This window comes from Massilia sp. YIM B02769, from assembly GCF_030411995.1.
GTDB lineage: Bacteria > Pseudomonadota > Gammaproteobacteria > Burkholderiales > Burkholderiaceae_D > Telluria.
In genome coordinates this window covers 94,987-149,577 of sequence record NZ_JASNRC010000014.1, presented here as the reverse complement: position 1 = coordinate 149,577, position 54,591 = coordinate 94,987, and the positions used below count along the sequence as shown (strand labels likewise).

Genomic DNA, 54,591 nt, shown 5'->3' with positions numbered 1-54,591 from the left:
GTGAAGTAGCCGCGCGACATGCAGTCCACGTATTTGGCGTGGCAGTCCATGATGCAGGCGGTGTCGTCATCATAGGCATAGGCATAGGAAGCACTCAGGCCGAGTGCGAACAGGAACAGGCCGAATTTCTTTTTCAATGCAATTCTCCCTTGGCGATCGAAGACGCGGTCATGGACGATCTGCTGCGCGCGGCGGCCGTTGTCCGGGACGGCCGCCGGCTTTCCGGTGGTGCGGAAACCGGGCCTGGTGCTGGGTGGCGTTGCTGTGACGTTATCGTGGTTTGGGGGAAGGACGAACTAGTAGAGTTGAGAGGTGGGTGGTTTGCGGATCGTTTTCGACATGCAGTGTTGGGTACGAGTACCCACCCTACCGGAACCACGTACGTAGGGTGGGTACTCGTACCCACCATTCGTGCTTGTGCAGACCGCACCATACGTAAAAAAAACGGCGCCCGAGGCGCCGCTTCTTCATCGAGCCTGAACCAGCTCAGCTCTTCACCGCCACCAGCCGCGGCTCGCCCGCGATCCCGAAACGCGCGCGGATCGAGGCCGCGATGCCCTTGGCATCCAGGCCCACCGACGCCAGCAGCGCCGCCGGATCGCCCTGGTCGATGAATTTGTCAGGCAGACCGAGAATCAGCAGCGGCTTGACGATGCCCGCTGCCGCCATCGCTTCCGCCACAGCCGCACCGGCGCCGCCCATCACCGCGCCCTCTTCCACCGTCACCAGGTAGTCGTGCTCCGCCGCCAGCTGCTTCACCAGCTCGACGTCGAGCGGCTTCACGAAGCGCATGTTGGCGACCGTGGCATCGAGTTCGCCGGCCGCGCCCATGCTCGGCGCGACCATCGAGCCGAAGGCCAGGATGGCCACGCCCTTGCCCTGGCGCTGGACTTCGCCCTTGCCGATCTCGATCGAGGTCAGCTCTTCCTGGATGGCCGCGCCAATGCCGGCGCCGCGCGGATAGCGCACCGCCGCCGGACCCGGATAGTGGTAGGCCGTGGTCAGCATCTGCCGGCACTCGTTCTCGTTCGACGCCGCCATCACCACCATGTTCGGGATGCAGCGCAGGTAGGCCAAATCGTAGTTACCCGCGTGGGTCGCACCATCGGCGCCGACCAGGCCGGCGCGGTCCAGGGCGAAGGTCACGTCCAGGTTCTGCAGCGCCACGTCGTGGATCAGCTGGTCGTAGGCGCGCTGCAGGAAGGTGGAATAGATTGCGACCACCGGCTTCATGCCCTCGGTAGCCAGGCCCGCGCCGAAGGTCACCGAGTGCTGCTCGGCGATGCCGACGTCGAAATAGCGCTCCGGGTACTGCGCGTGGAAGCGCACCATGCCCGAGCCTTCGCGCATCGCCGGCGTGATGCCGACCAGGCGCGAGTCGACGGCCGCCATGTCGCACAGCCAGTTGCCGAAGACCTCGGTATACGTGATCTTGCTCGGCGCCGTAGCCGGCTTGATGCCCTCGGTCGGGTTGAACTTGCCGGTGCCGTGGTACAGGATCGGTTCGGCCTCGGCCAGCTTGTAGCCCTGCCCCTTCTTGGTCACCACGTGCAGGAACTGCGGACCCTTGAGCTTCTTGATGTTTTCCAGCGTCGGGATCAGCGAATCCAGGTCGTGCCCATCGATCGGGCCGATGTAATTGAAACCGAATTCCTCGAACATCGTGGCCGGGACCACCATGCCCTTCGCGTGTTCTTCCAGGCGGCTCGCCAGTTCGCGCAGCGGCGCCGGCAGCACGGTCTTGCCGACGCTCTTGGCGGCGGCGTAGAACTGACCCGACATCAAGCGCGCCAGGTAGCGGTTCAGCGCGCCCACCGGCGGCGAGATCGACATGTCGTTGTCGTTCAGGACCACCAGCAGATTGCAGTCTTCCTCGACGCCGGCATTGTTCAGGGCCTCGAAGGCCATACCGGCCGTCATCGAGCCGTCGCCGATCACGGCGATCGCGTGGCGGTGCTCGCCCTTCAATTTGGCGGCGGCGGCCATGCCCAGCGCGGCCGAAATCGAGGTCGACGAGTGGGCGGTGCCGAAGGTGTCGTACTCGCTTTCGTCGCGCTTCGGGAAGCCCGACAGGCCGTTCAATTGGCGCAGCGTCGGCATGCGCTCGCGGCGGCCGGTGAGGATCTTGTGCGAATAGGTCTGGTGGCCCACGTCCCACACGATGCGGTCGTGCGGCGTCTCGAACACGTAGTGCAGCGCGATGGTCAGCTCGACGGTGCCGAGGTTCGACGACAGGTGTCCACCCGTCTTGGAGACCGAGTCGAGCAGGTATTGGCGCAGCTCGCCGGCGAGCGGGGTCAGTTGCGTGCGCGGGAGTTTGCGCAGGTCCGACGGGTCGTTGATGGTGTCTAACAGGTTCATTTAGGCCTTCCGCTGCACGATCAGGTCCGCGAGTTCGCGCAGCCGCAGTGCTTGTTCTCCGAATGGCGCCAGCGCATCGTGCGCCTCGCGCCGCAATTGTTCGGCCAGCGCCCTGGAGGGCTCCAGTCCGAGGATCGACACATAGGTCGGCTTGTTGTCGGCTGCATCCTTGCCGGCGGTCTTGCCGAGCGTGGCCGAATCGGCCGTCGCATCCAGTACGTCGTCGACCACCTGGAACGCCAGCCCCACTGCCTTGGAGTAGGCCTTCAGGGCTTCGAGTTCCGTCGGGTTCAAGTCCTTGCCGCACAGCGCGCCGAGCAGGACCGATGCGCGCAGCAGTGCGCCGGTCTTCAGCTGGTGCATGCGTTCGAGCTGTTCCAGGCTGAGGGACAAGCCGACGCTGTCGAGGTCGATCGCCTGGCCGCCACACATGCCGGCGGAACCGGCCGCTTCGGCCAGCAGGCGCAGCATGCCAACCAGGCGCGCCGGCGGCAGAGAGTCATCGCCGGCCAGCACCTCGAAGGCGCGCGCCTGCAGCGTGTCGCCAACCAGCAGCGCGGTCGCTTCGTCATAGGCCACGTGGACGGTCGGTTTGCCGCGGCGCAGGGCGTCGTCGTCCATGCAGGGCATGTCGTCGTGCACCAGCGAGTACACGTGGATCATCTCGAGCGCGCAGGCGGCGCGCGCCAGCGAGGCGGCATCGGCGCCGAACAGCGCGCCGCTGGCATACACCAGCAGCGGACGCACGCGCTTGCCGCCGCCGAGCGCGGTGTAGCGCATGGCTTCATGCAGCTTGGTGGGCTGGGCATCGGCGGCCGGCAGGAAGCGCGACAGCGCGTCTTCGACATCGGCCTGGACGCCTGCCATCCAGTCGGTAAAGGACGCGTCCATCACGCGCCCTCGCCCGCGCCGTCGGCGCTGAACGGTTTCAGCATGTCGCCTTCCAGCACCTTGACCTGGGATTCTACCTTGTCGAGCTGGGCGGCGCAGTACTTCACCAGTTCGGAACCGCGCGCATAGGCGGCTACCGAGGCTTCCAGCGGCAATTGCCCTGCTTCCATCTGCGAGACGAGCTGGGCCAGTTCGGCCATCGCCGCCTCGAAGGACTCCGGTGCTCCCACGTTTGAATTATTTGCCATAGTTACTTGTTGTGTTGGGCCAGCGGTCCCAGGACGACGCAAGGGGTGCGCCATGGAGCAGCCTAATCGCGTATTTTAGAACAATCCTTACCCAAGAGGTGTCCGCGCAAGTGCCGAGCTAATTGCACGATCGTTCACATTTTAGCGCACCCACCTTGAATACCATGAAAACGATGCCTTTCCGGCAATCCCTGTGTCCCTGCGCACCACAACCGCGTGCCGGTCCGAGACTGTAGAGCTCGTTCCACGGTATAATCGCCGGTTCTGTCCGAAATACCGTATTTCCACACACAAAATACTGGTCTTTGGATTCTTTCTCTTCTTTGGCTCGGTGCTTTTATAAAAGGGGGGTTGGGATGTCCGATCTGGCTACCCACGCCAAGCTGGCGCGCTCGTGTGCTCAGCTTCCGGTAAATGTTTACTTTGACGAGGCGCTGCTGCAGCGCGAAATCCAGCACCTGTTCCGGCAGGGGCCGCGTTACGTCGGCCATGAACTGATGGTGCCGGAGATGGGCGACTTCGCCACCCTGGCATCGGAAAACGAAGGCCGCATGCTGGTGCGTAACGCCAACGGCATCGAGGTGCTGTCCAACGTCTGCCGCCACCGCCAGGCGCTGATGTTCAATGGCCGCGGCAACGCCAACACCATCGTGTGCCCGCTGCACCGCTGGACCTACGATTTGAAGGGCGAACTGATCGGCGCGCCGCACTTCGCCGAAACGCCTTGCCTGAATTTGTCGAAGACCACGCTGCAAAGCTGGAACGGCCTGCTGTTCGAGCAGAACGGCTACGACGTGATGGACAAGCTCAAGGAGATGTCGGTCTCGAAGGACCTCGATTTCTCGGGCTATCTGTTCGACCACGTCGAGATCCACGACGTCGACTACAACTGGAAGACTTTTATCGAAGTCTACCTCGAGGACTACCACGTCGAGCCCTTCCACCCGGGCCTGGGCAACTTCGTGTCCTGCGACGATTTGAAGTGGGAATTCGGCCGCGACTTCAGCGTGCAGACCGTGGGCGTGAACCGCGGCCTGCAAAAGGCCGGCTCGCCGACCTATAAAAAGTGGCAGGAAGCCGTGTTGAAGTTCAACGGCGGCAAGGAGCCGAAGCAAGGCGCGATCTGGCTCACGCTCTACCCGAACATCATGGTCGAGTGGTATCCGAACGTGCTGGTGGTATCGACCCTGTGGCCGCTCGGCCCGCAGAAGACGCGCAACGTGGTCGAGTTCTACTACCCGGAAGAGATTGCCCTGTTCGAGCGCGAACTGGTGGAAGCCGAACGCGCCGCCTACATGGAAACCTGCATCGAGGATGACGAGATCGCCCAGCGCATGGATGCCGGCCGCCGCATCCTGATGGAGCGTGGCGTCAACGAGGTCGGACCTTACCAGTCGCCGATGGAAGACGGCATGCAGCACTTCCACGAGTGGTACCGCAGCAAAATCGATCTCTAAGTGTAAAAGCCGGGGTCAGGTCTGACATTCGGACACGGCCTCAGCTGTAATGTAGTAACCACCCAGGAATGTAATGCCTTCACTCTGGATGCTGTTCGCCAGCTTCGCGTTTGCCGCCATGGGTGCGGGCGTGAAGCTGGCCTCCGAGTTCTACACCACCTCCGAACTCCTCTTCTACCGCGGCCTGATCGGCGCCGTGATCCTCTTCATGATCGTGCGCCATCGCGGCGGCACCTTCCGGACTCCCTTCCCGAAAGCCCACCTGTGGCGCAGCGCGGTCGGCGTGACCTCGCTGTGGCTGTGGTTCTTCGCCATCTCAAAACTGCCGCTGGCCACCGCCATGACCCTGAACTACATGGCGCCGATCTGGATCGCGGCCTGGATGTTCCTGATGGGCTGGTGGACCAAGACCAAGCATGCCGAGTGGCCGCTGGTGCTGGCCGTGGGCGCCAGCTTCTTCGGTGTGACGCTGGTGCTGCAGCCGGCGGTGGAATCGAACGGGTGGCTGGGCGGGCTGGCGGGCCTGTGCTCATCGGTGATCTCGGCGATGGCCTACATGCAGGTGCGCAAACTCGGCCAGATGGGCGAACCGGAGTACCGCGTGGTGTTCTATTTTTCGGCGACCACCGCGGTGGCAGGGTTCGTCGGCGTGGTCAGCGGCGATGGCGCCGGCGGCTTCGCCCCCTTCCACAGCCACACCCTGTACGGCGGCCTGCTGCTGCTGGCCATCGGCGGCGCGGCCCTGATGGCGCAGATGGCCATGACCCGCGCCTACCGCGTCGGCAAGGTGCTGGTGGTGGCGAATTTGCAGTACACCGGCATCGTGTTTTCCAGCCTGTGGGGCCTGCTGCTGTGGGGCGACCGCTTCGACTGGCACGTGTGGCTGGGCATCGGCGTGATCCTGGCGTCCGGCATCGCGGCGACGTTCTACAATACGCGCAGCACGGCGCGCGGCGCCGTCACCGAGAAGACCGATCCCATCGCCAGCGAACTGTGAGGCCTGCCATGTACACGACCCTGATTTCCGCCGCCGACCTGGCCGCACATATCGATGCACCTGATTGGGTGATCGTCGATTGCCGGCACGACCTCGTGAACCTGGCGTATGGGCGCGAAGCCTATGCGGCGGGTCACCTGCCAGGCGCGGTGTTCGCGGACATGGAGACGGACCTGTCGGGGCCGAAGCGCGGCGAGGATGGCGTGTTTCGCGGGCGGCATCCGCTGCCGGCGAAGGAAGCGCTGGTCAAGGTCTTGCGTGGCTGGGGCGTGAACGCGGGCACCCAGGTCGTGGCGTATGACGCGCACGGCGGCATGTATGCGGCGCGTTTGTGGTGGCTGCTGCGCTGGCTCGGGCACGAGGCGGCGGCGGTGCTCGATGGCGGGCTGCCGGCCTGGCAGGCGCTTGGCCAGCCGGTGGTCACAGATATCGTCAGCAAGCCGCGCGGCTCGGTCGAGATCGGTGCGCCCTTCGTGCCGACGGTGACGGTGGCCGAGGTGCTGGAGAATATCGAGAGCGCGAAACGCACAGTGGTGGACGCACGCGCGGCGGACCGCTTCCGCGGCGAGAACGAGACGGTCGATCCGGTGGGCGGCCATATTCCGGGGGCGAAGAACCGCTTCTTCAAGGACAACCTGCAGCCGGATGGACGCTTCAAGGCGGCCGAGCAGCTGCGCGAGGAATTCGGCGCGGTGATCGGCGCGCCGGCGGATGCGATCATGCAGTGTGGGTCGGGGGTGACGGCGTGTCACAATCTGCTGGCGCTGGAGGTGGCGGGCTTGAAAGGCGCGGCCTTGTATCCGGGGTCGTGGAGCGAATGGAGTAGCGATCCGTCGCGGCCGGTGGTTACCGGCCCGTAGGGTGGGTTCTCGAACCCACCGGGCGTATTCTCGGTTCACACATGGTGGGTTCGAGAACCCACCCTACGCGCGCTTGAACAGGCCGGGGTACAGCTCGACCAGGCCATCATCGTCGACGCGCAAGTCCGCCCTGAAATCGCTGCCCAGGCCCTCGAAGCGGTAGGCATTCATGGCCAGCCGCGTGTACGCCTGCTCCGCCCTCTCCACCTTCAATTCCGGAATCCACACCCAGGTCACGTCGATCACCTGGCGCTCGCCGAGCGAATCGCCGAAGCGCCGGATCGGCAGCGTGTTGGTGAAGCAGCTGGCCGTCAGGTCGATGTCGATGCAGCCATCCAGCGCATCGATGACCGCGCCGCCCGCGTCGCGCCACTGGCCGTCGCCATCGGCAAACAATTCGAGATGCCCACCGCCTGCCACGTCGACGATGGCATGGCGCACGCGCCAGGAGGCGTCGCAGGCGATACGGTAACTGGCACCATATTCGCTTCCGTTGCGCCCGCCGATCACCACGCCCTGCGCGATGATCCCGTCGTTCGTTTGGCCCAGCACCAGGTGTTCGAGACCGGAGCCGGTCTCGGAAATCCAACGATAGCGTTTCATGACAAGCCCCTCGCATCGAGTGCGGCCGGGCCTGCCTTTAAACTATCAACTAAGCATCAGCGCCCGGTCAGGAACAGGACGATGATAACCCCAAGCCCGATCAACAGCACCTGCGGCACCGATTCCTTGACGGTGGCACGGCGCTGCATCTGCGGCATCAAATCGCTCACGGCAATGTAGATGAAGCCCGACGACGCAAACACCAGCACGTAGGGAATCAGCCCGCTGGCACGGTCGAGCGTGAAGTAGCCGAGCAAACCGCCGGCCACGGCGAGCAAACTGCACAGCAAATTGAAGATGTAGGCGCGCATGCGCGAGAAGCCGGCATTGAGCAGCACGATGAAGTCGCCGATCTCGGTCGGGATCTCGTGCGCGACGATCGCCAGCGCGGTGACGATGCCCAGCTCCGGGTTGGCGAGGAAGGCGGCGGCGATCAGGATGCCGTCGGTGAAGTTGTGCATGCCGTCGCCGATCAGGATCATCCAGCCGGATTTGCCGGCTTCCTTGGCGTCGTGGCCGTGCGCGTGGTGGTGGCCGTCGCCCTCGTGGTGGTGCGAGTGGCGCAGCAGCGCCAGCTTTTCCAGCATGAAAAAGGTGAGCAGGCCCGCCAGCAGGGTCGCGAACAGCTTCTGCGGACTGGCGCCCGAGTCGAAGGCTTCCGGCAAGGCGTGCAGCAGCGAGGTCGACAGCATGATGCCGACCGACAGGCTCACCAGCCGCTCCACCATCTTGGAGAGCAGCGTAAACGAGAACAGGGCCGCGGCGGAAATGCTGACGACGCCGGCAAAGGCGGTGGCCGTCAGGATGGATAGGAGAATCGGGTCGATTTGAAGCCTCTTGTTCTGGACGTGCTGCGCATAGCAAACCGGCCATTGTACCCGTACAGCCCGCTGAGCGTCCAACACAGCCCCCATCGCGGCGTTGCATCGACTCGCCGTACTAAAGTACTGTCTTCGCCGATGCGCCTTGCCCTGGGGGCCGTGTCGGACGCTCCAAATTTGAACTCAGGCCACGCCGTGTTTCGCAAACCAGTTCAGCGCACGCTTCCAGCCTTCCTTGGCATCGGTCTCGTTGTAGCTCGGACGGTAATCGGCGTGGAAGGCGTGGCCCGAATTCGGGAACACGACGAACTCCGAGCGGCTGTTGCCCTTGGCCAGTTCGGTCTTCATGCGCTCGACCGACTCCAGCGGAATGCCGGTGTCCTTGCCGCCGTACAGGCCCAGCACCGGCACCTTCAGGCTTTGCGCCACGTCGACCGGGTGCTTCGGCGAGTTCGCCGTGGTGTCGCCCACCAGGCGGCCATACCAGGCCACGCCGGCCTTGACCTTCGGATTGTGCGCCGCGTACAGCCAGGTGATGCGGCCGCCCCAGCAAAAACCCGTGATGCCCAGTCGCTCGATGTCGCCGCCGCGTTGCTTGGCCCAGTTGACCACGGTGTCGAGGTCGGACATGACCTGGGCATCCGGGGTCCTGGAGATGATGTCCTTCATCAGGTCGGCGATGTTCGCGATCTTGGTCGGGTCGCCCTGGCGCACGAACAGGTCCGGCGCGATGGCCAGGTAGCCGGCCTTGGCCAAGCGGCGCGTCACGTCCTTGATGTGCTCGTGGACGCCGAAGATTTCCGAGATCACCAGGATCACCGGCAAGTTGGTACGGCCTTCCGGCTGGGCGCGGTAGACCGGCACGTCCTGGCCGTTGATGACGATGATGTGGTCGCCGGCGGACAGGCCGCTCGTATCGGTCTGGATCGTCGACTGCGCCATGACCGGCAGGGTCGCGGCGGCAAAACCGCTGCCGACGGCCGCTTTCAGGAACACGCGGCGGTCGACGCCGTCTTCGAACGCGGTCTTGGCAACCAGGCTGTCGCCGTCTTGTACGAGGTCCTTCATGTGCATCCCTTTCGGTCATGAGTTGTAAGGCTGACTATCTTACAGCGACTGGGCAGCTTGCGCTCTGGAACGCAATCGTGTGCGGATGCGGCCCGCGCGGCGCTTTCGGCAGGAGGTTTGCGCCTGGCTAGAAGGCGGGAATCCGGCATCGCCTATAGTCGCTGGCTGATCGCTTGCGCCTGCCGGCGTGGCAGTTTTCAAGGAGAAACCTGTATGGCGTGTTTCCGCATCTTCCCGTGCGCGGGCCTGGCCGCGCTCGCCCTGGCGCCGGCCAACCTGGCCGCTTCATCGGAGGCAGCCGGCACGACGCCGGTGGCGTATGCCGCGGCAACCGAAGGAATGGCGGCAGGCGAGCCCGCGACATCGGCGGTTCTGCTCGGTGGCGCCTTGATTTTGATGATCGCAGGGCGGCGCCGGCGTTACTGACCGTCGCCCAGCCGTGACGCCGCGTATGGACGGGCTGTTGTAGACTCGGCTTCCAGAGGCGCCGATCCGGACGCCCGTGCAATATCGAAGAGGCAGGACATGAAGCATCGCTTATTCACGATCGCTGCCGGACTGGCGCTGGCATGCGGCAGCGTGGCCGTCGCCCAGGCCAGCGTCGACACGTCACCGAAGCCCGGCGGCGTGTACCGGCTGAAACCAGGCATCTACGTTGCCAGGGACATCGGATGCGCCGCGCCGCCGAACGCCGCGATCCGCCTGTACGACGGCAAGGGCATCGGCACCGCCCACACCAGCGCCTGCAAGGCCAAGGTGCGCAAGCGGCGCGGCAATACCTATACGGCGGACCAGAGCTGCATCGACGCCGGCTCCGGGCCGGGGCCGCGCTTCGTGCAGCGCCAGCAGGTGGTGGTGCGGGATGCCCTTACCTTTACCCAGGTGATCGGCAAAAACCGGACGACTTATCGTTACTGTCCGGTCAGCGAGTTGCCGCCGGGATTGCGGAATGTGCTCTGAGGGGCATGGCGGTACGGGGGCGCATGTGCAAACGTCCCGTATCACCGCGTGGGCAGCGCACGCGGCGTAGGGTATTCGGCCTCACAGGTGGAGCTGCCCACCCTACGGTCGCCGGTGCTGGCTGCACACGCATAACGGCCCGCGGCGCTGACCGTAGGGTGGGCAGCTCCACCAGCGCGATCCGCACGACGCCGATGCTTGCGCTGCCCACGCGGTGATACGCGCCGCCGGCCAACCGCGCACGCACCGCCACCCTCGGGCTCAGTTCACGGACACTCAGTGCGCGCAAGCTCAGTGAGCTTCCTCCCAGTTGCTGCCCACGCCGGTCTCCGCCACCAGCGGCACCTTCAACTGCGCCACGCCCGCCATCAGCTCCGGCAGCTTCTGCTTGACCAGCTCCAGCTCCCCTTCCGGCACCTCGAGCACCAGTTCATCGTGCACCTGCATGACCATGCGCGTGCCCATTTTCTCGCTTTCCAGCCAGCCCTGCACCGCAATCATCGCCAGCTTGATCAAATCGGCCGCCGTGCCCTGCATCGGCGCATTGATCGCGGCGCGCTCGGCGCCCGCGCGGCGCGGACCGTTCGGCGAGTTGATCTCCGGCAGCCACAGGCGGCGGCCGAATACGGTCTCGACATAGCCGCGCGACTTGGCCGCCAGGCGCGTCTCGTCCATGTACTGCTTCACGCCCGAGAAGCGCGCGAAGTAACGGTCGATGTAGTTCGCCGCCGCCGAGCGCTCGATCTGCAGGTTCGCGGCCAGGCCGAAGGCGCTCATGCCGTAGATCAGTCCGAAGTTGATCACCTTGGCGTAACGGCGCTGCTCCGACTGCACCTCGTCCGGCGCAATGCCGACGATCTCGGCCGCCGTGGCGCGGTGGATGTCCTCGCCTTCGGCGAACGCGCGCAGCATCGCTTCGTCGCCCGAAATATGGGCCATGATGCGCAGTTCGATCTGCGAGTAGTCGGCCGAGACGATCACGCTGCCCGGCGGCGCGACAAACGCTTCGCGGATGCGGCGCCCTTCGGCGGTACGGACCGGAATGTTCTGCAGGTTCGGATCGTTCGAGGCCAGGCGCCCGGTGATCGCCACCGCCTGCGCATAGTTGGTGTGCACGCGGCCGGTGGCCTGGTTGACCATCTTCGGCAGCTTGTCGGTGTAGGTCGACTTCAGCTTGGCCATGCCGCGGTGTTCCAGCAGCACTTTCGGCAGCGGGTAATCCTCGGCCAGCTTCTGCAGCACTTCTTCGTCGGTCGACGGCGCGCCGGTGGCGGTCTTCTTGATGATGGGCAGTTGCAGCTTGCCGAAGAAGATTTCACCGATCTGTTTCGGCGAGCCGAGGTTGAACTGGCCGCCGGCCAATTCGTAGGCTTGCTGTTCCAGCTCCATCAAACGGGCGCCGAGTTCGCGCGACTGTTTTTCAAGCTTCTCGACGTCGATTAGCACGCCGTTGCGCTCGATCTTCTGCAGCACGATTTGGGTCGGCAGCTCGATCTTTTCGTAGATATGGGTCAGGCCGGCATCTTCTTTCACGTGCGGCAGCATGGTCTGGTGCAGGCGCAGGGTGATGTCGGAATCCTCGGCCGCGTATTCCTTGGCGCGCTCCAGCTCCACCTGGTCGAAGCAGATCATGTTGGCGCCCTTGCCGCACACGTCCACGAAGGGGATCGTGGTGTAGCCGAGGTGGCGCATCGCCATCGTGTCCATGTCGTGCGGCTTGTGCGACTCGAACACATACGATTGCAACAGCGTGTCGTGGACGATGCCTTGCAGCGTCACGCCATGGTTGCTGAAGATGTGCATGTCGTACTTCAGGTTCTGGCCCAGCTTCGGCTTGGCGGGGTTTTCCAGCCAGGAGCGCATGCGTTCCAGCACCTCTTCGCGCGGCAATTGCTCGGGCACGCCGGCGTAGCGGTGCGCCAGCGGGATGTAGGCGCCCTTGCCCGCTTCCACCGACAGCGAGATGCCGACCATTTGCGCCGTCATCGGTTCCAGCGAGGTGGTTTCGGTATCGACCGAGGTCAACTCGGCCGCGTCCACCAGGGCCAGCCACTTATCGAGCTGCTCCCAGGTGGTCACCAGTTCGTAGTCGCCCTTGATGATCGGCATGCCCGGCAAGGTGTCTTGCGCGCCTTCCGGCGAATTCAGGGACGGTGCAGCAGGCGCGCCCACGCCAGGACCCTGGCTCAGTTCGCGCAACATGGTCTTGAAGCCATAGCGCTGGAAGAAGTCGCGCAGGGCTTCCTTGTCTTCCGGACGGCCGACCAGGGTTTCCTCGATCGACACCACGTGGTTCACCAGGTCGCAGTCGGTTTTGACGGTGATCAGCTCGCGGCCCTTCGGCAGCCATTCCAGTGCCGAGCGCAGGTTTTCGCCAACGGCGCCGCCGATGCTGTGGGCATTTTCCATCACGCCGTCGAGCGAGCCATGCAGGGCCAGCCATTTCAGCGCCGTCTTCGGGCCGCACTTGCTCACGCCCGGCACGTTGTCGACGGTGTCGCCGATCAGGGTCAGGTAGTCGATGATGCGGTTCGGCGCCACGCCGAACTTGGCCAGCACGCCGGCTTCGTCGAGCTTTTCGTTGCTCATCGTATTGATGAGCATGACCTTGTCGTTGACCAATTGCGCCAAGTCCTTGTCGCCGGTGGAGACGATGGTGTTCAGGCCCTTGGCGGCGGCTTGCACGGCCAGGGTGCCGATCACGTCGTCGGCTTCCACGCCTTCGACCATCAGGATCGGCCAGCCGAGGTGGCGCACCGCTTCGTGGATCGGGGCGATCTGCTTGCCCAGGTCTTCCGGCATCGATGCGCGGGTCGCCTTGTACTCGGGGTACATGTCGTCGCGGAAGGTTTTACCCTTGGCGTCGAATACGCAGGCGATGTAGGCGGCCGGGTAGTCGGCGCGCAGGCGGCGCAGCATGTTGACCATGCCGTGCATGGCGCCGGTCGGAAAACCGTCGGGGCTGCGCAGGTCGGGCAAGGCGTGGTAGGCGCGGTAGAGGTAGCTGGAACCGTCAACCAGGAGCAGGGTATTTTGCATAGGGAAAGTGGTGAAGCCGGCCGAGGCCAAAGTGGGAGCCATTATCGCAGAATCCGCCATGAAGAAAGCACAACGCGGCGGTAACGATTTCGTCGTTTTTCCCTATATGGGGATGGCTTCCTGAACACCCAGCACACTTTTCACAGGGAACGGTGTCTGTTTGTTACAATGGTCCAAACGATACAAGGTGATCATCATGTCGCGCACAACTACCCGCTTCGCCAGTCTGTCCCTCGCCCTGCTCGCCTGCGCCGGCACCGCCGTGGCGCAACAGCAAGCATCCGGGCAAGCTGCTGGACAACCGCCGGTTACCGAACGCATCGAGCCGGGCAGCGATGTGCCGGCCACGACCATCGAACCGCGCCGCGGCACCCAGATCAAGGAACGGCGCGGCAACGACGGCAATGTCACCGAAATCGAAGTGCAAAGCGGCCGCAGCAATTACATCCTGCGCCCGAACACCCCGGCCGGCAATGCCCAGGCGGGCGATGCCCAGAGCAGCGCCTTCCGTGCGCCGCAATGGAAGATCATGGAATTCGACATCGGCCCGAAAAAGCAGACGCCGACCGCCGAGGAAGCCGATGCCGCCGCCGAGGGCGCCGCCGCGGCCGCCGCCACGCCGACGCCAGCGCGCGGCGCACCGGCCGGCAAGGTACCTGCGGCAACCGTGCCGATGACCAAGCCGGCCGACATTCCGCCGCCACCGCCGCTGCCGCCCAACGCGCGCTGATCCCGTCACACCGATAATCGCGGGGCGCCCGCCGTCCCGCTGCTGTACCCTTCGGCCTTTACCCTACATTTGTTGCTCCCACGATGGCAGTTTTCACCGCGGTCACACTGGATGACCTCACCCAGTGGATCAAGCAGTTTCCCCTTGGCCAGGCGCTGGCGCTCAATGGCATCGCCTCCGGCATTGAAAATAGCAATTTCTTCCTGACGACAGAGCGCGGCGAGTACGTGCTCACCGTCTTCGAGAACCTGGATTTCGAGCAGCTGCCTTTCTACATCCAGCTGATGCGCCACCTGGCCGAGCGCGGCATTCCGGTGCCGGCGCCGGTGGCCAATGCACATGGCGAGCTGGTGGTGGCATTGCACGGCAAGCCGGCCGCCATCGTCAGCAAGCTGGACGGCAGTTCGCAGATGGACCCGCAACCGGTGCACTGTGCCGAGGTCGGCACCATGCTGGCGCGCATGCACCTGGCCGCGCAAGACTTCCCGCTGAGCCAGCCGAACCTGCGCGGCCTCGACTGGTGGCGCGCCACGGCACCCGCCGTGCTGCCGCACTTGTCCGACGAGAACGCCCGCCTCTTGCGCGAAGAAATTGCCTTGCAAGAGGAATGCGCCGCCAGCCCGGCCTATGCGCGCCTGCCGCGCGGCCCCGTGCACGCCGACCTGTTCCGCAACAATGTGATGTTCGTGGGCGAAAAGCTGAGCGGCTGCTTCGACTTTTATTTCGCCGGCGTCGATACCTGGCTGTTCGACCTGGCCGTGACCGTCAACGACTGGTGCATCGACCTGGCCACCGGCCAGCTCGACCCGGCACGCGTGCGCGCCCTGCTCGACGCCTACCGCGCCGTGCGGCCGTTCACCGGGGACGAAATGGCCGCCTGGCCGACCCTGCTGCGCGCCGCCGCGTTGCGTTTCTGGCTGTCGCGCCTGTACGATCTGCACGTGCCGCGCGCGGCCGAGCTGCTGACGCCCCACGATCCCACCCATTTCGAGCGCATCCTGCGCGAGCGTATTGCCACCCCGGCGCCGGGACTGGCCGCGTAGTCGACGAATAGCATTCAATGAATAACATGCCCGCAATCACCGGCTGGACCTGGCTCAAGGAAGGCACCGGCCTGTTCCGCAAGCAGCCGGCCGCCCTGACCACCCTGCTCTTCGCCAACATCCTGATCAGCCTGCTGATCAGCGCGATTCCCTTCATCGGGCCGATGCTGACCGTGGTCCTGATCCCCTCGTTCTCGATGGCCTTCATGCAGGCCTGCCTGATGATCGAGAACGGCGAACGCGTCCTGCCGACGGTGGCGATGACGGGTTTCCGCCAGCCGGCCTTGGCCCAGCTGTGCAAGGTCGGGCTGATCTACCTGGGCGTTTCGCTGTTGCTGACCGTGCTGGCCCGCTTTGCGGTCGACCCGGAATTCGTGCGCCAGTTCTCGCAGCCGGTCGATCCGAAAAACGTGCCGCAAGTGGACCTGGGGAATATCCTCACCATGTTCCTGCTGTCGATCCTGAATGTCAGCGTGCTGATCGCGCTGTCGTTCGCGGCGCCCCTGACCTACTGGCAAAAGATGACGCCGGGCAAGGCCGTGTTCTACAGCTTCTTCGCGGTACTGAAGAGCGCGCGCGTGTTCGTCGTGCTGCTGACGTCCTGGTTCGCGATCCTGTTCGCGGTGCTGATGGTACTGATGCTGATCCTGGGCGGCGGCAACGTGGCGCGCGTGGCCATCATGTGGCTGCTGTTCCTGTTCATGCTGCTCTTGCAATGCGCGCTGTATGCCGGTTACCGCCACATCTTCGGCAAGCCGGCCGGCAGCAGCGCCCGGTCGGTTGACCTGACGAAATAAAAACTTTACTCTTGGCAATTCGATATCGAACGAAAGAAAAACCATGCGTTTGCTGAGCCTGATCATTGCCCTGCTGCTGACCGTTGGCGGCCTCTACCTCGCCATGGCGGGTGGTCACAGCGCACTGGATTATTTCAGCGCCCTGGGCGACAGCCAGCAACGCGCGATCAGCGGCAGCATGGTCGTTTTTGCGATCCTGATGCTGTGCCTGGGCGGCATCCTGAAGCGCCGCCGCGCAGGCGAAGAAGCCCAGGACCAGTAAATTAGCGCAGTTAAAGAAAAGCCAGGCAAGGTAAGCCTGGCTTAATTATGCGCAGCTACCAGCCCGCTATCAGCTTGATACCCGCTCCAGCTTGGCCACCGACAGGTCGAGCACCTTGATGCCGGCCGGCCCGAAGTTGATCTGGGCCCGCGCCGCACCCGCCCCACCCTCGATATTCACGATCACGCCTTCGCCGAACTTGGCGTGCGCCACGGTTTCGCCGATGCGCCAGCCCGAGCTGCCGCCCGACTTTTGCGTGATCTGCTGGGCGATCTTGTTGTCACTGCCATTCCGGAAGGCGGCGTCGTCCCAGGCCGTGGCCGCCTTCTTGTTGGCGAACCAGTGGTTCTGCACGCGCGGCGACAGCCACTTCAGCGATTCTTCCGGCAACTCGTCGAAGAAGCGCGACTTCATGTTGAAGCGGGTCTGGCCATGCAGCATGCGCTGCTGGGTAAAGCTCATGTACAGGCGCTTGCGCGCACGCGTGATCGCCACGTACATCAGGCGCCGTTCCTCGTCGACGCCATCGAGTTCGCGCGAGCTGCTTTCGTGCGGGAACAGGCCTTCTTCCAGGCCGGTGATGAACACGGCATCGAATTCCAGGCCCTTGGCCGAGTGCACCGTCATCAACTGCAAGGCGTCCTGGCCGGCCTGGGCCTGGGCATCGCCTGCTTCCAGCGAGGCGTGGGTGAGGAAGGCGGACAAGGGCGACATCACAGTTGGCAAGGGCGCCTCGGCATCGAGCACCTCGATGCCATCCTGGTTGACGATCGCTTCGCCGGCCTGCGGCAAGGCTTGCGGGCCGAGATGGGCCGGCGCGGCGACACCGAAACCTTCTTCCTGCACGAACTGGGTCGCGGCGTTAACCATCTGCTCCAGGTTTTCGATACGGTCGGCGCCTTCTTTTTCCTTTTTATAGAACTCGATCAGGCCGCTGCGCTCCAGCACCACGCTTACCATTTCCGGCAGCGGCAGTTGCTGGGTTTCGAAACGTGCGCCCTCGATCAGCTTCACAAAGCCGCCGAGCGAAGTACCGGCCTTGCCGGTCATGTAGGGCACGGCCGCGTACAGCGAAATGCCGTAGCTGTCGGCTGCCATCTGCAATTGTTCGATCGAACGGGCGCCGATGCCACGGGTCGGGAAATTCACCACGCGCAAGAAAGCCGAGTCGTTGTGCGGATTGTCCATCAGCTGCAGGTAGGCGATCGCATGCTTGACCTCGGCGCGCTGGAAGTAGCGCAGGCCGCCGTACACGGTGTAGGGCAAGCCGGCCGCGAACAGCGCATGCTCGATCACGCGGCTCTGGGCGTTCGAACGGTAGAGGATCGCCACTTCCTTGCGCGGCATGCCGTCGGCCACCAGGCTTTTCGTTTCCTCGATGATCCACTGCGCTTCTTCCAGGTCGGACGAGGCTTCGTAGACGCGCACCTGTTCGCCCTGCCCCGCATCGGTCCGCAGATTCTTACCCAGGCGCTTGGTGTTGTTGGCGATCAGGAAGTTGGCGCTGTCGAGGATGTGGCCGTAGGAACGGTAGTTCTGTTCCAGCTTGATCAAATTCTTGACGCGGAAATCGCGCTCGAAGGCTTGCATGTTGCCGACGTTTGCGCCGCGGAAGGCATAGATGCTCTGGTCGTCGTCGCCCACGGCGAAGATGGCGCCGCCGCCTTCTTCGGAATGGCCGGCCAGCAGCTTCAGCAGGTTGTACTGCAAATCGTTCGTATCCTGGAACTCGTCGACCAGGATATGGCGGAAACGCATCTGGTAGTGGTGACGCAGCGGACCGTTGCGCGACAGCAGTTCATAGGCGCGCAGCAGCAGCTCGGCGAAGTCGACCACGCCTTCCTTGTGGCATTGCTGGTCGTAGAGCTCATACAGCTCGATCATGCGCCGCTCGATCGGATCGTTCGGCTCGAGCTGGCCGGCGCGCAAGCCCTGGTCCTTGGCGTTGTTGATGTAGTACATCAGCGCCTTGGCCGGGTATTTTTCGTCGTCGACGTTGTGCGCCTTGAGCATGCGCTTGATCAGCGACAGCTGGTCTTGCGAATCGAGGATCTGGAAGGACTGGGGCAGCGCCGCATCCTTGTAGTGGGTGCGCAGCAGGCGGTTGCACAGGCCGTGGAAAGTGCCGATCCACATGCCGCGCGTATTGATCGGCAACATGGTCGACAGACGCGTCAGCATCTCCTTCGCCGCCTTGTTCGTGAACGTCACCGCGATGATGCCGGCCGGAGACACCTGTCCGGTCTGGATCAGCCAGGCGATACGCGTGGTCAGCACGCGGGTCTTGCCCGAGCCGGCCCCCGCCAGGATCAGCGCGCTCTGCGAAGGCAGGGTCACGGCCGCGAGTTGTTCGGGATTGAGGTTGTGAAGGAGGTTCTGCATGCGGCCATTATAACGTTGGGATGTACTGTATGCCCATCCAGTCGCGCTGATTGATCACGCCGGTGCATACCCAATATTGCCAAAATATTACTGTCGGAAAACTTTACATTCCTGACGGCTTTAGTTAACCAGCAGTGAATAAACCCTTGAGCGAAAAGGTAAACTTCTTATTGGCATCGTTATTGCTTGCCTGTACGCGATAAAAATTATGCTGGGATACCTGAAATGCAATTCACATCGCTTGTCGCCGCCGCCGTCTTTGCCCTGTTGCCGCTAAGCGCCGCCCAGGCTGGCGTCATCGTCATCCATGCCGACCGCGACGCCACCGTTGGCGACAATGTTACCAATGCATGGAACACCGAATACCGCTGGGTCGGCACCAGTGTGCATGCGAACGAGTACTTCTCGCTGTTCGGCTTCGACCTTGGCAGCCTGAAGGGCAAGAAGATCAACTCGGTCGACTTCTCGGCCTACCACAACTATTCGGCCGCCGACGGAACGGTCGGCGCCGCGTTTGGCCTCGACAATACCTGGCAGGCTGCCACGGTAAAGGATTACGACAGCATCGGTCCTGTACTGGCCAGCAATGCCGGCACGAAGCTGACCGTCAACAGCTACCAGACCTGGGCCTTGGGCAAGCCGGTCATCAGCGACGGACGCCTGACGGTGGTGCTGAATGGCGACGGCTGGAACGACTACGAGCCGGTCCTGAGCAGCTTCGGCCACGGTGCCTACCTGACCATCGATTATGTCGACGTGCCGGAACCGGCGTCGCTCGGCCTGCTGGGGCTGGGCATCGCAGGGCTGGCGGCAGCGCGCCGCCGCAAGCCGGCCTGAGTACGGCGTTCTTCCAGACAAACGGCAGCCGCGGCTGCCGTTTTTATTTTCCTCAGGAAAATCAAGGACTTCTGCGAGCTCAGCAGTATCCCTGCAGAGGTCTCCCGCGCGCCCCCTGTTCAGGATTTGGCTTAACTTAAGTGCAAATATGCGACGCCGCAAGGCCGTCGCGTGGCCCACTGTGACCTGATCAAAAGGAGAATGACATGTTGAATCGCGTTGTGACCGTTGCCGCCCTGGCCGTTGGCGGAATCCTGTTGTCGAAGAAAATCAAAGGAAAAAACGATTCGAATGGCAGCTCGGCCATCATCGAAGCCATCGAGGTGAACGTACCGGATAGCGTTGCCTACAACCAGTTCACCCAGTTCGAAGACTTCCCGCAATTCATGAAGAGCGTCAAGGAAATCCGCCAGCTCGACGACAAGCGCCTGCACTGGAAAGCGAATGTCGCCGGCGAAGACAAGGAATGGGATGCCGAGATCACCGAGCAAATCCCGGACAAGCGCATCGCCTGGCGCAGCATCGGCGGCGTGCGCAATGGCGGCGTCGTTACCTTCCACAAGATTTCCGACAACGTGACGCGCGTCACGCTGCAGATGGATTACGAACCGGAAGGCGTACTCGAGCAGATCGGCGACGCCCTGGGCGCGGTGCGCATGGAAGCGCGCAGCAACCTGTCGAACTTCAAGGAATTGCTGGAGAAGCGCGGCTCGGAAACGGGGGCGTGGCGTGGGAAGATCAACCAGCACTGAGTGCTCGGTTGAAAAAGGAAACGCCACCTTGTCGGTGGCGTTTTTTATTGGCGCTGTTGGCTTGCGCGGCGGCGTTCTTGTTGGCGCGGCGCCTTGCATTGCGAAGGTTTTCGTATGGTGGGCACCCCGTGCCCACGCGGTTACGTACGCTTCCTTGCACCAATGGCCGCAACATATCGCTCGCGCAATTGAACGAAACCCGGAACGGGTCGCCGTTATCGTTCAATGCATATTGTGCGAGCGACATTTCACGGCCAACACAGCACGCATGGGCACGTAACCGCGTGGGCACGGCGTGCCCACCGTACGGTCACTGCTGCAGGCCTGGATCGGGCTGGATGCCTTTCCTAATCACCACACCCGGCAGCGCTTCACCGCCGCCATCGGCTGGCCCGGCTTGCAGTTGAACGCCTTTTCGAACTCCGGCATGTTGATCACGACGCCGTTCACGCGGTACTTGCCCGGCGAGTGGGGATCGGTTGCGGCCGAGACGCGCAGGTTTTCCGGGCGGTCGTTTTCGCAGGCCCATTGTGCATAGCCGACGAAGAAACGCTGCTCCGGCGACAAGCCCTCCTTGGCAAACTGCACAGGCTGGGCCTGCTGCGGCATGCTTGCCATCTGCGTCTTCCACGCCATCCAGCCGAGGATCAGGCCGCCGAGGTCGGCCACGTCTTCGCCCAGGGTCAGCTTGCTGTTGATCTTGATGTCGTCGACCACGGTGTACTTGGCGTACTGGTCGACGATGCACTGGGCGCGTTCCTCGAAGGCCTTGCCGTCCTTCCTGGTCCACCAGTCCTTCAGATTCCCCTTCGCATCGAACTGGCGGCCTTCGTCGTCGAAGGCGTGGGTCAGTTCGTGGCCGATGGTGCCGCCGGTGTTGCCGTAGTTCGGCGCGTCATCCATCTTCGGGTCGAACAGCGGCGGTTGCAGCACGCCGGCCGGGAAGTTGATGTCGTTCATTTGCGGGTTGAAATAGGCATTCACCGTCGGCGGCGTCATCAGCCATTCGGCGCGGTCGAGCGGCTTGCCGATCTTCGCCAGCTGGCGTCGGTTCTCGAAGGTGGTGCCGCGCACCACGTTGCCGGCGAAGTCGTCAGGCTTCACCTCGAATGCCGCATAATCGCGCCAGGTGTCCGGGTAACCGATCTTGTTGACGATGGTGTCGAGCTTTTCGCGGGCGCGCTGTTTCGTTTCCGCGCTCATCCATTCGAGCGAGTCGATGTCCTTCGCCATCGCCTCTTCCACTTGTTGCGTCATGTGCAGCGACTTCGCCTTCAGTTCCGGAGAGAAGGCGCGGCTGACGAATTCCTGGCCCAGCGCTTCGCCCAGCTGGTGGTCGACCAGCTGCACGCAACGCTTCCAGCGCGGTTGCTGCTTTTCCACGCCGCGCAAGGTTTGCATGAAGAAGGCGAAATGCGGCTCGTCGAACTGCGGCGACAGGGCAGGCGCCATGTCTTGCAGCACGTGCCAGCGCAGATAGGTCTTGATGGCGGCCAGGTCCTGGCCCTTCAATTGCTTCGCGAATTCCTTGAAGAATTTAGGTTCGGTGACATTGAAGTCGTTCACATCGGACTGGCCGACGGCGGCCAGGTAAGCCTTCCAGTCGAAGCCGGGCGTCATCGCCTGCAATTGCTTCAGGCTGGACTTGTGGAACAAATTGTAGGGATCGCGCTGTTCGACACGCGTCAGCGAGGCCTTGGCCAGCGCGGTTTCGATGCGCATCACGGTGGCGGCCGAGCGTTTCGCCGCCGCCGCGCTCTCGCCGGCCAGGCCGAACATGGTGGCAATGTGGGCTTCGTACTTGCCGCGCAGGGTGTTGGAGTGGGCGTCGGTCTTCACGTAGTAGTCGCGGTCCGGCAGGCCCAGGCCGCCGGCGCTGGCAAAGGCGATCACGCGGGTCGAATCGCCGAAGTCCTGGTTCGCACTGAAGCCGAAGAAGAAGTCGTCGCTCGACAAGCCCAGCTGCAGCGCGGCCAGCACCTGCGGCAGCTCGCGCGTCGACTGCATGGCGTCGATGCGTGCCATCCAGGGCGTCAGCGGCGCCGCGCCGCGCTTGGCGATCGCGCCCTCGTCCATGCAGGCGCCGAAGTAATCGCCGATCTTTTGCTGGGTGACGCTGCGGCCTTCCTTCTGTTTCGCCAGGCCGTCGAGAATGCCCCACAGGTAGCGCTGGTTGTCCTGCGCCAGCTTGCTGTACACCGACCAGCGCGCCTGGTCGGCCGGGACCGGGTTGTTCTTCATCCAGCCGCCGCAGGCGTACTGGTAGAAGTCGACGCAAGGATCGGCGCTCTTGTCCATCGAGCGCACGTCCAGGCCGGGCGTGTAGGGGAAGGTGGTGGCAGGACGGTCGGCCTGTGCGGGCTGGGAAGTCTGGGCTTGCGCGAGCGCGGCGGCGCCGGCGAGCGAGATGCCGAGGGCGATACGGGTCAGGTGACGCATGGAAGGTTTTCCGAAAAAAGGATCACGCATGCTGACACATAAATATTGCCTAAGCAACATCAGCGGCGGCGCCCATGAAAAAAGCCGCTACCCAAGGGGCAGCGGCTTCATCGATGCCGATGTGATCCCTATCCGGCAGCTCAGGCCAGTGGATCGATCACGAAGGCCGGCATCTTGCCTGCACCATTCGCCGTTTCCAGGAATTTATCCGAGGTCATCAGCGCTTCGTTGATGGTGACGTCCATGTCGAGGTAGCGGTAGGTGCCCAGGCGGCCGACGAAGGTGACGTTCGGCTCGTTTTGCGCCAGCTTGATGTAGCGCTCGAGCTGCTCCTTGTCGCGCGCCATGCGGATCGGATAGTAAGGAATGTCGTCCTCGCCGCACTGGCGGCTGTATTCCTTGTACAGGACCGTGCCTTCGTGCTTTTCCCACGGCGAGAAGTGCTTGTGCTCGGTAATGCGGGTGTAAGGCTGTTCGTCGTCGCAGTAGTTGACGACGGCATTGCCCTGGTAGTCGCCGGTGTCGCGGAACATCTCGAAGTCCAGGGTGCGGTAAGGCAGGCGGCCTTCCACGTGGCCGAACCAGGCGTCGATCGGGCCGCTGTAGAACACGTGGTCGTATTCCGCCTTCTGGGCCGGGTCGAAGCGGGTGTTCAGGTGCACGGTGATGCCGTCGACCTTCAGGATGTTTTCCACCAGCGCGGTGTAACCCTCGGCCGGCATGCCCTGGTACTTGTGGTTGAAGTAGTTGTCGTCGTAGTTGAAGCGCACCGGCAGGCGCTTCAGGATGCTGGCCGGCAGTTCCGACGGCTCCATGCCCCACTGCTTGATGGTGTAGGTCTTGAAGAAGGCTTCATATAGCTCGCGGCCGACGAAGCGCAGGGCCTGGTCTTCGAAGGTTTGCGGGTCTTCGATGGTCTTGTCGCCCAGCTCGGCCAGGAATTCCTGGGCTTCCTTCGGACGCAGGGTCTTGCCGAAGAACTGGTTGATGGTCAGCAGGTTGATCGGCAGCGTGAAGACTTGCTTGTTGGTGATGGCCTTGACGCGGTTGACGTAGGGCTTGAACTCGGCATAGCGGTTGACGAACTCCCAGGCGCGTTCGTTATCGGTGTGGAAGATGTGGGGGCCGTAGACGTGCACCATGACGCCGGTTTCGGCATCACGTTCCGAGTGACAGTTGCCCGCAATGTGGGGACGCGATTCGAAGATGGTGACTTTGTGACCTGCTGCGGCGAGCTGATTGGCGATGACAGCTCCGGAGAACCCCGCGCCGACAATGGCGATATTCTTTGTCATTTGATTTCCTAAATGTATTTATGTGCCATCTCTACGGCGATATTCACAGCGCCCCGGGCCACGGTCGTGGTGGTGCGGCCAGCCGCTCCAGGAAGGAAAATCGGTAGCTGCAACAGCGGAGGCGCGGATGCCTATGGCATGCCGTGATCGAATCGATTATACGGAGTTGTGCATTTTTGCTATGTTCGATTGAGCACATGACGTGTTTGTGCAACAGACAACTTTTTGTTTTTTGAACATGCATACGCGCAACAGATCGGCAGAAGCAGGCATACTAGATCTTGCCTGCAGCACTTTCGCGCAGCACCGTCCTATTCATCAGTCCAAGGAGTACATGTTGTCTACCCGTCCGCTGGTCCGTACCGTCCTGAGCAGCCTGCTCGCCACCGCCCTCGCCCTCCCCGTCCTCTCCGCCTCTGCCGCCGAACCGGCATGGGTTACCAAGAGCAACGAGAACGCCAAGGTCCTGTTGAACGTGCTGGCCAAGTATTCGCCGGAAGGCGCGAGCAACCTGGGCGTGGAAGGCTACGACGAACAGATCACCGACATGTCGCGCGACCAGTTCGAAGCCACCAACAAGGACCTGCGCGCGGCGATCGCCGAGTACCAGAAGCGCCTGAAGGCCGAGTCCGATCCGAAGGTAAAGCAGGACCTGGAGATCCTGATCAACAAGGCCAACGACCAGATCCGCACCGCCGCCCTCGACCGCAAGTACTTCATGCCCTTCATCGACCTGACCGGCATGATGTTCGGCGTGATGCGCGCCACCCTCGACCCGCGCATCCCGAAGGAACGCCAGCAGACCCTGCTGGTGCGCCTGGAAAAATACGCCGGCCTGGCCAAGGGCTACCGCCCGGTCACCGAACTGGCGCACGAGCGCCTGCAGGAGCGCCTGAAGGCCAACAAGAATTTGCTCGGCCCCTATAAAGGCGAGATCGAGCAGTCGCTGAACGACGCCCCGACCCTGCTCAAGGGCATGCGCGACCTGCTGGCCAAGAGCGGCCTGCAAGGCTGGGAAAAGAGCTTCGGCACGCTGGAGCAACAGCTCACCGCCTACAACGCGCGCCTGAAGACCGAGCTGCTGCCGCGCGCCCGTACCGACCATCGCCTGCCGGCCGAGGTGTACGCCAACAACCTGCGCGAGTTCGGCGTCGACATCAGCCCGCAGGAACTGATCGCCAAGTCGCTGACCTCGTTCGCCGAGATCCGCAACCAGATGCAGATCACCGCCGGCCTGATCGCCAAGGAACGCGGCTACAAGGATGCCGACTACCGCGCCGTGATGCTGCAGCTGAAGAAAGACCAGATCCCGCTGGATAAAGTGATGCCGATCTATGCCCAGCGCCTGGCCTCGCTGGAAGCGGCCGCACGCGAGCAGCACATCGTGACCCTGCCCCAGCGCAAGGCCGTGATCCGCCTGGCCACCGCCGCCGAGAACGCCCAGCAGCCGGCCCCGCACATGAGCCCGCCGCGCCTGATCGGCAATACCGGCGAATACGGCGAATTCGTGCTGACCACCGGCATGCCGCCGGATGCGTCCGGTAAAACCATGGTGTTCGACGACTTCACCCACGAGGCCGGCACCTGGTCGATCACGGCGCACGAAGCGCGTCCCGGCCATGAGCTGCAGTTCGCCAAGATGATCGAGACCGGCGTGTCGACCGCGCGCGCGGTGTTCGCCTTCAACAGCGTCAATGTGGAGGGCTGGGCCCTGTATGCGGAAGCGGAAATGCAGCCTTACGAGCCGCTCGACGGCCAGCTGTTCGCCCTGCAGGCCCGCGCCATGCGCGCCGCCCGCGCCTTCCTCGACCCGATGGTCAACCTGGGCGAGATCACCCCTGAGGGCGTGAAGGCCTTCCTGATGTCGGATGTCGGCCTGTCGGAGGGTATGGCGACCCAGGAAATGCAGCGCTACACCTTCCGTGCGCCGGGCCAGGCGACGTCTTACTTCTACGGCTACCAGCGCTTGATGGAAACCCGCCAGGCGGCGGAAGTGACGCTGCGCGACAAGTTCGATCGCCAGAAATTCAACGACTTCGTGCTGGCCCAGGGGCTGGTGCCGCCGGCGCTGCTGCGCAAGGCGGTGATGGAGGAGTTTGTGCCGGCGATGCGTAAATAAACCGCGTTTCCACGTGACGCCAACGGCCGGAATGCCCGTGCATCCCGGCCGTTGTTATTTCCAGCGACATCAACCGTACGGTGGGCACGCCGTGCCCACGCGGTTACGTGCGATACCGTAGTCCGCTGCGGTGACGTATTGCTCGAAACATATGCCATGACCAGAAGCGCAATTCGCTCTCGGCCTGGCTCAGCGTCGCGAGCGAGTATTGTCGGAAGCGGTGCAAGGAAGCGCACGTACCGCGTGGGCACGGGGTGCCCACCTTACAGTGAATTCACCCGCGCGTCGCCACCGGCTTCGCCGTCCCGTTGCGCAGCGACTCGGCAATCACGCCGCGCGCCGCGCGTTCGGCGTCCTTCTGCACCCCTTCCATCTTCTTCCCGACCTCTTCCATCTTCTTGCCGGTCGCCTCCATCGGCTTGCCCGCGTCTTCCATCTGCTTGCCGATCGCTTCCATTTTCTCGGCATTGAAGGTCACCGCGGCCAGCGCCATCTTCGCGCCGAGCGCACCCATGGAACCGCCCTGGCGGCCCATCTCGGCCCCATGCTGGCCCATCTGGGCGCCCAGTTCCTTCATCGGCGCCCAGGCCGCGTCCATGCGTTGCAGGGCGGCCGGGTCCTGCACGATGTATTCCTTGCCGCCGTCGCGGAACCAGAGGAAGTCGCCCTTCACGCTGCGCTTGAGTTCCTTGACGCGCTTCTGGTCGGCGTTCTCGCCCGTGATCACGCTGCCGGTACCGCGCACCAGCGCAAACGGTTCGCCGCCATCGCGGGCGGTCATGCTGCGGTTGATCGTCACATCGTTGTCGCCGCCCAGCGCATGGGCCGGCAGCAGCGGCAGCGCGCAGGCGCCGGCCAGCACGGCCAGCAGCAGTGGACGGGTCAGGGAACGGGAAGCGAAGTGAGAAGCGGGCATGTCTTTCTCCATGAACGGATGGTCGATGGAGAAAGAGTAGAACAGGCGATGGGCGCCTGCCCGCATTCTGCGACGAACGGTCGCTTTCGCGGAACAGGCGACAGATTTGCAGCTAAATCAGTACACCACGACCGAGCGGATCGACTCGCCCGACTTCATCAGGTCGAAGCCTTCGTTGATGCGGTCCAGCGGCAGGTGATGGGTGATCAGGTCGTCGATGTTGATCTTGTTTTCCATGTACCAGTCGACGATCTTCGGCACGTCGGTACGGCCGCGGGCGCCGCCGAAGGCCGAACCCTTCCATTCGCGGCCGGTCACCAGCTGGAACGGACGGGTCGAGATCTCGGCGCCGGCTTCGGCCACGCCGATGATGATCGACTGGCCCCAGCCCTTGTGGCAGCACTCCAGCGCCTGGCGCATGGTGTGGACGTTGCCGATGCACTCGAACGAATAGTCAGCGCCGCCGTCGGTCAGCTGGACGATGGCGTCGACCACGTTCTCCACCTGGCTCGGGTTGATGAAGTGGGTCATGCCGAACTTGCGCGCCATCTCCTCGCGCGCCGGGTTCAAATCGACACCGATGATCTTGTCCGCGCCCACCATCTTGGCCGCCTGGATCACGTTCAAGCCGATGCCGCCCAGGCCGAACACGACCACGTTGGCGCCCGCTTCCACTTTCGCCGTGAAGATCACGGCGCCGATGCCGGTGGTCACGCCGCAGCCGATGTAGCAGATCTTGTCGAACGGCGCATCCGAGCGCACCTTCGCCAGTGCGATTTCCGGCACCACGATGTAGTTCGAGAAGGTCGAGGTGCCCATGTAGTGGTAGATCGGCTTGCCGTCGAGCGAGAAGCGCGAGGTGGCATCCGGCATCAGGCCGCGGCCCTGGGTCGAGCGGATCGCCTGGCACAGGTTGGTCTTTTGCGACAGGCAGAATTTGCACTGGCGGCATTCCGGGGTGTACAGCGGAATGACGTGGTCGTCCTTCTTGACGCTGGTGACGCCCGGGCCGACGTCGACCACGACGCCCGCGCCTTCATGGCCGAGGATCGCCGGGAACAGGCCTTCCGGATCGGCGCCCGACAGCGTGTAGTAGTCGGTGTGGCAGATGCCGGTCGCCTTGACTTCGACCAGTACCTCGCCCGCGCGTGGGCCGTCGAGTTCGACTTCCTCGATCGTCAGCGGCTGACCCGCTTTCCATGCAATCGCTGCCTTGGTTTTCATGCGTGCTTCCTATGTAAGAAAAAGAATTTTGCCATCATACCAAGCCGGGGCGAAGCTTGCCGCGCCCTCTCCTATTTGGACGAAGGCTGCATCGTCAGGCCGATCAGGCGCGCCACCACCGAGGCCAGGTACATCACGCCGACGAACATCTCGATGCTGGTGATCGCGCGCGCATGCACGGTCACCGGAATCACGTCGCCGATCCCGGTGCTCGACAGCAGGGCGAAGCTCAGGTAATTCAGCTCGGTCCAGGTGCGCGGCAGGTCCGCGTTCACGGCCGAGGCAAAGGAACCGGGCACAATCGCCTGGACCACGATGTACAGGTGGGTGAAGCCCCAGGCCAGCAGGGTGAAGGTGGCGCCGGCGGCGAACAGCTCGTCGCGCGTGACCTTGCGGTCTTCCAGCATGTAGGCGATCAGGCTGGCGGCCGCGTAGAAATAGAAAAACGCTTCCAGGCCCGAGGACCAGGGCTGCAGGTATTCGAGCCCGAACAGCATCTGGGCCGACAGCAGCGCGATGATCGGCACCGCCAGCGTCGCGCTGATCCAGGTATGGCCGGGCGTGCGCCGCACCATGTTGGTGGCGAAGGTGAGGATGACGATGCCGAAGGCATTGAAGGCGACGTGGCCGAACTGGGTGCGCTCGAGGAAGGGATACAGCGCCATGCCCAGCAGCTGGGCCATCAGGAGGACGGCGGACGGGTGGCGCCGGGTGTGGACGAGCAGGCGGACGATACGCATCGGCTTTTCTGGGTCGGTCAGGATGCGGCTATTGTAAGCAAAGCGCGGAAGAAGGCTGGCACGATGTGACGGCGCCCGGCATGCCCGCGCCGGACATGTAGGGTGGACGGGTTTCCCGTCCACGCGTCGATCGTTATCGGCCTCGATATCGCGCCGGATGATCTTGCGGCGAGCGATCACCGCGTGGACGGGGGACCCGTCCACCCTACCTGGCCAGCAGGCCGGTCAGAACTCTTCCCAGTCGTTGCCGGCAATGACCGGCTCCTTGCGTGCCGCAGCGGACTGGGGACGCACAGCCGGCGTCTTGCGCGGCGTCGGAATTGCGGCGCGTGACGGACGTGCAACCGAATTGGGCGCCGGGACGGCAGCCTGCCCTTCGGCCAGGCGGAACACCGCCACCAGCTCGGCCAGCCTTGCGGCCTGGTCCTGCATCGACTCGGCGGCAGCCGCCGCTTCTTCGACCAGGGCCGAATTCTGCTGGGTCACCTCGTCCATCTGGGCGATGGCGCCGTTCACCTGCTCGATGCCCTGGCTCTGCTCGGACGTGGCGGCACTGATCTCCGCCACCACGTCGCTCACGCGGCGCACGCTCTCGACCACTTCCTGCATCGTCGATCCGGCCTGCGCCACCAGCGCGCTGCCGGCGTCGACCCGCTCGACCGAGGCGCCGATCAGTTCCTTGATCTCCTTCGCGGCGCCGGCCGAACGCTGGGCCAGGTTGCGCACTTCCGAGGCCACGACCGCGAAGCCGCGTCCCTGCTCGCCGGCGCGCGCCGCTTCCACGGCCGCGTTCAGGGCCAGGATGTTGGTCTGGAAGGCGATGCTGTCGATGACGCCGATGATGTCGACCACCTTGCGCGACGATTCGTTGATCGCGCCCATGGTCTCGACCACCTGCGCCACCACGTCGCCGCCGCGCACGGCCACGTTTGATGCCGCGGCGCTCAGGCCGTTCGCCTGGCGCGCGTTGTCGGCGTTCTGGCGCACGGTCGAGGTCAGCTCTTCCATCGAGGACGCGGTTTCCTCGAGCGAGGAAGCCTGCTGTTCGGTGCGATTCGACAGGTCCTGGTTGCCGGCATTGATCTGGGCCGAGGCGGTGGCAATCGTCTCGGTGCTGCTGCGCACCTGGCTGACGATGCCGGCCAGGCTGTCGCGCATGGTCTTGATCGCAAACAGCAGGCTCGTACGGTCCCTGGCGCCGGTGTGGATCTCGACGGCGAGATTGCCGGCCGCGATCTGGCCCGCGACTTCGGCCGCATACGCCGGTTCGCCGCCGAGCTGCTTCAGGAGGCGGCGCGTGATCATGGTGGCGGCCACGATGCCGGCGACCAGCGCCAGCGCACCCAGGGCCAGCATCGCGTTGCGGCCGGTGACATAGGTCTGCTCGGCCGCGTCATAGGTGGTCTGCATGGTGCCGCCCTGGTGCTCGATCACCTCGTTCGAGGCGATGAAGACCGCGCTTTGCAGCTTGCGCGCGGGGCCCATCAGGTAGGCGGTGGCGGCGTCGCGGTCGCCGCCCGCATGCAGCTTGAGCACCTGGTCCATCGCGCCGATGTACTCGACGTAGGCGGCGCGGTAGGCCTGCAGGTTCTGCACGCCCTTCTCCGACCTGATCAGGGTGCCGAGCTTGTCGAACATCTCCTCGGATTCCTTGCGGGCCGTGGCCAGCGCGGTGAAGTTCTTCTTGTTGGCTTCCTCGTCGTTCACCAGCAGCACGTCGCGCACGGTGCGCGCGGTGCGGTTGATGCGGTCGGCCAGGCTTTGCGCCAGCACCACCTTCGGATACGCGTCGCTTGCCATCAGCCGGGTGCCCTCGTTCAGCGCGCCGAGCTTGCTGATGCCGAGGACGATCACGGCCACCAGCATGGCCAGTACCAGCGCGAAGCCCAGCGCCAGGCGGGTTCCCACCTTCATCTGCTTCATCGTGTGCTCCGGCGCCGCGTCAGGACGCGATGCTGTCGATGACGCCCATTTCCTCGGACGACATCAGGCGGTCGATGTCGACCAGGATGATCATGCGTTCGTCGACCGTGCCCAGGCCGATCAGGTAGTCGGTGTTCAGCGCGCCGCCCATGTCCGGGGCCGGCTTGATCTGCTCGGCGGTCAGCGAGATCACGTCCGACACCGAATCGACCACCATGCCGACCACGCGGTCCTGGATGTTCAGGATGATCACGACGGTGAACTGGTTGTAGGTCGGCGTGCCCAGGTTGAACTTGATGCGCATGTCGACGATCGGCACGATGGTGCCGCGCAGGTTGACCACGCCCTTCACGTGCTCGGGCGCACTGGCGATGCGGGTCACGGATTCGTAGCCGCGGATTTCCTGCACTTTCAGGATCTTGATGCCATATTCTTCGTTGCCAAGCTTGAAGGCCAGGGCTTCGAGCACGCCATCATTCATCAAGGTATTGTCCATTTGCCGTCCAGTGAGTAGATAGATAAGTCCCGAGCATTATATATTTTTGCTTTGCAGCAATAAACAAGGAATGCGCCGCAGCTGGTTTGCTGTCTCACTAGTGCAACTAAGAATGGCCTCCGTGTCAACGTTTCTGTCAATGACCGTAGCTCAGCACCCTCAGCAGTTTCCACTGGCCGTCCTCGCGCTCCCACACCATGGAAAAGCGGTACACGCTGCATTCTTCTTTTTCCGCCGGCGACGGCTGGTTGCAGAAGCGGTGCCGGCCGATGTGCATGGCGTGATCCGGGCCGGCCGGGAAGATTTCGACCGTTTCGGGCATGGCGACGCGCCGGATCCGGTTCGCCGCCCGGAAGTTCCGCTCGAAGGCGGCGATGTTCTCGGCGTAGCTGGTGAAGCCGCTGCGGTCGTGGTAGAACTCCAGACGCCGGCTGAACCCTGCTTTCATCGGGCCGATGTCGCGGTCGTTCAGTCCTCCGAACAGGCGCGCATCGGCGGCCGCGATATCGGCTTCGAGCTGGCGCTGTGCCGGCGCCTTGTCGGCTGCCCATGCGCTGCTGCCGGCCGCCAGCAGGCAGGCCGCTACGATCCAGGTCATGTTCATGTCGGGTTTCCTTTCTTGAAAACCCGACAGTGCCGCAGCGCTGCGCCGTCCGCATCCGCTATCCGACGAAGCGCCGGCCTGCGATGACGAATGGGGCGCCAGCCGGGATCAGCGGTTGCGCCAGGCGCCCGCCAGCATGTGTGCGAGCAGGTCCGGGTACGACCAGCCGAGCGCACGCGCGGCGATGGCCGACAGGCTGTCCTGTTCCTCGCGGCCGGGACGCCCGGCGCCGGTCATGTTCGGCTTCATGTTGACGTCGAAGATCAGGTACTCGCCCTGTTCGTTGGCGCGGCAATCGATGCGGATCGCGGCCCGGGCGCCGATCCGGACGAAGGTGTCCGCACAGGCTTGCATCAGGCGTTCGACCGGCTGCACGGCGCATTCCTCAGGCGTCAAGGCGGCGCTGTTGGCGGTGACGGCAACCGTACCGTTGTAGGGCGCAATGCCGTCGGCGTGGTTGAAGCGCCGCACCGGCGGCAGCACCAGCGGCTGGCCGCCCTCGCCCGCCTGTGCCGGCAGTACCGTCAGGGTCAGTTCTTCGCCTGCCAGGTATTGCTCGACGATCGCGCGGTCGCCGAACAGGGCATCCTCGAACAGGGCCGCCACCTCATCGGACAGCGCCGGCCAATCCGCTACCCGCGATACGCCCTGGCTGCCACGGCCACGTACCGGCTTGACAACCAGCGGAAACGCCAGGCCCTGTTTGGCCAGGACGGCAGGCGACAGCGCGGAGAGCGCGATCGCATCGGCGCTCTCCTCTTGCGCCACCATGACCGAGCGCGCCACCGGCAAGCCCGCCGCGTGCAGAAGCGCGTTGGTGGCGAACTTGTCGTCGACCGCCCCCTGGCGGTCGGGTGGCTGGCCGACAATCCAGTGGCTGGCCAGGAAGGCTTCGATCGGGTGGCCCGCGAACAGGACCGTTTTGGCCCAGATGACATTCGCACCCGCTTCGGTGGCGGCCAGCAGGCCTTCCCGTGTGTCGGGGAAGACCCAGGCGAAGGCATCGGCCGGGTCGGGGTCGGCCTGCGGCGTCACGATGTCGTGGCCGGCCTGGCGCAGGGCGAAGGCGATGTCGGCGCCGCTGTCGGAATAGCCGCCGGGCTTGGGGTCCTTGCGCAGGCCGTCGATGACGGGCGGCGGCAAGGCCTGGTAGATGATGGCGATGCGCCCTGGCTGGCCCTTCCCGATGACTGCAATACCCATGCTTCGAATCCCATCCCGACAATAGCAAACGCAGATGCTGAATCGCGCTCTGCATCCATTCGCCTTGCATCTTAACGTGTGCGGGATTCTTGCGCCGTCCGCATCGGGACAGGGAATTGTCAGCTGTTGAACAAAGCGCCGAACCTGCGCGCCGCCGCTTCCGGATCGGCCTCGGCATAGACGCCCGTGATCGCCGCCACCATGTCCGCCCCGCGCGCCACCAGCGGCGCCGCATTCTGCGGCGTCATGCCACCGATGACGACCAGCGGCAGCGCCAGTTCCGCGCGCGCCTCGGTCAGCAGCGCCGGCTCGGTAACGAACGTGTATTTTTTCACCGGCGACGGATAGAAGCCGCCGAACGCCGCGTAGCTGGCGCCGGCTGCCTGCGCCGCATGGGCCAGCGCCAGCTCGCCATAGCAGGAGGCGCCGACGATCTTGTCCGCGCCGAGCAGGCGCCGCGCATGGCCGATGGCGAGGTCGGTGCCGCCCAGGTGCACGCCGTCGGCATCGAGGTGCATGCACAGATCGAGGTGGTCATTGATAACGAGCGGCGTGCCATGGCGGCGGCACAGCGCCAGCAGCGCGGCGCCCTGCTCCAGCCGCAATACCGCATCGGCGTCCGCGTCTTTATCTTTATGGCGGTACTGCACCAGTGCCGCACCGCCGCGCAGGGCCGCTTCGGTGGCGGCCAGCAGGCGTTCGGTGTCGTTCCAGTTGGGGGTGACGAGATACAGGCCTCGCATGGTGTTCCTTCACATGGTGGATGAGAGAAAGCGGCGCGGGATGCGCTGGCCCGGTGCGATGGCAAACGATTGCGCGAGCGCGCCATGACAGTAGGCCTGGGCCGCGTCGAGTGCTGCCGCCATGGCTTCGCCGTGCGCCAGGCGGCCGGCCAGGCTGGCTGCCAGCGTGCAGCCGCTGCCGTGGAAGGCGCCAGGCAGGCGCGGCCAGCGCCAGCGGCGAACCAGGCGGCCGTGGGTGTACCAGCGGTTTTCCACGACACGTCCGTCGCCGTGGCCGCCGGTCAGCAGCAGGTGCGCGCAGGGGAAGTCGCCGACGGCGCAGGGGAAGCCTGCGATAGCGCAGGGGAAGCCTGCGATAGCGCAGGCTTCCGGTTCGTTCGGCAGCGCGATGCTGGCCAGCGGCAGCAGCTCGTTCACGATCGCGACCGGGTCGTCTTCGGCCAGCGCATCGCCATGGCCGCTGGCGAGCACCGGGTCGAGCACGACCGGCAGCCTGGGATGACGTTCGCGCAGGCCGCGCAGCAGGCCGGCAATCGCGCGGGCATTTGCACGGCTGCCTGGTATGCCGAGCTTCACGGCGCGAATCTCGACGCTGTCGACCAAGGCCTGCGCCTGGGCCAGCACGAAGGCGGCGTCGACCGCCTGCACGGCATGCACGCGGTTGTTATCCTGTACGGTGAGCGCGGTGGCCACCGGCAGCGCGTGCGCGCCCTGGGCGGCAATCGCCAGCACGTCGGCCGCCAGGCCGGCCCCGCCGCCGGGGTCGAGCCCGGCGAAGACCAGCACCGCCGGCACGCTCGCACGGTGGGTCATGTGCAGCGTCATGTAATCCGGCCTTCGCGTGGCGAGGAGGGCGAGGCGGCGAAGCGTTTCGGCATGCGTCCGGCGAGATAGGCTTCGCGCCCGGCCTGCACCGCCAGCTTCATCGCCCGCGCCATGCGCACCGGCTCGCGCGCGGCGGCAATCGCCGTGTTCATCAGCACGCCGTCGCAGCCGAGTTCCATGGCGATTGCCGCATCCGATGCGGTGCCGACGCCGGCATCGACCAGCACAGGCACCTTGGCCTCCTCGATGATGAGCGACAGGTTCCAGGGGTTCAGGATGCCCATGCCCGAGCCGATCAGGGACGCCAGCGGCATCACCGCGATGCAGCCGATCTCCTGCAGGATGCGGGCCTGGATCGGATCGTCGCTGCAGTAGACCATCACGTCGAAGCCGTCGCGCACCAGGGTCTCCGCCGCTTTCAGCGTTTCCGGCATGTGCGGGAACAGGGTCTTTTCGTCGCCCAGCACTTCGAGTTTCACAAGCTTGTGCCCGTCCAGCAGTTCGCGCGCCATCTGCAGCGTGTAGACGGCATCCCGCGCGTTGTAGCAGCCGGCGGTATTCGGCAGGATGGTGAAGTCTTTCGGCGGCAGCACGTCGAGCAGACTCGGCGCGTTCGGGTCCTGGCCGATGTTCACGCGGCGGATCGCCACGGTCACGATCTCGGCCTCGGCCGCGAAGGTGGCTTCGCGGGTCTCGTTCAGATCGCGGTACTTGCCGCTGCCGACCAGGAGACGCGAGCGGTACTGCTTGCCCGCGATGGTGAGGAAGTCGTTGTTCATTGCTTGTCCTTTCAGCCGCCACCGATGGCGCGCACGATGTCTACCCGGTCCTGTTGTTGCAACAGGCGTTCGTTCCACTGCTGGCGCGGCACCACGTGCCGGTTCACGGCCAGCGCCACGGCCTGCTTGCCGACGCCGAGCGCCAGCACCAGGTCGGCCAGCGTCTGGCCCGCCGGCAGGCGGTAAGCCTCACCATTGAGTTCGATGTCGAGCATGCTCATACCTCGCGGTACAGTTTCGCGCCGCCGCGCACGAACTCGATCGCCTTTTCCTGCATGCCCTGGGCCAGCGCCTTGTCCTCGTTGACACCATTGGTGGCGGCGTACTCGCGCACTTCCTGCGTGATCTTCATCGAGCAGAAATGCGGACCGCACATCGAGCAGAAGTGGGCGACCTTGGCGGAATCCTTGGGCAGGGTCTCGTCGTGGAAGGAGCGCGCCTTGTCGGGGTCGAGGCCGAGGTTGAACTGGTCTTCCCAGCGGAATTCGAAGCGCGCTTTCGACAGCGCGTTGTCGCGGATCTGGGCGCCCGGATGGCCCTTCGCCAGGTCGGCGGCGTGGGCGGCGATCTTGTAGGTGATGATCCCGTCCTTGACGTCGTTCTTGTCGGGCAGGCCCAGGTGCTCCTTCGGCGTGACGTAGCACAGCATGGCGGTGCCGTACCAGCCGATGTGGGCGGCGCCGATGCCGGAGGTGATGTGGTCGTAGCCGGGCGCGATGTCGGTGGTCAGCGGCCCGAGCGTGTAGAACGGCGCCTCGTCGCACTGTTCCAGCTGCAGCCGCATGTTCTCGCGGATCAGGTGCAGCGGCACGTGGCCCGGTCCCTCGATCATCACCTGCACGTCGTGCTTCCAGGCGATGTGGGTCAGTTCGCCGAGGGTCTTCAGCTCGGCCAGCTGGGCTTCGTCGTTGGCATCGTAGATCGAGCCGGGGCGCAGGCCGTCGCCCAGGCTGAAGGCGACGTCGTACTGCTTCATGATCCGGCAGATGTCCTCGAAGTGGGTGTACAGGAAGGACTCGCGGTGATGCGCCAGGCACCACTTGGCCATGATCGAGCCGCCGCGCGAGACAATACCTGTCAAGCGTCGGGCCGTCATCGGCACATAAGCGAGGCGCACGCCGGCGTGGATGGTGAAGTAATCGACGCCCTGCTCGGCCTGTTCGATCAGGGTGTCGCGGTAGATTTCCCAGGTCAGGTCCTCGGCCTTGCCGTTCACCTTTTCCAGCGCCTGGTACAGCGGCACGGTACCGATCGGGACCGGGCTGTTGCGGATGATCCATTCGCGCGTCTCGTGGATATGCTTGCCGGTGGAGAGGTCCATCACGTTGTCGGCGCCCCAACGGATGGCCCAGGTCATCTTTTCCACTTCCTCGCCGATCGATGAGGTCACGGCGGAGTTGCCGATATTCGCGTTGATCTTCACCAGGAAGTTGCGGCCGATGATCATCGGCTCGCTTTCCGGGTGGTTGATGTTGCAGGGGATGATGGCGCGGCCGCGCGCGACTTCCTCGCGCACGAACTCGGGCGTGATCTCATCCGGAATGGCGGCGCCGAAGGACTGGCCGGGGTGCTGGCGGCCCAGCAGTTCGGCGGTGCGCTCCCCGATCGGGCCGCTCGCTTGCAGCGAGGCGATGTACTCCTTGCGGCGCAGGTTTTCGCGCAGGGCGATGAATTCCATTTCGGGGGTGACGATGCCGGCCCTGGCGTAGTGCATCTGGGTGACGTTGGCGCCCTCTTTTGCTCGGCGCGGCTTGCGCGTCAATTCGAAGCGCAGGGCGTCGAGGCTCTTGTCGGCGAGGCGTTCCTGGCCGTAGCTGGAAGTCGGGCCGGGGAGTTCCTCGGTATCGTCGCGCTCGGCGATCCAGGTGCGGCGCAGGGCTGGTAGGCCGTGGCGGATGTCGATCCGGGCCGCCGGGTCGGTGTAGGGGCCGGAGGTGTCGTAAACGAAGACAGGCGGATTCGGTTCGCCGCCGAAGCTGGCGGGGGTGTCGCTTTGCGCGACAGCGCGCATCGGCACGCGGATGTCGGGGCGGCTGCCTTCGATGTAGACCTTGGTCGAGTTCGGGAAGGGTGCGATGGCGGCGCTGTCTACCTGGGCGGTGGCGGCGTCGAATTGCAGGCGGGCGTTCATGTGGCTCCTTTGCGTGAGGAGCCAGCAAAGGAGGCGGAGAATGTACAGGCGCGTGCGGATGCACGACCGGACTCTCGGAAGCTTCCCTTCGCTGGCATTATCCAGATCAGGTTCAGAGGGTATTTCTCACCCGCGCAGTTCGTGCGCAGGACCCCTAGCGTTGCGGCCTTGTGGCAGCGGGCGGATTATAGCTTGCGCGGTGGGATTGGCAAATAAATATTGAGCGGGTTATTTGGTGAGGGTAGGCGGGCGCTAGTGGCGCTGTTGCGTGTGCTGTTTGTGGTGTCTTGAATTCGCGTGGGCTCGAGAGCCCACCCTACGGGAGACGTCATCGGTGTAAAAGCCCGCTATGCCGCCGGCGCGTTCCGTATGGTGGGCACCCCGTTCCCACGCGGATCATGAAAACCGATACAGGCACACGCAACAGCGCCACCAACCGCCGCGCTCCGAACGCCGAAAATCCACCGACGCCACGACCGCACGCCCGCCCTCCTCCTCTATAATGATCGTTTTCGCCAAACACACCAGCCACATCATGGAATTAGCCAAGTCTTTCGAGCCCGCCGACATCGAACAATACTGGCGCGCCGAGTGGGAACAGCGCGGGTACTTCGCCGCCACCCTCGACGCCGACAAACCGGCCTTCAGCATCCAGCTGCCGCCGCCGAACGTGACGGGCACGCTGCACATGGGCCACGCGTTCAACCAGACCGTGATGGATGGCCTGACGCGCTACTACCGCATGCGCGGCTATAACACCGCCTGGGTCCCGGGCACCGACCACGCCGGCATCGCCACCCAGATCGTGGTCGAGCGCCAGCTGGACGCGCAGAAGATCTCGCGCCACGACCTCGGCCGCGACGAATTCATCAAGAAGGTCTGGGAGTGGAAGGAAAAGTCGGGCAACACCATCACCGGCCAGATGCGCCGCCTGGGTGCCTCGGCCGACTGGAACCGCGAATACTTCACCATGGACGAGACCCGCTCGAAGACCGTGTCCGAAGTCTTCGTGCGCCTGTACGAACAAGGCCTGATCTACCGCGGCAAGCGCCTGGTCAACTGGGACCCGGTGCTGGGCACCGCCGTCTCCGACCTGGAAGTCGACTCGGTCGAGGAAGACGGCTCGATGTGGTACATCCAGTACCCGCTGGCCGACGGTTCCGGACGCCTGACGGTGGCCACCACCCGCCCCGAGACCATGCTGGGCGACGTCGCCGTGGCGGTCGATCCGACCGACGAGCGCTACACAAGCCTGGTCGGCAAGATGCTGAAGCTGCCGCTGACCGACCGTGAAATCCCGATTATCGCCGACAGCTATGTCGACAAGGAATTCGGCACCGGCTGCGTGAAGATCACGCCGGCGCACGACTTCAACGACTACGCCGTCGGCCAGCGTGCGGGCCTGGCGCCGATCACGATCATGACGCTCGACGCGAAGATCAACGAGAACGCGCCAAGCCAGTACCAGGGCCTGGACCGCTTCGCCGCGCGCAAGCAGATCGTCGCCGACCTGGAAGCGCAAGGCTTCCTCGAACAGATCAAGCCGCACAAGCTGATGGTCCCGCGCGGCGACCGCACCGGCGTCGTCATCGAGCCGATGCTGACCGACCAGTGGTTCGTCGCCATGACCAAGCCGGCGCCGGAAGGCACCTTCAATCCCGGTAAATCGATCACCGAAGTGGCGCTGGAAAAGGTCGCCAATGGCGAAATCAAGTTCGTGCCCGAGAACTGGAGCACGACCTACAACCAGTGGCTGGGCAACATCCAGGACTGGTGCATCTCGCGCCAGCTGTGGTGGGGCCACCGCATCCCGGCCTGGTTCGACGAAGCGGGCAACATCATCGTCGCGCGCGACGAGGAAGAAGCGAAGGCCAAGGCCGCCGCGCAAGGCATCACGGGCGAACTGCGCCGCGACGAAGACGTGCTCGACACCTGGTTCTCGTCGGCCCTGGTCCCCTTCTCGACCATGGGCTGGCCGGAAGAAACGCCGGACATGAAGATGTTCCTGCCGTCGTCGGTGCTGGTCACCGGTTTCGACATCATTTTCTTCTGGGTCGCGCGCATGGTCATGATGACCGCGCACTTCACCGGCAAGGTGCCGTTCGAGACCGTCTACGTGCACGGCCTGGTGCGCGATTCGCAGGGCCAGAAGATGTCGAAGTCGAAGGGCAACACCCTCGACCCGATCGACCTGATCGACGGCATCGACGTCGAGTCGCTGGTGGCCAAGCGTACGCAAGGCCTGATGGACCCGCGCGCCGCGGAAAAAATCGCCAAGGCCACGCGCAAGGAGTTCCCGACCGGGATTCCGGCGTTCGGCACCGACGCCGTGCGCTTCACCATGGCCAGCTACGCCTCGCTGGGCCGCAACATCAACTTCGACCTCGGCCGCGCCGAAGGCTACCGCAACTTCTGCAACAAGCTGTGGAACGCGACGCGCTTCGTGATGATGAACACCGAAGGCAAGGACTGCGGCGCGCCGGATCCGGCCGACCTGTCGCCGGCCGACAAGTGGATCATCTCGCTGATGAACCGCGCGGAGCTGGAAGTGGCGAAGGGCTTCGAGGACTACCGCTTCGACAACATCGCCAGCGCCATCTACAAGTTCGTCTGGGACGAGTACTGCGACTGGTACCTGGAAGTGGCCAAGGTCACGGTCCAGCAGGGCACGGAAGCGCAACAGCGCGCCACCCGCCACACGCTGTTGCGCGTGCTGGAAGTGATCCTGCGCCTGGCGCATCCGGTGATCCCGTTCGTGACCGAAGCGCTGTGGCAGGCGATCGCGCCGCTGGCCGGCAAAACCGGCGATTCGATCATGCTGCAGCCCTACCCGATCGCCAACGAAGCGCTGATCGACGAAGGCGCCGAAGCCTGGATGGCCCAGCTGAAGGACCTGACCAACGCCACCCGCAATTTGCGCGGCGAGATGAAGCTGTCGCCGTCGGTGCGCGTGCCGCTCATCGTCGAACCGGGCAACGCGGATGACCGTGCCAACATGGCCGGCTTCGCGCCGTTTATCCAGTCGCTCGGCAAATTGGCCGAAGTGCAGATCGTCGACGCCCTGCCGGAATCGCCGGCCGCCGTGTCGATCGTCGGCACCACCAAGCTGATGCTGAAGGTCGAGATCGACGTCGCCGCCGAGCGCGAGCGCCTGTCGAAAGAGATCGCGCGCCTGGAAGGCGAGATCGGCAAGGCAAGCGGCAAGCTGTCGAGCGAGAGCTTCGTCGCGCGCGCACCGGCAGCCGTGGTGGCGCAGGAGAAGGAACGCCTGGCGAACTTCTCGGCAACCCTCGCCAAGATGCAGGAGCAACTGGCCAAGCTGCAGGCAGCGTAAGCGTCTGCATCGGGCCTGATCGGTATGGCGTGCAAGCGCCATACCGCTTTTTTTTCGCCCTTATTTTCTGCGCAAACGGCGCGCCGCGGCCAGGGCAGCCAGCCCCAGCCCCAGCATACCGGCATGCGCCGGTTCCGGTACCGGCGGCACCCGCGTCACGACGTTGTCGATGCGTGCCCAGTCTTCGCCGTAGATATCGTCTGGATCGGGCGTGGTCATGTACCAGTTCACGTAGTTCACGTTCTGGAAGCTGGCCGGCAGCTCGACAAAGGTCAGGGGCACCTCGCCCACGATGTTGTAGGTTGCGCCGTTATCGGCAATGAAGGTCGAGGTTCCGCCCAGGTACTCGAAGCCGAGCAGATCGAAGTTCATGCCGTCCTCGCGCTTGATCTGGTAGGGCGAGGACCCGTACTGGCTGTGCAGCCACAAATTGCCGCCGCCCGGATGCAGGTGCCCGCCTCCCGGGCCGGTTTCGAGCGAGACAAAACTATAGCCGGATTCGCTGTACGAATCGATGTAGATGCCGTCGATTTCGTCGAAGTCGATCACGACGATGGCGGCCGATGCGGCGCCGGCGCCGAGCATGAAGACGGCTGCGGCAAGTAGTTTTCTCATCCATTTGAAGATATTCATGGGATTTCCTCAATGTAAGGTTTGAGAACGCACAACCCAGGGTGTTCGATTTCCAGCTTATGGACGAGCAGCAGGCGTATATTGATGTGTTTCAAAGTGCGTGCTGGATCTCGGTACGCTGCCCGATTCGATCCTTGCTGGAGGAAGCCGATGATCCGCAATCACATGTATGTGCTGGCCGTGCCCGACCTCGAACGCTCGGCCGCCTTCTATTGCGAGGCCCTGGGCTTCACGGTCCACGAGATGGGTGACCCGGGCTGGCGCATGTTCGAGCGCGATGGCTGCCGCATCATGGCCGGCGCCTCCCCGGACGCGACGCCGGCGGCGCAGCTGGGCGACCATTCCTGGTTTGCCTACCTGGTGGTCGACGACGCCGATGCCTGGCATGCGCGCGCCGGCGCGGCCGGCGCCCACATCTTCAAGGCGCCGCAGGACGAACCCTGGGGCATGCGCGAGTTCGGCCTGCGCACCGTGGACGGCCACCGCATCATGCTGGGCCAGGAGCTGGACGGCGCCTGAAACATCCGGCAACGTTTTTGCTGCCAAGGCGCACCGACAGTTTGCTACACTGCGCGCAAGGAAACCAACAATGGAGACACACCGATGCCTACCCTGACCAAAGCCGGCCTGCTGGCCGCCATGCTGTTCACTTCCGCCGCCGCCTTTGCCCAAACCGCCTCGCCGGTCGGCCTCTGGAAAACCATCGACGACGAAACCGGCAAGCCGAAAGCCCTGGTGCGCATCACCGAGGAAAACGGCGCCCTGCAAGGCAAGATCGAAAAGCTGTTCCTGGAACCGAACGTGGACCAGAACCCGAAATGCGTGGCCTGCGAAGACTCGCGCAAGAACCAGCCGATCATCGGCATGACCATCGTCTCGGGCCTGAAAAAGGACGGCAACGAATACACCGGCGGCGAAATCCTCGACCCGAAAAAGGGCAAGGTCTACAAGAGCAAGGCCACCCTGCGCGAAGGCGGCAAGCAGCTGGAAGTGCGCGGCTATATCGGCGCACCGATGTTCGGCCGCTCGCAAGTCTGGCAGCGCGAACAGTAAGCTGGTATTGTTTTCATCCGAAGCGGCCTGCGGGCCGCTTTTTTATTTCAAGAATACGATGACCCTGACCCAAAGCTACCTCTTCCTCGCCCTCGCCATCGTCGTCGAGGTGATCGGCACCACGGCGCTGAAGGCCACCGACAATTTCACGCGGCTGTGGCCGAGCATGCTGACCATCGGGTGCTATGCCGCCTCGTTCTACCTGCTGACCTTCAGCCTGAAGGTGCTGCCGACCGGGATCGCGTATGCGATCTGGTCGGGCGTGGGAATCGTCCTGATTTCGATCGTCAGCTGGGTGGTCTACAAACAGAGCCTGGACTTGCCGGCGCTGATCGGGCTGGGGCTGATCATTGCGGGTGTGCTGGTGATTAACCTGTTTTCGAAGAGCGTGGGGCACTGATCGCCTGTCCAGGCACGACGAGCCGCAAGCTCGCTGCCCAGAAAGCCAGTGCCAGCCCGCTCACGCCGGCGCCGAGCAGGCACACGCCCTGCCAGCCGGCGGCTGCGTAGACGGCCGTTGTCGCCAACGCGCCCAAGCCGCTGCCGGCCGCATAAAATAGCATGTAGGCTGCGACCAGGCGGCTGTGTCCATCCGCATGCGACCGGAAGATCATGCTCTGGTTCGTCACGTGGATCGCCTGCCCGCCCAGATCGAGCAGCACGATGCCGATGACGAGCGCCCAGAGCGACATGTCCAGCATGAACAAGGGTATCCACGCAGCCAGCAGCAGCACCAGTGCGCCGAACGTGGTGATTTGTTCGAAGCCCTGGTCGGCCCAGCGTCCGGCGCGTGCGGCGGCCAGTGCACCGGCGGCGCCCACCAGGCCGAAGGCGCCGATTGCCGTGTGCGAGAAGGAATACGGTGCTGCGCTGAGCGGCAAGACGATGGTGCTCCAGAAGATGTTGAAAACGGCGAACATCAGGAGTGCCAGCATGCCGCGGACCTGCAGGACACGGTCTTGCCGGAGCAGCAGGAAGGTCGAGCCGATCAGGCGGACGTAATGCATGCGGTGCGGCACAGGCGCAAGCGCAAGGCGGGGCAGCCTCGAACCCAGCAACAGCGCGAGTACCAGCATGGCCGCCGCCGCGCACAGATACACGCTGCGCCAGCCGCCGATATCGCTGATGCCGCCCGCCAGCACGCGCGCCAGCAGCAAGCCGAGAAAGACACCGCCCTGGGCGGCGCCCACCACCCTCCCCCGTTCATTCTCCGATGCGGCACTGGCGGCATAGGCGATGAGGCCCTGGGTCATGGCGGTGCCAAGGGCTCCGGTCAGCAGCATGGCCAGCAGCAGCATCGCAGCCGACCATGCCAGTCCCACGAAGGCCAGCACGGCCGACAGCATCAGGGCCTGCGCCAGCATCAGCCGCCGCCGGTCGAGCAGGTCGCCGAGGGGAACGAGCAGCACCAGCGCCAGCGCACATCCCACTTGCGTGGCGCCGACCACTGTACCGATCGCGGCATGCGGGATGGAGAAATCCCTGGCCAGGGCGTCGAGGAGCGGCTGCGCGTAATACACGTTGGCGACACTGAGTCCGCTCGCGCAGGCAAACAGCAGGACGGCGCCACGCGACAGCGTCGGCGGCAGGCTCACCTGGACAGCGGATGTGGTGGCATCGGCTTGCATACGGCCTCCTCAAACTGGTTTCAAATCAAAACCAGTTGGAGCGTAGCCAGATTGGTTTTAAAATGCAACCAATTTCTGTGGATACCCGTATTCGAAATGAACAGCCGCAAGAACATGGAAGGGCAGCCCTGCCCGGTTGCGCGCTCGGTCGATGTCGTTGGCGACCGCTGGAGCCTGCTTGTCGTGCGCGATGCATTCGACGGCGTGCGCCGGTTTAGCGACTTCCAGCGCAGCCTGGGGGTGGCGCGCAACATCCTGTCCGATCGGCTACGCCGGCTGGTCGATGCGGGCATCCTCGCAACCCGGCCCGCATCGGACTGCAGCGCTTACCAGGAATATGTGTTGACCGAACAGGGCAAGTCCCTATTCCCGGTTGTCGTGGCGCTGCGTCAATGGGGCGAGCGGCATTTGTACGCGGACGGCGAACGCCATTCCGAACTGGTGGACAAGCGGACAGGAAAGCCCCTGCATGCCATGGCGCCCCAGTCCGCCGATGGCCATGTGGTGTCGTCAGACGACACCGAAATAAGAAAGTGACCGTCACCAGGGGAGCACTGAATCCTTCCGGCATGCTGGAATCAGTCACAGGACATGCGTCCGGCGGCGCGTGAACCACCAACCCTGCGCCAGACGCGCAAGGCGCAGGCGACCCGGCCGTTGCATGGCGTCAGCTGCCTGCCTGGCTGCCAGGCCGCGACTCGAACAGCGCGATTACTGCTTCGATGCGATAAGGCTTGCTGACGCAGGGGTAGTGCTGGCTGTGCGTTTCCGCCAGCAAAGGCGAGATGAAGCCCGTGGTCAGCACGATGTGCACCTTCGGATACAGGTGCCGGATCGTTTCCGCCAGCTGCAAGCCGTTCATCCCCGGCATCATCACATCGGAAAAAACGGCATCGATCTCGGGGTCGGTGCCGAGGATCGCGAGCGCCTCCTGCGCCGAATGGGCGATCCTGGCATCGAGCCCATGACCGCAAAACAATGCTCCTGCCAGGTCGGCCAGGTCGGGTTCGTCGTCGACCACCAGGATCTTGCGTGGCGTGGAGGCGGATGAGGGCACCTTGCCGTCATCAAGCAGTGCGGACGATCCGGGGGGCGGAAAGCGGGAACCGGCAGCGTACTGCCGGTAGTCTATGGACGTGTGCATGGCGGCTTTCATTGTTGGGAGGCAGGTATGCCGGCATCGCCAAATCCCTTGGGCAGGCGCGGCATTGTCACGGTAAAGGTGGTGCCTTCGGCCTGGGTGGAGACGAGGGAAATCGTGCCGCCATGCGCCTGGACGATCTGGCGCGAGATGTAGAGGCCGATGCCCAGGCTGGTTCGCTCGATGTAGTTGCTGCTGGCCGAATCGCCGTCAGCGGCATGTGCACCGGCGGCGATGCGCACCATCGGATCGAACACGGCCGCCAGCTTCTCGGTCGCGACAGGTGTTCCTTGATTGTTAACGTCGATGATCACATCGGCCCCGCTGGCACGCATGCTCACCCTGACCGGTGTCTCCAGGCGGCCATACTGGATGGCATTGCCGATCAGGTTGGACAGGACCTGGGCCATGCGCCCTTCGTCGAAGATCGCATCGAGATGCGATGGCATCGTCAGGTCGATCAATTGTTCAGGATGCGAGGTGCGTAACTCGTTGACGACCTCTTCGCAGACAGCGGCCAGGCTGCCCTGCCTGACGCGGATCGGTATGCCTGGCCCAAGGTGGGTACGCGTGAAGTCGAGCAGGTCATTGATCAGCTTGCTCATGCGCCTGGCGCTGTTGAACATGCGTGTCGCCACCAGGATGTATTTCGGTGGAATGTCGAGCGCTTGCATCAGGAAGCTCGATCCGGTCACCACCGTGCCCAGCGGATTACGCAGATCGTGGCCGAGGATGGCCAGGAACATGTTCTGGGTCTGCTTGACCATGAGCTCGTAGCGCGCAACCGACTCGGCCAGGGCCTGGTCGATGGCTTCGTTGAATCTCGTGACGTCTTCCATGTGCGTCGGGTGGACGTCGCCGCGGAGGGCCTCCGCCCACAGGCTCAGCACGCTCGAACGGAGTGCGCGGTACTCGGAGACCAGCTGGACGACGGTGTAGCCCGACAGCAGGCGCGCCTCAGCATGGGTTTCCGCGGCCGTATCGTCCTCCCCGCGCTTGCCGAGGCCGCGCGACTTGGCGGAGCGCTCGTGCTCGGACTGCGGCATGGCCAGGTCGGCGCTGATCGCCTGCAGCATCTGGCGCGCATGGTCGCGCAACTCGCTGTCGTCCATGGTGAGTGCGGGTGGTTCGATGGTGCGCGCAAAATCTTCCCAGGCTTGCAGAATCGGCCCCATGTTGTTACGGATGAAGCCGCTTAATCGGAGCGCTGGCATGTTGAAACCTTTATATGCCCGATCCACTGAGATTCAACGGAAATGGGCTCCCCATCATAACAGTCATTTCCTAACACGCTATAAAAAAGAAAAAATGCACGCGGGAGAAAAATAAATCCGAAATAATTAGGCGAATCCGGCAAACCCCTGTATCTTCCATCTCGCACTACATCAAGTCGTTGTTATTGTTGGCCTTTCTTTCCTGTCTCGCCGTTTGGCGGTCCCGTCTGATTTCCTTCGTCATACCCTCTCTTGGTCGAATGTGCAATTCGGGCGCTTGCCCATGCAAATTTAAAAAGGATTCAATCATGACTACCCAAACCGGCACCGTAAAATGGTTCAACGATGCAAAAGGCTTCGGCTTCATTTCGCCTGACGCAGGCGGCGGCGATTTGTTCGCCCATTTCCAGGACATTCAATCGCAGGGTTTCAAGAGCCTCGCTGAAAACCAGCGCGTATCGTTTGTGCGCTCGACTGGTCCAAAAGGCGAAAAAGCCGGAAATATCTGCGCGATCTGATCACGCCGCGATCAACGGTGCGCACCATGCAGATAGCATGGGCGGCCGATGCAATACTGAAGAGCCCGCCAATTGGCGGGCTTTTTTCATGGATGGAAGCCTGGAGCGGCAACCGATGCGCACCCAGGCTAGGCGCCGGGACGCGGCGCGCAGCGCCGGTCCGCCTTGCGATGCTTTCCCGGCGAACACAGCAACCGTATCGCCACATGGCGGGGCACACCGGCCAGCTGCATGAACACAAAGGCCGCGCACACCCCGTCGGTTTGCAGGATGCGCAAGGCATCCTCGACCCGGGCCGCCGTTCGTGTATTGGCCCGTGGATCCGCTCGTTTGTATTCTGACATGCGAGCCTCCGCATCGTGTCCACGAGCCGATTATCCTAGCAAACCTGGCGGCAAGCCGCGCCCGCTTGCTACCTATCATTCTTGTTGGGGTCGCGACAAAAAGCCGGCTTCAGCGCTTGGGCGGACGCACGATGGCCAGGATGACCAGGGCAAACAAGGCGCTCAGCACGGCCGTGGCTTCGCGTCCCATGCCGGCCGCGATGCCGACGGCGGCGGTCAGCCAGACGCTGGCGGCGGTGGTCAGGCCGCGGATGTCGTTCTTGTCGCGCTGCTTCAGGATCGCGCCGGCGCCCAGGAAGCCGATGCCGGCGGTGACGCCCTGCAGCACGCGCGACAGGTCTTCGACCTTCATCCCGGCTTGCAGCGGGATCAGCACGAACAAGGCCGAGCCGAGCGACACCAGCATGTGGGTGCGCAGGCCGGCCGAGGCGCCGGCGGATTCGCGTTCATACCCCAGCAGCCCGCCAAGCACGATGGCCACCAGCATGCGCACCACGATGCGCGTGATGTCGTCCACGTCGCCCAGGTCGGAAAACTCCGCCTGCACTGCCTGCCAGCTTTGCTCGTACCACGCCATGCGACTCCTCCCTGCCATCGAAGGGAGATGATGCCACCTCGGCAGGATGCATGGCGCATGGCTGCCTCGGCAGCAGCTAAACGGTATGCTTGTTTACAGCCAGCCCGCATCGCGCGCCAGGCGGTAGGCCTCGACCCGGTTGCCGGCGCCCAGCTTGCTGATCGCCTCCGACAGGTAGTTGCGCACGGTGCCTTCGGACAGGTGGATCTGGCGCGCGATGTCGGCGCTGCTGGCGCCCTCGCCCGCCAGGCGCAGCACCTGCCGTTCGCGTTCGGTCAACGGGTCCTGGGCGCCGCCCCAGCTTTCCAGCGCCAGTTCGGGCGCGATGGCGCGGCCGCCGCCATGCACCGTGCGGATCGCCGCGGCCAGCGCGTCGGCCGGCGCATCCTTCAGCAGGAAGCCGCGCACGCCGGCGGACAGCGCGCGGCGCAGGTAGCCGCTGCGCCCGAAGGTGGTGACGATCATCACGCGACAGGCTGCACCGCGCGCTGCCAGTTGCGCCGCCAGTTCCAGCCCGGTCATGCGCGGCATCTCGATATCGGTCAGCACGATGTCGGGCGCGTGCCGTTCGCACAGCGCCAGCGCCTCGATGCCGTCGGCGGCGGTGGCGACCACCGCGATGTCCGGCTCCAGCCCGAGCAAGGCGGCCAGGGCGCCGCGCACCATGGCCTGGTCTTCGGCGATCAGGATGCGGATCATGCGGCCTCTCCGGCCGGCACGCGCAGCTCCAGCGCCAGGCCGCTGGTGGCAGCCACCGCCAGCGCCAGCTTGCCGCCGATGGCCGCCGCCCGCTCCTGCATGCCGTTCAGGCCGTTCCCGTGACGCAGCTCGCGCAGGTCGTTCACATTGCGCAGGCCTGCGCCGTCGTCCATCACGCGCAGCACGGCGTTGGCCCCTTCCTGCACCAGGAACAAGGTGCAGCGGCGCGCGCCGGCGTGGCGCACGACGTTCGTCACCGCTTCGCGCAGGGCCAGCGCCACCACGTGTTCTGTCGCCGGCGCCAGCTGCACGCGCTCGACCCGTTCATCGAGTTCGACGTCGGCGGCGGCCAGGCTGGCACGCGCCGAGGCCAGGGCATGCGCCAGTCCGCTCTCGCGGTAGCCGCTGACGGCGCTGCGCACCTCGCCCAGGGCCTGGCGCGCGGTGGCTTCGATATCGGCGATCTCGCGCCGGCACGCGTCCGGGTTGCGTTCGGCCAGCTTGCCGGCCAGTTCCGCCTTCAATGCGATCAGCGACAGCGAGTGGCCCAACAGATCGTGCAGGTCGCGCGAGATGCGTTCGCGTTCGGCGATGGTGGCCATGTGTTCGACTTCTTCCTGCTTGCGCAGCAGCGCCTGGCGCGAGCGGCGCAGGCGGGCATCCATGATCGAACCGATGGTGACCGGCAGGCCGGCGGTGAGCAGGGGCATCAGGAACAGGAAGCGCATCTGCGCCGACGCCGCCAGCAGCGAGGCGAGCAGCGCCAGCACGTAGACGATGGCCACTGCCAGGAAGGCGCGGCGCAGGTCGACGATGCCCGCAGCCATGGCACAGGCGAAGATGAAGAAGGTGGCGGCGCCGGCGTTCCAGTGCACCCAGGCCGCGCCGAGCAGGCAGCCGCCCAGCATGCAGGCGCCGATCTGCCAGCCGCGCGCCCAGAAGCTGGCGCAGTACAGCCAGACGAAGAACACGATGGTCAGGGCCAGCAGCGCCGCCTCGACCGCGCTTGGCGACACGTAGGCGTATTTCCAGAACATGTAGCCCAGGCTCAGCAGCCAGAGGTAAGGCAGCCTGCCGTATTCGGGCGGGATCCACGGCCGCGTCCACAGCCTTGCCATCGTTTGCCCCATCGTGTTCATCGCGATCGTCATGAAGGTTATTCGGTCAGCAGGCGCACGTCGACGATCTCGAAGCGGTAGTCGCCCGGCTTCGGACCGGCGTTGAATCCTAACATGGTCAAGGTTGCCGGATCGATGCCTTTCAGCTCGCGCAGCGGCACCGTCACTTCGGTCCATTCAGGGCCTGCGGTGAAGGACTGCGCACCCGGAATCTGCACGCCCTGCGACATGGCGATCATCTGGTAGGTCTTGCCGTCGCCGCGCACCTTAAAGCGCACCATCTTGACCGTGCTGAAGTCGACGGACTCCATCGGCTGCGTACCCGGCATGAAGGCCAGCCCGGCCCAGGCGAAGGGCAGGCCCGGCATGACCTTCGCATCGATCGCGAGCGGCACCTGGCCGTCGGCCAGCGGCTGGCCCGGGTTCAGGGTGACGGTCGATTTGCCGCCTGCAAAACTGTCGGTCGACGCGCTCCAGCCCATGCCGAACGGGCTGGCCAGCCGCTGCGTACTGAACTGGCTGATGCGGCCGTCAGCGGGGAGCGCCAGCGCCTTGGCGCTTCCCGGCTGCGTCGCTTGCGCCGCCTTGGCGACGCGCTGGCGCTGGCCTTCGCGCAGGCCGTTGGCGCTGTCGCCATCCTTCCAGACTTCGACGATGCGGCGCGTGGCCAGGATGTCGGCCGTGGGGTTGCCCTCCACCAGCAGCAAATCGGCCTTGTAGCCCTGCTCGATGCGGCCGCGCTTGCCCAGCTTGAAGACCTGCGCGGGCACGCTGGTGGCTGCCGCCAGCGCCTGCGCCGGCGTGAGACCGGCGTCGACCAGGGCCTTCAGTTCGCGGTGCATGCTCACGCCGTACTGGGTGCCGGGGTTGCCGGCATCGGTGCCGGCAAGCACCGGCACGCCTGCTTTCACCAATGCCGCGGTGACGGCCTTCGGTGCGGCCAGCAGCTCGGCGCGTTCCTTGTTGCCGTAGCGCGTCTTGAGCGGCGCCTGCGCATCCTTGTCGAGCAGGCCGGCCAGGGCCGGGCTGGCCAGCAAGTCGTCGCCGCGCCAGCCCGCCATGCTCTCCAACACCGCGAAGGTCGGGATCACGAAGGCACCCTTGCTGCGCGCCAGCCGCGCCAGGCCCTCGGCATCGCCGGACGCCGCCGGGAACAGGTGCACCAGGCCGTCGGCGCCCGCTTCCAGCACGGCGCGCGCATCCTGTTCGTTGCCGATGTGGACCACGGCCAGCTTGCCGCGCAGGTGGGCCGCATCGATCACCGCCCTGGCCGTAGCCAGGCTGATCGACTGCATGCCGTAGCCGCCGCCCATCACGATCTTGATGAAGTCCGATCCCTCGGCGATGCGGGCGTCGACAAAGGCTTGCGCCTGTTCGGGGCCGGTGATGGTGGGAATGGGCACGCCGAACTGGGTGCCGTGGCCGTTCGGCGCGGTGACCAGGGTGCCGGCCGAGAACAGGTCGGCGTGGTCATGGCGGCTGCCTTGCGCCATCTCCTGCTTCGCCTGTTTCATCAGGCCCACGTCGGTGAACATGTCGATCTGGGTCGTCACGCCGAACAGCACCGGCAGCTCCTGCCAGCGGAAGGTGTGGGTGTGGGCGTCGATCAGGCCCGGCAACAGGGTGCGGCCGGCGCCATCGACGATGCGCGCGCCTTGCGGCGGCGCGCCGCGGAAATCGGCATCGAGAATCGTCGCGCCGTCGAACAGCACGGAACGGCGCTCGTGCACGGCCTTGCCGTCGAAGACGCGCACGTCCTTGACCAGGGTGGCGGTAGCCGAAGCAAAGGAGCTGGCGGCCAGGCCGGCGCACAGCAGCAGGGTGTTCAGGACGGTGGGTTTCATCGGTCTCTCCAGGGTGGGTGTGAGACCAGTATGCAAAGTTGGCGGCTGCCGCAACAGAAGCAGCTGCCACCACTTTGGGATGACAAATGTCAGGTGCGCGGACGCTGGCGCGCGAGGTGGCGGTCGAGGGCGTTGGCGCGCTTAGCGCTCAATCGGACGCTGGCGCGCCAGGTGCCGATCGAGTGCATTGGCAAACCTCTGGCGGTCGGCCTGGCTGAAGGCCGACGGGCCGCCGGTATCGACGCCGCTGCTGCGCAGTTCCTCCATGAAGGCGCGCATGGTCAGCTGCTGGGCGATGGTGTCTTTCGTATAGAAATCGCCGCGCGGGTTGAGGGCATGGCCGCCCTTCTCCAGCACCTGGGCGGCCAGCGGAATGTCGGCGGTGACCACCAGGTCGTTCGGCTGTACGCGCGCGACGATCTCGGCGTCGGCCACGTCGAAGCCGCCCGGCACCTGCAGCGCGCGGATGAACTTCGAGCCGGGCACGCGCAGCAGCTGGTTGGCCACCAGGGTCACCTGGATGTGCGTACGCTCGGCCACCCGGAACAGGATCTCCTTGATCACGCCCGGGCAGGCGTCGGCGTCGACCCAGATCTGCATCAGCGGAGATTGTTCCAGAGGTCGCCGGTGGGGCTGATACGCGGTGCGGCGACGCCGAAGTGCTGGTAGGCGGCCGGGGTGGCGATGCGGCCGCGCGGGGTGCGCTGCAAATAGCCCTGCTGGATCAGGTAGGGTTCGAGCACGTCCTCGATGGTGTCGGCCGCCTCGCCGATGGCCGCCGCCAGGTTGCCGATGCCGACCGGGCCGCCGTTGAACTTGAACAGCACCGCTTCCAACAGTTTGCGGTCCATGACGTCGAAGCCGACCGAGTCGACGTCGAGCATTTTCAGGGCGCGGTCGGCCATGTCCTTGGTGATCTCGCCATTGCCCTTCACTTCCGCGTAGTCGCGCACGCGGCGCAGCAGGCGGTTGGCGATACGCGGCGTGCCGCGTGCGCGCATCGCCACTTCGCGCGCGCCTTCGTCGTTGATCGGTGCTTCCAGCAGGTGGGCGCTGCGGGTGACGATCTTGGTCAGCTCGTCGACGTTGTAGAACTCGAGGCGGGCGACGATGCCGAAGCGGTCGCGCAGCGGGTTGGTCAGCATGCCCGCGCGCGTGGTGGCGCCGACCAGCGTGAAGGGCTGCAGGTCGAGCTTCACGGAACGCGCAGCCGGCCCCTCGCCGATCACGATGTCGATCTGGTAGTCCTCGAGCGCCGGGTACAGGATTTCCTCGACCACCGGCGACAGGCGGTGGATCTCGTCGATGAACAGCACGTCGTTCGGCTCGAGGTTGGTGAGGATCGCGGCCAGGTCGCCCGGGCGCTCCAGCACCGGGCCGGAAGTCTGGCGCAAATTCACGCCCATCTCGCGCGCGATGATGTGGGCCAGCGTGGTTTTACCCAGGCCCGGCGGGCCGAACAGCAGCGTGTGGTCGAGCGCCTCGCGGCGCTTGCGCGCGGCGGAGATGAAGATTTCGAGCTGGTCGCGGATCTTGGCCTGGCCGACGTATTCGTCCAGCTGTTTCGGGCGCAAGGCGCGTTCGATCGCCTCCTCGTTGGGCGAGGCCGGCGCCGCGTCGATGACCCGCTGCTCGGTGAAATTGTCGGTCTGGATGCTCATCTTTTATCTTTGAAAAACTCAGCCCTTTGACAAGGCTTTCAATGCAAACTTGATGCCGTCGGAAACCGTCGCGCCTTCCGGCAGGTTCTTGGTTGCGACCAGCGCTTCCTTGTCAGAATACCCCAAAGCGATCAGCGCATTCATCACGTCGGCTTGCGTGTCGTCGCGCGGCGCACCGCCGCCGACGATGCCGATGTCGGCGCCCAGTTTGCCCTTCAGTTCCAGCAGCAGGCGTTCTGCGGTCTTCTTGCCGATGCCGGGGATCTTTACCAGGCGGCCGGATTCCTGCAAGGTCACGGCCTGGGCCAGGTCGGCCACCGACATGCCGGACAGGATGCCCAGGGCGGTGCGCGCGCCGACGCCGGTAATCTTGATCAATTGGCGGAACAGGGCGCGCTCGCTGGCCGTGCCGAAGCCGAACAACAGGTGGGCATCCTCGCGGATCGCCTGGTGCGTGAACAGCACCACGCGCTCGCCGGTGTGCGGCAGGTTGTAATAGGTGCTCATCGGCACATCGACTTCGTAGCCGACGCCGTTGCAGTCCACCAGCAGTTGCGGCGGCGTTTTCTCTAACAGGATGCCGGAGATGCGACCAATCATGCTTGACCTTTTTATTCGTTAAACAAGGCGGCCGCGTTTCATGCGCAGGCCAGTCAGTTGCGGACCGATCGAGCCGATCAGGGCCAGGGTGTCGTGGGTGTTGGCGTGGCAGATCGCCACGCCGAGCGCATCGGCGGCGTCACTGCCGGGCAAACCGGGCAGCGTCAACAGGCGCGAGACCATGTCCTGGACCTGCGGCTTGGCCGCCTTGCCGGTGCCGACCACGGCCTGCTTGATCTGGGTCGGCGAATACTCCGCTACGTCGAGGTCGGCGCCCACCAGGGCGCTGATCGCGGCGCCGCGGGCCTGGCCCAACAGCAGCGTCGATTGCGGGTTGACGTTGACGAAGACTTTTTCGATGGCCGCGCAGGCCGGCTGGTAAATCGCGACGATCTCGCGCACGCCATCGAGGATGATCTTCAGGCGCGGCGGCAGCGCCCCTTCCAGACCGGTCTTGATGGTGCCCGAGGCGATATAGCGCAATTTGCTGCCGTGCTTTTCTATGACGCCAAAGCCGGTCGTGCGCAAGCCAGGGTCGATGCCGAGAATAATCATTATCGAATGTTATACCGGCCAGCAAGGTTCGTGGGAAAAATACTGTGTATAAACACAGGTGGCATGCCGTTTTGTTGCTAACTACGTTACAGCAAACAATGTAGGGTGGGCGCCCCTGTGCCCACGC

54 protein-coding genes and 1 riboswitch (1 of these 55 only partly in view) are annotated in these 54,591 nt (G+C 64.5%); of the genes, 18 read left to right on the top strand and 36 right to left on the bottom strand.

Annotation, left to right across the window (positions count from 1 at the left end):
* The 4 genes from QPK31_RS21650 to QPK31_RS21635 form a co-directional block, all read right to left on the bottom strand.
* Nucleotides 1-137, bottom strand: partial view of a hypothetical protein gene (locus QPK31_RS21650; RefSeq protein WP_290424951.1) — the 5' portion only. 79 nt of this gene lie to the left of the window's left edge; the window shows 137 of its 216 coding nt (coding positions 1-137); the start codon lies at nt 135-137; the stop codon falls past the left edge of the window.
* 349 nt (nt 138-486) lie between these two features.
* Nucleotides 487-2,361 (bottom strand): 1-deoxy-D-xylulose-5-phosphate synthase, encoded by a 1,875-nt coding sequence (gene dxs, locus QPK31_RS21645; protein WP_290424950.1) that lies wholly within the window; start codon nt 2,359-2,361, stop codon nt 487-489.
* Nucleotides 2,362-3,252 carry a polyprenyl synthetase family protein gene (locus tag QPK31_RS21640; protein ID WP_290424949.1) on the bottom strand — a complete coding sequence of 297 codons (891 nt, stop codon included), beginning with the start codon at nt 3,250-3,252 and terminating at the stop codon, nt 2,362-2,364.
* Nucleotides 3,252-3,500, bottom strand: a complete 249-nt coding sequence (locus QPK31_RS21635; RefSeq protein ID WP_290424948.1) for an exodeoxyribonuclease VII small subunit — start codon at nt 3,498-3,500, stop codon at nt 3,252-3,254. The genes QPK31_RS21640 and QPK31_RS21635 overlap by 1 nt, the downstream gene beginning before the upstream one ends.
* A 356-nt stretch (nt 3,501-3,856) precedes the next feature.
* Here QPK31_RS21635 and QPK31_RS21630 point away from each other — a divergent pair, with 356 nt between their 5' ends.
* The 3 genes from QPK31_RS21630 to QPK31_RS21620 all read left to right on the top strand — a co-directional run bounded on the left by QPK31_RS21630 (nt 3,857) and on the right by QPK31_RS21620 (nt 6,814).
* Nucleotides 3,857-4,957, top strand: a complete 1,101-nt coding sequence (locus QPK31_RS21630) for an aromatic ring-hydroxylating dioxygenase subunit alpha (RefSeq protein ID WP_290424947.1) — start codon at nt 3,857-3,859, stop codon at nt 4,955-4,957.
* 73 nt (nt 4,958-5,030) lie between these two features.
* On the top strand, nt 5,031-5,954 hold the full coding sequence (locus QPK31_RS21625; protein WP_290424946.1) for a DMT family transporter: 924 nt from the start codon (nt 5,031-5,033) through the stop codon (nt 5,952-5,954).
* An 8-nt stretch (nt 5,955-5,962) separates the two neighbouring features.
* Nucleotides 5,963-6,814, top strand: a complete 852-nt coding sequence (locus QPK31_RS21620; protein ID WP_290424945.1) for a sulfurtransferase — start codon at nt 5,963-5,965, stop codon at nt 6,812-6,814.
* A gap of 63 nt (nt 6,815-6,877) precedes the next feature.
* Here the strand turns inward: QPK31_RS21620 and QPK31_RS21615 are convergent, their stop codons facing one another.
* The 3 genes from QPK31_RS21615 to QPK31_RS21605 form a co-directional block, all read right to left on the bottom strand.
* Nucleotides 6,878-7,417: a putative glycolipid-binding domain-containing protein gene (locus tag QPK31_RS21615; RefSeq protein ID WP_290424944.1), complete on the bottom strand. Its 540-nt coding sequence runs from the start codon at nt 7,415-7,417 to the stop codon at nt 6,878-6,880.
* Between the two features lie 56 nt (nt 7,418-7,473).
* The gene (locus QPK31_RS21610) at nt 7,474-8,145 is read right to left on the bottom strand and encodes a ZIP family metal transporter (RefSeq protein WP_290424986.1); all 672 of its coding nucleotides are present in this window, start codon (nt 8,143-8,145) and stop codon (nt 7,474-7,476) included.
* Between the two features lie 276 nt (nt 8,146-8,421).
* Nucleotides 8,422-9,306 (bottom strand): dienelactone hydrolase family protein, encoded by an 885-nt coding sequence (locus tag QPK31_RS21605; RefSeq protein ID WP_290424943.1) that lies wholly within the window; start codon nt 9,304-9,306, stop codon nt 8,422-8,424.
* Nucleotides 9,307-9,519: 213 nt separating this feature from the next.
* Between QPK31_RS21605 and QPK31_RS21600 the strand changes: the two genes are divergently transcribed.
* A complete protein-coding gene (locus QPK31_RS21600) occupies nt 9,520-9,732 on the top strand; it encodes a hypothetical protein (RefSeq protein WP_290424942.1) in 213 nt (70 codons plus the stop codon).
* Between the two features lie 99 nt (nt 9,733-9,831).
* Complete coding sequence (locus QPK31_RS21595) at nt 9,832-10,266, top strand: hypothetical protein (RefSeq protein ID WP_290424941.1); 435 nt, start codon at nt 9,832-9,834, stop codon at nt 10,264-10,266.
* Between the two features lie 291 nt (nt 10,267-10,557).
* Here the strand turns inward: QPK31_RS21595 and polA are convergent, their stop codons facing one another.
* Nucleotides 10,558-13,305: a DNA polymerase I gene (gene polA, locus QPK31_RS21590; RefSeq protein ID WP_290424985.1), complete on the bottom strand. Its 2,748-nt coding sequence runs from the start codon at nt 13,303-13,305 to the stop codon at nt 10,558-10,560.
* A 196-nt stretch (nt 13,306-13,501) separates the two neighbouring features.
* Here polA and QPK31_RS21585 point away from each other — a divergent pair, with 196 nt between their 5' ends.
* From QPK31_RS21585 to QPK31_RS21570, 4 genes are all read left to right on the top strand, one after another.
* Nucleotides 13,502-14,035, top strand: a complete 534-nt coding sequence (locus tag QPK31_RS21585; RefSeq protein WP_290424940.1) for a hypothetical protein — start codon at nt 13,502-13,504, stop codon at nt 14,033-14,035.
* Between the two features lie 83 nt (nt 14,036-14,118).
* Nucleotides 14,119-15,078, top strand: coding sequence for a homoserine kinase (locus QPK31_RS21580; protein ID WP_290424939.1), 960 nt, complete (start codon nt 14,119-14,121; stop codon nt 15,076-15,078).
* A gap of 26 nt (nt 15,079-15,104) precedes the next feature.
* Complete coding sequence (locus QPK31_RS21575) at nt 15,105-15,875, top strand: BPSS1780 family membrane protein (RefSeq protein WP_290424938.1); 771 nt, start codon at nt 15,105-15,107, stop codon at nt 15,873-15,875.
* Between the two features lie 43 nt (nt 15,876-15,918).
* On the top strand, nt 15,919-16,137 hold the full coding sequence (locus tag QPK31_RS21570; protein ID WP_290424937.1) for a hypothetical protein: 219 nt from the start codon (nt 15,919-15,921) through the stop codon (nt 16,135-16,137).
* A gap of 69 nt (nt 16,138-16,206) precedes the next feature.
* Here the strand turns inward: QPK31_RS21570 and QPK31_RS21565 are convergent, their stop codons facing one another.
* Nucleotides 16,207-18,519 (bottom strand): UvrD-helicase domain-containing protein, encoded by a 2,313-nt coding sequence (locus QPK31_RS21565; protein ID WP_290424936.1) that lies wholly within the window; start codon nt 18,517-18,519, stop codon nt 16,207-16,209.
* A 225-nt stretch (nt 18,520-18,744) separates the two neighbouring features.
* Between QPK31_RS21565 and QPK31_RS21560 the strand changes: the two genes are divergently transcribed.
* Nucleotides 18,745-19,356, top strand: a complete 612-nt coding sequence (locus QPK31_RS21560; RefSeq protein WP_290424935.1) for a PEP-CTERM sorting domain-containing protein — start codon at nt 18,745-18,747, stop codon at nt 19,354-19,356.
* Between the two features lie 206 nt (nt 19,357-19,562).
* On the top strand, nt 19,563-20,108 hold the full coding sequence (locus QPK31_RS21555) for an SRPBCC family protein (RefSeq protein ID WP_290424934.1): 546 nt from the start codon (nt 19,563-19,565) through the stop codon (nt 20,106-20,108).
* A gap of 351 nt (nt 20,109-20,459) precedes the next feature.
* Here the strand turns inward: QPK31_RS21555 and QPK31_RS21550 are convergent, their stop codons facing one another.
* Together QPK31_RS21550 and glf are read right to left on the bottom strand one after the other, a co-directional pair.
* Complete coding sequence (locus tag QPK31_RS21550; protein WP_290424933.1) at nt 20,460-22,547, bottom strand: M13 family metallopeptidase; 2,088 nt, start codon at nt 22,545-22,547, stop codon at nt 20,460-20,462.
* A 140-nt stretch (nt 22,548-22,687) separates the two neighbouring features.
* Complete coding sequence (gene glf, locus QPK31_RS21545) at nt 22,688-23,842, bottom strand: UDP-galactopyranose mutase (protein WP_290424932.1); 1,155 nt, start codon at nt 23,840-23,842, stop codon at nt 22,688-22,690.
* 334 nt (nt 23,843-24,176) lie between these two features.
* Here glf and QPK31_RS21540 point away from each other — a divergent pair, with 334 nt between their 5' ends.
* Nucleotides 24,177-25,961, top strand: a complete 1,785-nt coding sequence (locus QPK31_RS21540) for a DUF885 domain-containing protein (RefSeq protein WP_290424931.1) — start codon at nt 24,177-24,179, stop codon at nt 25,959-25,961.
* Between the two features lie 274 nt (nt 25,962-26,235).
* Here the strand turns inward: QPK31_RS21540 and QPK31_RS21535 are convergent, their stop codons facing one another.
* From QPK31_RS21535 to thiC, 12 genes are all read right to left on the bottom strand, one after another.
* Nucleotides 26,236-26,877 (bottom strand): hypothetical protein, encoded by a 642-nt coding sequence (locus QPK31_RS21535; RefSeq protein ID WP_290424930.1) that lies wholly within the window; start codon nt 26,875-26,877, stop codon nt 26,236-26,238.
* 117 nt (nt 26,878-26,994) lie between these two features.
* Nucleotides 26,995-28,101, bottom strand: a complete 1,107-nt coding sequence (locus tag QPK31_RS21530; RefSeq protein ID WP_290424929.1) for an S-(hydroxymethyl)glutathione dehydrogenase/class III alcohol dehydrogenase — start codon at nt 28,099-28,101, stop codon at nt 26,995-26,997.
* Nucleotides 28,102-28,172: 71 nt separating this feature from the next.
* The gene (locus QPK31_RS21525; RefSeq protein WP_290424928.1) at nt 28,173-28,841 is read right to left on the bottom strand and encodes an ion channel; all 669 of its coding nucleotides are present in this window, start codon (nt 28,839-28,841) and stop codon (nt 28,173-28,175) included.
* A 225-nt stretch (nt 28,842-29,066) separates the two neighbouring features.
* Nucleotides 29,067-30,764, bottom strand: coding sequence for a methyl-accepting chemotaxis protein (locus QPK31_RS21520; protein WP_290424927.1), 1,698 nt, complete (start codon nt 30,762-30,764; stop codon nt 29,067-29,069).
* 19 nt (nt 30,765-30,783) lie between these two features.
* Nucleotides 30,784-31,260, bottom strand: coding sequence for a chemotaxis protein CheW (locus QPK31_RS21515; RefSeq protein WP_290424926.1), 477 nt, complete (start codon nt 31,258-31,260; stop codon nt 30,784-30,786).
* Nucleotides 31,261-31,396: 136 nt separating this feature from the next.
* A complete protein-coding gene (locus tag QPK31_RS21510) occupies nt 31,397-31,864 on the bottom strand; it encodes a nuclear transport factor 2 family protein (RefSeq protein ID WP_290424925.1) in 468 nt (155 codons plus the stop codon).
* A gap of 108 nt (nt 31,865-31,972) precedes the next feature.
* Nucleotides 31,973-33,067 carry a biotin carboxylase gene (locus QPK31_RS21505; RefSeq protein WP_290424924.1) on the bottom strand — a complete coding sequence of 365 codons (1,095 nt, stop codon included), beginning with the start codon at nt 33,065-33,067 and terminating at the stop codon, nt 31,973-31,975.
* Between the two features lie 119 nt (nt 33,068-33,186).
* Entirely contained in the window at nt 33,187-33,810 is a 624-nt protein-coding gene (gene thiE, locus QPK31_RS21500) for a thiamine phosphate synthase (protein WP_290424923.1), read from the bottom strand.
* Between the two features lie 9 nt (nt 33,811-33,819).
* On the bottom strand, nt 33,820-34,635 hold the full coding sequence (locus QPK31_RS21495; RefSeq protein ID WP_290424922.1) for a hydroxymethylpyrimidine/phosphomethylpyrimidine kinase: 816 nt from the start codon (nt 34,633-34,635) through the stop codon (nt 33,820-33,822).
* Nucleotides 34,632-35,414: a thiazole synthase gene (locus tag QPK31_RS21490; RefSeq protein ID WP_290424921.1), complete on the bottom strand. Its 783-nt coding sequence runs from the start codon at nt 35,412-35,414 to the stop codon at nt 34,632-34,634. Before QPK31_RS21490 ends, QPK31_RS21495 begins: the two co-directional genes overlap by 4 nt.
* Before the next feature lie 11 nt (nt 35,415-35,425).
* Entirely contained in the window at nt 35,426-35,629 is a 204-nt protein-coding gene (gene thiS / locus QPK31_RS21485; protein WP_290424920.1) for a sulfur carrier protein ThiS, read from the bottom strand.
* A gap of 2 nt (nt 35,630-35,631) precedes the next feature.
* On the bottom strand, nt 35,632-37,545 hold the full coding sequence (thiC, locus tag QPK31_RS21480; protein ID WP_290424919.1) for a phosphomethylpyrimidine synthase ThiC: 1,914 nt from the start codon (nt 37,543-37,545) through the stop codon (nt 35,632-35,634).
* Nucleotides 37,546-37,611: 66 nt separating this feature from the next.
* A riboswitch (TPP riboswitch) is annotated at nt 37,612-37,711 on the bottom strand.
* 369 nt (nt 37,712-38,080) lie between these two features.
* Between thiC and QPK31_RS21475 the strand changes: the two genes are divergently transcribed.
* The gene (locus QPK31_RS21475; protein WP_290424918.1) at nt 38,081-40,879 is read left to right on the top strand and encodes a valine--tRNA ligase; all 2,799 of its coding nucleotides are present in this window, start codon (nt 38,081-38,083) and stop codon (nt 40,877-40,879) included.
* Nucleotides 40,880-40,939: 60 nt separating this feature from the next.
* Here QPK31_RS21475 and QPK31_RS21470 read toward each other — a convergent pair whose 3' ends face one another.
* Complete coding sequence (locus QPK31_RS21470) at nt 40,940-41,512, bottom strand: PEP-CTERM sorting domain-containing protein (protein WP_290424917.1); 573 nt, start codon at nt 41,510-41,512, stop codon at nt 40,940-40,942.
* A gap of 150 nt (nt 41,513-41,662) precedes the next feature.
* On the opposite strand from QPK31_RS21470, the gene QPK31_RS21465 reads away from it, so the two are divergent.
* The 3 genes from QPK31_RS21465 (at nt 41,663) to QPK31_RS21455 (ending at nt 42,965) form a co-directional block, all read left to right on the top strand.
* Nucleotides 41,663-42,031 (top strand): VOC family protein, encoded by a 369-nt coding sequence (locus QPK31_RS21465; protein ID WP_290424916.1) that lies wholly within the window; start codon nt 41,663-41,665, stop codon nt 42,029-42,031.
* 84 nt (nt 42,032-42,115) lie between these two features.
* Nucleotides 42,116-42,565 carry a DUF2147 domain-containing protein gene (locus QPK31_RS21460; RefSeq protein WP_290424915.1) on the top strand — a complete coding sequence of 150 codons (450 nt, stop codon included), beginning with the start codon at nt 42,116-42,118 and terminating at the stop codon, nt 42,563-42,565.
* Between the two features lie 58 nt (nt 42,566-42,623).
* On the top strand, nt 42,624-42,965 hold the full coding sequence (locus QPK31_RS21455) for an SMR family transporter (RefSeq protein ID WP_290424914.1): 342 nt from the start codon (nt 42,624-42,626) through the stop codon (nt 42,963-42,965).
* On the opposite strand, the gene QPK31_RS21450 is transcribed toward QPK31_RS21455, so the two are convergent.
* On the bottom strand, nt 42,934-44,193 hold the full coding sequence (locus QPK31_RS21450; RefSeq protein ID WP_290424913.1) for an MFS transporter: 1,260 nt from the start codon (nt 44,191-44,193) through the stop codon (nt 42,934-42,936). The two genes, QPK31_RS21455 and QPK31_RS21450, sit on opposite strands and share 32 nt — an antisense overlap.
* 96 nt (nt 44,194-44,289) lie before the next feature.
* On the opposite strand from QPK31_RS21450, the gene QPK31_RS21445 reads away from it, so the two are divergent.
* A complete protein-coding gene (locus tag QPK31_RS21445; RefSeq protein ID WP_290424912.1) occupies nt 44,290-44,730 on the top strand; it encodes a helix-turn-helix domain-containing protein in 441 nt (146 codons plus the stop codon).
* A gap of 130 nt (nt 44,731-44,860) precedes the next feature.
* Here QPK31_RS21445 and QPK31_RS21440 read toward each other — a convergent pair whose 3' ends face one another.
* Together QPK31_RS21440 and QPK31_RS21435 are read right to left on the bottom strand one after the other, a co-directional pair.
* Entirely contained in the window at nt 44,861-45,349 is a 489-nt protein-coding gene (locus QPK31_RS21440) for a response regulator (protein WP_290424911.1), read from the bottom strand.
* A complete protein-coding gene (locus QPK31_RS21435) occupies nt 45,346-46,548 on the bottom strand; it encodes a sensor histidine kinase (RefSeq protein WP_290424910.1) in 1,203 nt (400 codons plus the stop codon). The genes QPK31_RS21440 and QPK31_RS21435 overlap by 4 nt, the downstream gene beginning before the upstream one ends.
* A 308-nt stretch (nt 46,549-46,856) precedes the next feature.
* Here QPK31_RS21435 and QPK31_RS21430 point away from each other — a divergent pair, with 308 nt between their 5' ends.
* Complete coding sequence (locus QPK31_RS21430) at nt 46,857-47,066, top strand: cold-shock protein (RefSeq protein WP_290424909.1); 210 nt, start codon at nt 46,857-46,859, stop codon at nt 47,064-47,066.
* 128 nt (nt 47,067-47,194) lie between these two features.
* On the opposite strand, the gene QPK31_RS21425 is transcribed toward QPK31_RS21430, so the two are convergent.
* From QPK31_RS21425 to ruvC, 9 genes are all read right to left on the bottom strand, one after another.
* Complete coding sequence (locus QPK31_RS21425; RefSeq protein WP_290424908.1) at nt 47,195-47,410, bottom strand: hypothetical protein; 216 nt, start codon at nt 47,408-47,410, stop codon at nt 47,195-47,197.
* A 109-nt stretch (nt 47,411-47,519) separates the two neighbouring features.
* Nucleotides 47,520-47,987: an MgtC/SapB family protein gene (locus QPK31_RS21420; protein ID WP_290424907.1), complete on the bottom strand. Its 468-nt coding sequence runs from the start codon at nt 47,985-47,987 to the stop codon at nt 47,520-47,522.
* Between the two features lie 93 nt (nt 47,988-48,080).
* On the bottom strand, nt 48,081-48,686 hold the full coding sequence (locus tag QPK31_RS21415) for a response regulator (protein ID WP_290424906.1): 606 nt from the start codon (nt 48,684-48,686) through the stop codon (nt 48,081-48,083).
* The gene (locus QPK31_RS21410) at nt 48,683-49,837 is read right to left on the bottom strand and encodes a sensor histidine kinase (RefSeq protein WP_290424905.1); all 1,155 of its coding nucleotides are present in this window, start codon (nt 49,835-49,837) and stop codon (nt 48,683-48,685) included. The genes QPK31_RS21415 and QPK31_RS21410 overlap by 4 nt, the downstream gene beginning before the upstream one ends.
* A gap of 5 nt (nt 49,838-49,842) precedes the next feature.
* Complete coding sequence (locus QPK31_RS21405; protein WP_290424904.1) at nt 49,843-51,648, bottom strand: CIA30 family protein; 1,806 nt, start codon at nt 51,646-51,648, stop codon at nt 49,843-49,845.
* Between the two features lie 141 nt (nt 51,649-51,789).
* Nucleotides 51,790-52,248 carry a YaiI/YqxD family protein gene (locus tag QPK31_RS21400; protein ID WP_290424903.1) on the bottom strand — a complete coding sequence of 153 codons (459 nt, stop codon included), beginning with the start codon at nt 52,246-52,248 and terminating at the stop codon, nt 51,790-51,792.
* Complete coding sequence (gene ruvB / locus QPK31_RS21395) at nt 52,248-53,309, bottom strand: Holliday junction branch migration DNA helicase RuvB (RefSeq protein WP_290424902.1); 1,062 nt, start codon at nt 53,307-53,309, stop codon at nt 52,248-52,250. Before ruvB ends, QPK31_RS21400 begins: the two co-directional genes overlap by 1 nt.
* 18 nt (nt 53,310-53,327) lie before the next feature.
* Nucleotides 53,328-53,909 carry a Holliday junction branch migration protein RuvA gene (ruvA, locus tag QPK31_RS21390; protein WP_290424901.1) on the bottom strand — a complete coding sequence of 194 codons (582 nt, stop codon included), beginning with the start codon at nt 53,907-53,909 and terminating at the stop codon, nt 53,328-53,330.
* 18 nt (nt 53,910-53,927) lie between these two features.
* Nucleotides 53,928-54,464: a crossover junction endodeoxyribonuclease RuvC gene (gene ruvC / locus QPK31_RS21385; protein WP_290424900.1), complete on the bottom strand. Its 537-nt coding sequence runs from the start codon at nt 54,462-54,464 to the stop codon at nt 53,928-53,930.
* Between the last annotated feature and the right edge of the window lie 127 nt (nt 54,465-54,591).

What these genes read in the sequence shown, in the direction of transcription:
- dxs (WP_290424950.1), bottom strand. Translation starts at nt 2,361, where the DNA reads ATGAACCTGTTAGACACCATCAACGACCCGTCGGACCTGCGCAAACTC.
- QPK31_RS21640 (WP_290424949.1), bottom strand. Translation starts at nt 3,252, where the DNA reads ATGGACGCGTCCTTTACCGACTGGATGGCAGGCGTCCAGGCCGATGTC.
- QPK31_RS21635 (WP_290424948.1), bottom strand. Translation starts at nt 3,500, where the DNA reads ATGGCAAATAATTCAAACGTGGGAGCACCGGAGTCCTTCGAGGCGGCG.
- QPK31_RS21630 (WP_290424947.1), top strand. Translation starts at nt 3,857, where the DNA reads ATGTCCGATCTGGCTACCCACGCCAAGCTGGCGCGCTCGTGTGCTCAG.
- QPK31_RS21625 (WP_290424946.1), top strand. Translation starts at nt 5,031, where the DNA reads ATGCCTTCACTCTGGATGCTGTTCGCCAGCTTCGCGTTTGCCGCCATG.
- QPK31_RS21620 (WP_290424945.1), top strand. Translation starts at nt 5,963, where the DNA reads ATGTACACGACCCTGATTTCCGCCGCCGACCTGGCCGCACATATCGAT.
- QPK31_RS21615 (WP_290424944.1), bottom strand. Translation starts at nt 7,417, where the DNA reads ATGAAACGCTATCGTTGGATTTCCGAGACCGGCTCCGGTCTCGAACAC.
- QPK31_RS21610 (WP_290424986.1), bottom strand. Translation starts at nt 8,145, where the DNA reads ATGGTGGAGCGGCTGGTGAGCCTGTCGGTCGGCATCATGCTGTCGACC.
- QPK31_RS21605 (WP_290424943.1), bottom strand. Translation starts at nt 9,306, where the DNA reads ATGAAGGACCTCGTACAAGACGGCGACAGCCTGGTTGCCAAGACCGCG.
- QPK31_RS21600 (WP_290424942.1), top strand. Translation starts at nt 9,520, where the DNA reads ATGGCGTGTTTCCGCATCTTCCCGTGCGCGGGCCTGGCCGCGCTCGCC.
- QPK31_RS21595 (WP_290424941.1), top strand. Translation starts at nt 9,832, where the DNA reads ATGAAGCATCGCTTATTCACGATCGCTGCCGGACTGGCGCTGGCATGC.
- polA (WP_290424985.1), bottom strand. Translation starts at nt 13,305, where the DNA reads ATGCAAAATACCCTGCTCCTGGTTGACGGTTCCAGCTACCTCTACCGC.
- QPK31_RS21585 (WP_290424940.1), top strand. Translation starts at nt 13,502, where the DNA reads ATGTCGCGCACAACTACCCGCTTCGCCAGTCTGTCCCTCGCCCTGCTC.
- QPK31_RS21580 (WP_290424939.1), top strand. Translation starts at nt 14,119, where the DNA reads ATGGCAGTTTTCACCGCGGTCACACTGGATGACCTCACCCAGTGGATC.
- QPK31_RS21575 (WP_290424938.1), top strand. Translation starts at nt 15,105, where the DNA reads ATGCCCGCAATCACCGGCTGGACCTGGCTCAAGGAAGGCACCGGCCTG.
- QPK31_RS21570 (WP_290424937.1), top strand. Translation starts at nt 15,919, where the DNA reads ATGCGTTTGCTGAGCCTGATCATTGCCCTGCTGCTGACCGTTGGCGGC.
- QPK31_RS21565 (WP_290424936.1), bottom strand. Translation starts at nt 18,519, where the DNA reads ATGCAGAACCTCCTTCACAACCTCAATCCCGAACAACTCGCGGCCGTG.
- QPK31_RS21560 (WP_290424935.1), top strand. Translation starts at nt 18,745, where the DNA reads ATGCAATTCACATCGCTTGTCGCCGCCGCCGTCTTTGCCCTGTTGCCG.
- QPK31_RS21555 (WP_290424934.1), top strand. Translation starts at nt 19,563, where the DNA reads ATGTTGAATCGCGTTGTGACCGTTGCCGCCCTGGCCGTTGGCGGAATC.
- QPK31_RS21550 (WP_290424933.1), bottom strand. Translation starts at nt 22,547, where the DNA reads ATGCGTCACCTGACCCGTATCGCCCTCGGCATCTCGCTCGCCGGCGCC.
- glf (WP_290424932.1), bottom strand. Translation starts at nt 23,842, where the DNA reads ATGACAAAGAATATCGCCATTGTCGGCGCGGGGTTCTCCGGAGCTGTC.
- QPK31_RS21540 (WP_290424931.1), top strand. Translation starts at nt 24,177, where the DNA reads ATGTTGTCTACCCGTCCGCTGGTCCGTACCGTCCTGAGCAGCCTGCTC.
- QPK31_RS21535 (WP_290424930.1), bottom strand. Translation starts at nt 26,877, where the DNA reads ATGCCCGCTTCTCACTTCGCTTCCCGTTCCCTGACCCGTCCACTGCTG.
- QPK31_RS21530 (WP_290424929.1), bottom strand. Translation starts at nt 28,101, where the DNA reads ATGAAAACCAAGGCAGCGATTGCATGGAAAGCGGGTCAGCCGCTGACG.
- QPK31_RS21525 (WP_290424928.1), bottom strand. Translation starts at nt 28,841, where the DNA reads ATGCGTATCGTCCGCCTGCTCGTCCACACCCGGCGCCACCCGTCCGCC.
- QPK31_RS21520 (WP_290424927.1), bottom strand. Translation starts at nt 30,764, where the DNA reads ATGAAGCAGATGAAGGTGGGAACCCGCCTGGCGCTGGGCTTCGCGCTG.
- QPK31_RS21515 (WP_290424926.1), bottom strand. Translation starts at nt 31,260, where the DNA reads ATGGACAATACCTTGATGAATGATGGCGTGCTCGAAGCCCTGGCCTTC.
- QPK31_RS21510 (WP_290424925.1), bottom strand. Translation starts at nt 31,864, where the DNA reads ATGAACATGACCTGGATCGTAGCGGCCTGCCTGCTGGCGGCCGGCAGC.
- QPK31_RS21505 (WP_290424924.1), bottom strand. Translation starts at nt 33,067, where the DNA reads ATGGGTATTGCAGTCATCGGGAAGGGCCAGCCAGGGCGCATCGCCATC.
- thiE (WP_290424923.1), bottom strand. Translation starts at nt 33,810, where the DNA reads ATGCGAGGCCTGTATCTCGTCACCCCCAACTGGAACGACACCGAACGC.
- QPK31_RS21495 (WP_290424922.1), bottom strand. Translation starts at nt 34,635, where the DNA reads ATGACGCTGCACATGACCCACCGTGCGAGCGTGCCGGCGGTGCTGGTC.
- QPK31_RS21490 (WP_290424921.1), bottom strand. Translation starts at nt 35,414, where the DNA reads ATGAACAACGACTTCCTCACCATCGCGGGCAAGCAGTACCGCTCGCGT.
- thiS (WP_290424920.1), bottom strand. Translation starts at nt 35,629, where the DNA reads ATGCTCGACATCGAACTCAATGGTGAGGCTTACCGCCTGCCGGCGGGC.
- thiC (WP_290424919.1), bottom strand. Translation starts at nt 37,545, where the DNA reads ATGAACGCCCGCCTGCAATTCGACGCCGCCACCGCCCAGGTAGACAGC.
- QPK31_RS21475 (WP_290424918.1), top strand. Translation starts at nt 38,081, where the DNA reads ATGGAATTAGCCAAGTCTTTCGAGCCCGCCGACATCGAACAATACTGG.
- QPK31_RS21470 (WP_290424917.1), bottom strand. Translation starts at nt 41,512, where the DNA reads ATGAATATCTTCAAATGGATGAGAAAACTACTTGCCGCAGCCGTCTTC.
- QPK31_RS21465 (WP_290424916.1), top strand. Translation starts at nt 41,663, where the DNA reads ATGATCCGCAATCACATGTATGTGCTGGCCGTGCCCGACCTCGAACGC.
- QPK31_RS21460 (WP_290424915.1), top strand. Translation starts at nt 42,116, where the DNA reads ATGCCTACCCTGACCAAAGCCGGCCTGCTGGCCGCCATGCTGTTCACT.
- QPK31_RS21455 (WP_290424914.1), top strand. Translation starts at nt 42,624, where the DNA reads ATGACCCTGACCCAAAGCTACCTCTTCCTCGCCCTCGCCATCGTCGTC.
- QPK31_RS21450 (WP_290424913.1), bottom strand. Translation starts at nt 44,193, where the DNA reads ATGCAAGCCGATGCCACCACATCCGCTGTCCAGGTGAGCCTGCCGCCG.
- QPK31_RS21445 (WP_290424912.1), top strand. Translation starts at nt 44,290, where the DNA reads ATGAACAGCCGCAAGAACATGGAAGGGCAGCCCTGCCCGGTTGCGCGC.
- QPK31_RS21440 (WP_290424911.1), bottom strand. Translation starts at nt 45,349, where the DNA reads ATGAAAGCCGCCATGCACACGTCCATAGACTACCGGCAGTACGCTGCC.
- QPK31_RS21435 (WP_290424910.1), bottom strand. Translation starts at nt 46,548, where the DNA reads ATGCCAGCGCTCCGATTAAGCGGCTTCATCCGTAACAACATGGGGCCG.
- QPK31_RS21430 (WP_290424909.1), top strand. Translation starts at nt 46,857, where the DNA reads ATGACTACCCAAACCGGCACCGTAAAATGGTTCAACGATGCAAAAGGC.
- QPK31_RS21425 (WP_290424908.1), bottom strand. Translation starts at nt 47,410, where the DNA reads ATGTCAGAATACAAACGAGCGGATCCACGGGCCAATACACGAACGGCG.
- QPK31_RS21420 (WP_290424907.1), bottom strand. Translation starts at nt 47,987, where the DNA reads ATGGCGTGGTACGAGCAAAGCTGGCAGGCAGTGCAGGCGGAGTTTTCC.
- QPK31_RS21415 (WP_290424906.1), bottom strand. Translation starts at nt 48,686, where the DNA reads ATGATCCGCATCCTGATCGCCGAAGACCAGGCCATGGTGCGCGGCGCC.
- QPK31_RS21410 (WP_290424905.1), bottom strand. Translation starts at nt 49,837, where the DNA reads ATGACGATCGCGATGAACACGATGGGGCAAACGATGGCAAGGCTGTGG.
- QPK31_RS21405 (WP_290424904.1), bottom strand. Translation starts at nt 51,648, where the DNA reads ATGAAACCCACCGTCCTGAACACCCTGCTGCTGTGCGCCGGCCTGGCC.
- QPK31_RS21400 (WP_290424903.1), bottom strand. Translation starts at nt 52,248, where the DNA reads ATGCAGATCTGGGTCGACGCCGACGCCTGCCCGGGCGTGATCAAGGAG.
- ruvB (WP_290424902.1), bottom strand. Translation starts at nt 53,309, where the DNA reads ATGAGCATCCAGACCGACAATTTCACCGAGCAGCGGGTCATCGACGCG.
- ruvA (WP_290424901.1), bottom strand. Translation starts at nt 53,909, where the DNA reads ATGATTGGTCGCATCTCCGGCATCCTGTTAGAGAAAACGCCGCCGCAA.
- ruvC (WP_290424900.1), bottom strand. Translation starts at nt 54,464, where the DNA reads ATGATTATTCTCGGCATCGACCCTGGCTTGCGCACGACCGGCTTTGGC.